The 40,866-nt window shown below is 38.3% G+C and carries 53 protein-coding genes and 2 pseudogenes; 45 read left to right on the top strand and 10 right to left on the bottom strand.

Features of this window, described 5'->3' with window-relative positions; all coding sequences use genetic code 11:
- The first annotated feature begins 443 nt into the window (after positions 1 to 443).
- From EE116_RS12360 to EE116_RS12335, 6 genes are all read left to right on the top strand, one after another.
- A complete protein-coding gene (locus EE116_RS12360; protein WP_122874733.1) occupies positions 444 to 1,007 on the top strand; it encodes a P-loop NTPase family protein in 564 nt (187 codons plus the stop codon).
- Entirely contained in the window at positions 1,007 to 1,279 is a 273-nt protein-coding gene (locus EE116_RS12355) for a hypothetical protein (RefSeq protein WP_122874732.1), read from the top strand. The genes EE116_RS12360 and EE116_RS12355 overlap by 1 nt, the downstream gene beginning before the upstream one ends.
- Before the next feature lie 25 nt (positions 1,280 to 1,304).
- Entirely contained in the window at positions 1,305 to 1,568 is a 264-nt protein-coding gene (locus tag EE116_RS12350) for a hypothetical protein (RefSeq protein ID WP_122874731.1), read from the top strand.
- A complete protein-coding gene (locus tag EE116_RS12345) occupies positions 1,562 to 1,843 on the top strand; it encodes a type II toxin-antitoxin system RelE/ParE family toxin (RefSeq protein WP_122874730.1) in 282 nt (93 codons plus the stop codon). Before EE116_RS12350 ends, EE116_RS12345 begins: the two co-directional genes overlap by 7 nt.
- A gap of 376 nt (positions 1,844 to 2,219) precedes the next feature.
- The gene (locus EE116_RS12340) at positions 2,220 to 2,405 is read left to right on the top strand and encodes a hypothetical protein (protein ID WP_122874725.1); all 186 of its coding nucleotides are present in this window, start codon (positions 2,220 to 2,222) and stop codon (positions 2,403 to 2,405) included.
- 512 nt (positions 2,406 to 2,917) lie between these two features.
- A complete protein-coding gene (locus EE116_RS12335) occupies positions 2,918 to 3,334 on the top strand; it encodes a hypothetical protein (RefSeq protein WP_122874724.1) in 417 nt (138 codons plus the stop codon).
- 52 nt (positions 3,335 to 3,386) lie between these two features.
- On the opposite strand, the gene EE116_RS12330 is transcribed toward EE116_RS12335, so the two are convergent.
- Complete coding sequence (locus tag EE116_RS12330) at positions 3,387 to 3,707, bottom strand: SEL1-like repeat protein (RefSeq protein ID WP_122874723.1); 321 nt, start codon at positions 3,705 to 3,707, stop codon at positions 3,387 to 3,389.
- 422 nt (positions 3,708 to 4,129) lie between these two features.
- Here EE116_RS12330 and EE116_RS12325 point away from each other — a divergent pair, with 422 nt between their 5' ends.
- Positions 4,130 to 4,519: a plasmid mobilization protein gene (locus EE116_RS12325; protein ID WP_122874722.1), complete on the top strand. Its 390-nt coding sequence runs from the start codon at positions 4,130 to 4,132 to the stop codon at positions 4,517 to 4,519.
- Positions 4,516 to 6,147: a mobilization protein gene (locus tag EE116_RS12320; RefSeq protein WP_122874740.1), complete on the top strand. Its 1,632-nt coding sequence runs from the start codon at positions 4,516 to 4,518 to the stop codon at positions 6,145 to 6,147. The genes EE116_RS12325 and EE116_RS12320 overlap by 4 nt, the downstream gene beginning before the upstream one ends.
- Positions 6,148 to 6,164: 17 nt before the next feature.
- Here EE116_RS12320 and vapD read toward each other — a convergent pair whose 3' ends face one another.
- Positions 6,165 to 6,452, bottom strand: coding sequence for an endoribonuclease VapD (vapD, locus tag EE116_RS12315; protein ID WP_122874739.1), 288 nt, complete (start codon positions 6,450 to 6,452; stop codon positions 6,165 to 6,167).
- A gap of 448 nt (positions 6,453 to 6,900) precedes the next feature.
- Between vapD and EE116_RS12310 the strand changes: the two genes are divergently transcribed.
- From EE116_RS12310 to EE116_RS12260, 11 genes are all read left to right on the top strand, one after another.
- Positions 6,901 to 7,983 carry a replication initiation protein gene (locus EE116_RS12310; protein ID WP_122874738.1) on the top strand — a complete coding sequence of 361 codons (1,083 nt, stop codon included), beginning with the start codon at positions 6,901 to 6,903 and terminating at the stop codon, positions 7,981 to 7,983.
- Between the two features lie 176 nt (positions 7,984 to 8,159).
- The gene (locus EE116_RS12305; RefSeq protein WP_122874737.1) at positions 8,160 to 8,741 is read left to right on the top strand and encodes a hypothetical protein; all 582 of its coding nucleotides are present in this window, start codon (positions 8,160 to 8,162) and stop codon (positions 8,739 to 8,741) included.
- 37 nt (positions 8,742 to 8,778) lie between these two features.
- Positions 8,779 to 10,026: a Cj0814 family flagellar-dependent secreted protein gene (locus EE116_RS12300; protein WP_122874736.1), complete on the top strand. Its 1,248-nt coding sequence runs from the start codon at positions 8,779 to 8,781 to the stop codon at positions 10,024 to 10,026.
- 25 nt (positions 10,027 to 10,051) lie between these two features.
- Positions 10,052 to 10,906, top strand: a complete 855-nt coding sequence (locus EE116_RS12295) for a hypothetical protein (RefSeq protein ID WP_122874735.1) — start codon at positions 10,052 to 10,054, stop codon at positions 10,904 to 10,906.
- Entirely contained in the window at positions 10,891 to 11,475 is a 585-nt protein-coding gene (locus tag EE116_RS12290) for a cysteine peptidase family C39 domain-containing protein (RefSeq protein ID WP_122874734.1), read from the top strand. Before EE116_RS12295 ends, EE116_RS12290 begins: the two co-directional genes overlap by 16 nt.
- A 426-nt stretch (positions 11,476 to 11,901) precedes the next feature.
- Complete coding sequence (locus tag EE116_RS12285; protein WP_122874733.1) at positions 11,902 to 12,465, top strand: P-loop NTPase family protein; 564 nt, start codon at positions 11,902 to 11,904, stop codon at positions 12,463 to 12,465.
- Entirely contained in the window at positions 12,465 to 12,737 is a 273-nt protein-coding gene (locus EE116_RS12280) for a hypothetical protein (protein ID WP_122874732.1), read from the top strand. The genes EE116_RS12285 and EE116_RS12280 overlap by 1 nt, the downstream gene beginning before the upstream one ends.
- 25 nt (positions 12,738 to 12,762) lie before the next feature.
- On the top strand, positions 12,763 to 13,026 hold the full coding sequence (locus EE116_RS12275; RefSeq protein ID WP_122874731.1) for a hypothetical protein: 264 nt from the start codon (positions 12,763 to 12,765) through the stop codon (positions 13,024 to 13,026).
- Complete coding sequence (locus tag EE116_RS12270) at positions 13,020 to 13,301, top strand: type II toxin-antitoxin system RelE/ParE family toxin (RefSeq protein ID WP_122874730.1); 282 nt, start codon at positions 13,020 to 13,022, stop codon at positions 13,299 to 13,301. Before EE116_RS12275 ends, EE116_RS12270 begins: the two co-directional genes overlap by 7 nt.
- Before the next feature lie 376 nt (positions 13,302 to 13,677).
- Positions 13,678 to 13,863, top strand: coding sequence for a hypothetical protein (locus tag EE116_RS12265; protein WP_122874725.1), 186 nt, complete (start codon positions 13,678 to 13,680; stop codon positions 13,861 to 13,863).
- A 512-nt stretch (positions 13,864 to 14,375) separates the two neighbouring features.
- Positions 14,376 to 14,792, top strand: a complete 417-nt coding sequence (locus tag EE116_RS12260) for a hypothetical protein (protein WP_122874724.1) — start codon at positions 14,376 to 14,378, stop codon at positions 14,790 to 14,792.
- A 52-nt stretch (positions 14,793 to 14,844) separates the two neighbouring features.
- On the opposite strand, the gene EE116_RS12255 is transcribed toward EE116_RS12260, so the two are convergent.
- On the bottom strand, positions 14,845 to 15,165 hold the full coding sequence (locus tag EE116_RS12255) for an SEL1-like repeat protein (protein ID WP_122874723.1): 321 nt from the start codon (positions 15,163 to 15,165) through the stop codon (positions 14,845 to 14,847).
- A gap of 422 nt (positions 15,166 to 15,587) precedes the next feature.
- On the opposite strand from EE116_RS12255, the gene EE116_RS12250 reads away from it, so the two are divergent.
- The 4 genes from EE116_RS12250 to EE116_RS12530 all read left to right on the top strand — a co-directional run bounded on the left by EE116_RS12250 (position 15,588) and on the right by EE116_RS12530 (position 19,218).
- Positions 15,588 to 15,977 carry a plasmid mobilization protein gene (locus EE116_RS12250; protein ID WP_122874722.1) on the top strand — a complete coding sequence of 130 codons (390 nt, stop codon included), beginning with the start codon at positions 15,588 to 15,590 and terminating at the stop codon, positions 15,975 to 15,977.
- Entirely contained in the window at positions 15,974 to 17,605 is a 1,632-nt protein-coding gene (locus tag EE116_RS12245) for a mobilization protein (RefSeq protein ID WP_122874721.1), read from the top strand. The genes EE116_RS12250 and EE116_RS12245 overlap by 4 nt, the downstream gene beginning before the upstream one ends.
- Before the next feature lie 422 nt (positions 17,606 to 18,027).
- The gene (locus tag EE116_RS12240; protein ID WP_163028092.1) at positions 18,028 to 19,050 is read left to right on the top strand and encodes a replication initiation protein; all 1,023 of its coding nucleotides are present in this window, start codon (positions 18,028 to 18,030) and stop codon (positions 19,048 to 19,050) included.
- Positions 19,051 to 19,218 (top strand): hypothetical protein, encoded by a 168-nt coding sequence (locus tag EE116_RS12530; RefSeq protein ID WP_163028091.1) that lies wholly within the window; start codon positions 19,051 to 19,053, stop codon positions 19,216 to 19,218.
- 187 nt (positions 19,219 to 19,405) lie between these two features.
- Here the strand turns inward: EE116_RS12530 and EE116_RS12235 are convergent, their stop codons facing one another.
- The 3 genes from EE116_RS12235 to EE116_RS12225 all read right to left on the bottom strand — a co-directional run bounded on the left by EE116_RS12235 (position 19,406) and on the right by EE116_RS12225 (position 20,573).
- Positions 19,406 to 19,642, bottom strand: a complete 237-nt coding sequence (locus EE116_RS12235) for a hypothetical protein (RefSeq protein ID WP_122874719.1) — start codon at positions 19,640 to 19,642, stop codon at positions 19,406 to 19,408.
- An 81-nt stretch (positions 19,643 to 19,723) separates the two neighbouring features.
- Positions 19,724 to 20,005, bottom strand: coding sequence for a hypothetical protein (locus EE116_RS12230; protein ID WP_122874718.1), 282 nt, complete (start codon positions 20,003 to 20,005; stop codon positions 19,724 to 19,726).
- 1 nt (position 20,006) lies between these two features.
- Positions 20,007 to 20,573, bottom strand: coding sequence for a ParA family protein (locus EE116_RS12225; protein WP_163028090.1), 567 nt, complete (start codon positions 20,571 to 20,573; stop codon positions 20,007 to 20,009).
- Between the two features lie 375 nt (positions 20,574 to 20,948).
- Between EE116_RS12225 and EE116_RS12220 the strand changes: the two genes are divergently transcribed.
- From EE116_RS12220 to EE116_RS12180, 9 genes and pseudogenes are all read left to right on the top strand, one after another.
- Positions 20,949 to 22,805, top strand: a complete 1,857-nt coding sequence (locus tag EE116_RS12220; RefSeq protein ID WP_122874716.1) for a TonB-dependent receptor domain-containing protein — start codon at positions 20,949 to 20,951, stop codon at positions 22,803 to 22,805.
- 32 nt (positions 22,806 to 22,837) lie between these two features.
- On the top strand, positions 22,838 to 23,800 hold the full coding sequence (locus tag EE116_RS12215) for an ABC transporter substrate-binding protein (RefSeq protein ID WP_122874729.1): 963 nt from the start codon (positions 22,838 to 22,840) through the stop codon (positions 23,798 to 23,800).
- 23 nt (positions 23,801 to 23,823) lie between these two features.
- The gene (locus EE116_RS12210) at positions 23,824 to 24,873 is read left to right on the top strand and encodes an ABC transporter substrate-binding protein (protein ID WP_122874728.1); all 1,050 of its coding nucleotides are present in this window, start codon (positions 23,824 to 23,826) and stop codon (positions 24,871 to 24,873) included.
- Positions 24,866 to 25,867, top strand: a complete 1,002-nt coding sequence (locus tag EE116_RS12205; RefSeq protein WP_122874727.1) for a FecCD family ABC transporter permease — start codon at positions 24,866 to 24,868, stop codon at positions 25,865 to 25,867. Before EE116_RS12210 ends, EE116_RS12205 begins: the two co-directional genes overlap by 8 nt.
- Entirely contained in the window at positions 25,867 to 26,601 is a 735-nt protein-coding gene (locus EE116_RS12200; RefSeq protein WP_103593415.1) for an ABC transporter ATP-binding protein, read from the top strand. The genes EE116_RS12205 and EE116_RS12200 overlap by 1 nt, the downstream gene beginning before the upstream one ends.
- On the top strand, positions 26,598 to 27,407 hold the full coding sequence (locus tag EE116_RS12195) for a class I SAM-dependent methyltransferase (RefSeq protein ID WP_122874726.1): 810 nt from the start codon (positions 26,598 to 26,600) through the stop codon (positions 27,405 to 27,407). The genes EE116_RS12200 and EE116_RS12195 overlap by 4 nt, the downstream gene beginning before the upstream one ends.
- Before the next feature lie 30 nt (positions 27,408 to 27,437).
- Positions 27,438 to 27,539, top strand: a pseudogene (locus EE116_RS13160) (DNA cytosine methyltransferase); the annotation flags it as partial.
- Positions 27,540 to 27,859: 320 nt separating this feature from the next.
- On the top strand, positions 27,860 to 28,045 hold the full coding sequence (locus EE116_RS12185) for a hypothetical protein (protein WP_122874725.1): 186 nt from the start codon (positions 27,860 to 27,862) through the stop codon (positions 28,043 to 28,045).
- A 512-nt stretch (positions 28,046 to 28,557) separates the two neighbouring features.
- A complete protein-coding gene (locus tag EE116_RS12180; RefSeq protein ID WP_122874724.1) occupies positions 28,558 to 28,974 on the top strand; it encodes a hypothetical protein in 417 nt (138 codons plus the stop codon).
- A 52-nt stretch (positions 28,975 to 29,026) separates the two neighbouring features.
- Here the strand turns inward: EE116_RS12180 and EE116_RS12175 are convergent, their stop codons facing one another.
- A complete protein-coding gene (locus tag EE116_RS12175) occupies positions 29,027 to 29,347 on the bottom strand; it encodes an SEL1-like repeat protein (protein WP_122874723.1) in 321 nt (106 codons plus the stop codon).
- 422 nt (positions 29,348 to 29,769) lie between these two features.
- Here EE116_RS12175 and EE116_RS12170 point away from each other — a divergent pair, with 422 nt between their 5' ends.
- From EE116_RS12170 to EE116_RS12525, 4 genes are all read left to right on the top strand, one after another.
- Complete coding sequence (locus tag EE116_RS12170; RefSeq protein ID WP_122874722.1) at positions 29,770 to 30,159, top strand: plasmid mobilization protein; 390 nt, start codon at positions 29,770 to 29,772, stop codon at positions 30,157 to 30,159.
- On the top strand, positions 30,156 to 31,787 hold the full coding sequence (locus tag EE116_RS12165; protein ID WP_122874721.1) for a mobilization protein: 1,632 nt from the start codon (positions 30,156 to 30,158) through the stop codon (positions 31,785 to 31,787). The genes EE116_RS12170 and EE116_RS12165 overlap by 4 nt, the downstream gene beginning before the upstream one ends.
- A 422-nt stretch (positions 31,788 to 32,209) precedes the next feature.
- Positions 32,210 to 33,232 carry a replication initiation protein gene (locus EE116_RS12160; RefSeq protein ID WP_163028092.1) on the top strand — a complete coding sequence of 341 codons (1,023 nt, stop codon included), beginning with the start codon at positions 32,210 to 32,212 and terminating at the stop codon, positions 33,230 to 33,232.
- A complete protein-coding gene (locus EE116_RS12525; protein WP_163028091.1) occupies positions 33,233 to 33,400 on the top strand; it encodes a hypothetical protein in 168 nt (55 codons plus the stop codon).
- 187 nt (positions 33,401 to 33,587) lie between these two features.
- On the opposite strand, the gene EE116_RS12155 is transcribed toward EE116_RS12525, so the two are convergent.
- The 3 genes from EE116_RS12155 to EE116_RS12145 form a co-directional block, all read right to left on the bottom strand.
- Positions 33,588 to 33,824, bottom strand: coding sequence for a hypothetical protein (locus EE116_RS12155; protein ID WP_122874719.1), 237 nt, complete (start codon positions 33,822 to 33,824; stop codon positions 33,588 to 33,590).
- An 81-nt stretch (positions 33,825 to 33,905) separates the two neighbouring features.
- A complete protein-coding gene (locus EE116_RS12150) occupies positions 33,906 to 34,187 on the bottom strand; it encodes a hypothetical protein (protein WP_122874718.1) in 282 nt (93 codons plus the stop codon).
- A 1-nt stretch (position 34,188) separates the two neighbouring features.
- Entirely contained in the window at positions 34,189 to 34,755 is a 567-nt protein-coding gene (locus EE116_RS12145; RefSeq protein ID WP_163028090.1) for a ParA family protein, read from the bottom strand.
- Between the two features lie 375 nt (positions 34,756 to 35,130).
- On the opposite strand from EE116_RS12145, the gene EE116_RS12140 reads away from it, so the two are divergent.
- From EE116_RS12140 to EE116_RS12910, 9 genes and pseudogenes are all read left to right on the top strand, one after another.
- Entirely contained in the window at positions 35,131 to 36,987 is a 1,857-nt protein-coding gene (locus tag EE116_RS12140) for a TonB-dependent receptor domain-containing protein (RefSeq protein WP_122874716.1), read from the top strand.
- 32 nt (positions 36,988 to 37,019) lie between these two features.
- A complete protein-coding gene (locus EE116_RS12945) occupies positions 37,020 to 37,607 on the top strand; it encodes an ABC transporter substrate-binding protein (protein ID WP_241091718.1) in 588 nt (195 codons plus the stop codon).
- Between the two features lie 68 nt (positions 37,608 to 37,675).
- On the top strand, positions 37,676 to 37,981 hold the full coding sequence (locus EE116_RS12940) for a hypothetical protein (protein WP_241091717.1): 306 nt from the start codon (positions 37,676 to 37,678) through the stop codon (positions 37,979 to 37,981).
- 23 nt (positions 37,982 to 38,004) lie between these two features.
- Positions 38,005 to 38,505: an ABC transporter substrate-binding protein gene (locus tag EE116_RS12935; protein ID WP_241091716.1), complete on the top strand. Its 501-nt coding sequence runs from the start codon at positions 38,005 to 38,007 to the stop codon at positions 38,503 to 38,505.
- A gap of 20 nt (positions 38,506 to 38,525) precedes the next feature.
- Positions 38,526 to 38,906, top strand: coding sequence for an ABC transporter substrate-binding protein (locus tag EE116_RS12930; RefSeq protein WP_241091715.1), 381 nt, complete (start codon positions 38,526 to 38,528; stop codon positions 38,904 to 38,906).
- A gap of 289 nt (positions 38,907 to 39,195) precedes the next feature.
- Positions 39,196 to 39,749 (top strand): annotated as a pseudogene (locus tag EE116_RS12925) (FecCD family ABC transporter permease).
- Entirely contained in the window at positions 39,730 to 39,894 is a 165-nt protein-coding gene (locus EE116_RS12920) for an iron chelate uptake ABC transporter family permease subunit (RefSeq protein ID WP_338120549.1), read from the top strand. Before EE116_RS12925 ends, EE116_RS12920 begins: the two are co-directional and overlap by 20 nt.
- A 221-nt stretch (positions 39,895 to 40,115) precedes the next feature.
- Positions 40,116 to 40,232 carry a hypothetical protein gene (locus EE116_RS12915; RefSeq protein WP_338120548.1) on the top strand — a complete coding sequence of 39 codons (117 nt, stop codon included), beginning with the start codon at positions 40,116 to 40,118 and terminating at the stop codon, positions 40,230 to 40,232.
- Positions 40,233 to 40,524: 292 nt separating this feature from the next.
- Positions 40,525 to 40,701 carry a P-loop NTPase family protein gene (locus EE116_RS12910; RefSeq protein ID WP_241091714.1) on the top strand — a complete coding sequence of 59 codons (177 nt, stop codon included), beginning with the start codon at positions 40,525 to 40,527 and terminating at the stop codon, positions 40,699 to 40,701.
- Positions 40,702 to 40,866: the final 165 nt, after the last annotated feature.

The following is a 40,866-nucleotide window of genomic DNA, read 5'->3' as shown; positions in this document are numbered from 1 at the left end:
AATTATTTCTAAAATAATTCTTAAAAATTTCTCCCTTAAAAAAGAAAATCCACAGCTAGTTAAAATTTAACTATCCATGACTAAGTATCAGTAAAACCTATTTGCTATTAGTCTTACTGCTAAATTTATATACTATTACAATCAGTCATCACTAAACAAGGGATGACCAGCAATTTTTAAACTCGTGAGCCTGCCATGGACCGAGTGCGGTTTAGCAATCAAAGGCAAGGGCGCTCCATTATCGCTGTAATTTGCCAGGATCTTTAAATCGCCAATGTAGATTTCTTGACACAGCTATAAAAAATCCAGATCTTTTTATAAGACTATTAATTACTTATCAACAACACGCCTACCATTAAGCTTATACTAAATAATAATATAATACTATATGTTGATAACATACAATATTATATTTATGTTATTAACATATAAAAGGTATAAGCATGATTTTAGCGGTTTTACAATTAAAAGGCGGAGTAGGAAAAACGCCGCTGAGCTTTAGTTTAGCAAAAGACCTGGGCTTAAATTGGCAAAGCAACGACGACTCGGTAGTGCCGCAGTTTTATAAAAAAGGCAAAATATTGGATCGATGCGAGATCGCACCCGATACGATCTACGACTTCGGCGGATTTGCTTCGGCCGGAGTATTCGATATCCTCAAGCGCTGCGATTTTATTATAGTGCCGATCACTCCGAATCCAAACGCTATTAAAAGAGCTGCAAGCACCATATCCCAAATAAGACCGCTCGACCGTAGAATTTTAGGGATCATAACGGACATATCCTCTCAAAAAGAATTCGACGAAACCGTCTTAGAAATTAAAAACGCAAAAATAGTATGTAATAAATTTTTCGTCCTAAAAAGCTCAAGAGCTTTTGAAAACGCTATAACTATGGGTAAAAGCTTTACCGAGCTTTACGATGAAAGCCCACTATCAAAGAGGCAATACCGATCTTTTATCGAAATGTATAACAAGATCATAGATTACATAAAGGAGAATAAATAATGGCCAAACTAAATTTAGACCTATCAGAAGCTGGATTAGAAATTTTAACCACTGCGGATTTTCAAGCCCAAGACGCGGCTATTAAAACGAAAAAAACTGGTGGCAGACCAAAAAGCGCGAATCCAGCAAATAAAAGAACCACGATGTTTCTATCCAGCGACGAACTAGCTTTTTTAGATGAAATGGGCTATATAACCAGAACGAATAGAACGCAATACCTAAGATCGATCATTAGAGAAAAAATGGCAGCCATTAAAAACGGTGCGATATAATGACGGTAAATACAAGGAGTAAGAAATGACAAATGCAGTTATGCTTCAAGCTAAAGACGGCTTTACGCTGACTAGCGATATTATCAACGCTATGAAGCAGCTATTTGGCGAAAAAATCAACGTAATAGAACTTGACGGCGATATGATCGAGGCACTTATCGGCGAGATAAGCCAAACCGATGCTGCAAAACTAAAACGTACCGTTGAAAAACTAGACAAGGGCGAACTCAAATTTTATTCAGAAAATGAATTTTCGCAGCAGCTAGCCAAGCGAGGCTATCAGTGGTAATTAAATACGCCGGTGAGTTTTTGGATGAATTAGGCGAAATCGCCGATTATATCGCTAGAGATAGTAAATCAAGGGCAGATACTTTTATACAAAATTTAAAAGCCCAGATCATAAAAATCCCGGATATGCCTTACTCCTACCGCAAAAACAAGACTATCGACCGAGAAAACATAAGAGATTTAATTTTTAAAGGCTACACTGTTACTTTTTCGATCAGCGATAATGCGATAGAAATATTGGGGATCTATAAGCGAAATTTGACGCGTTTCTCCTAAAATGGCTTTGACAAGATGGATCTTCATACAAAGAAAACGGGCATTAGAAACCTTAAACCCCAAACCCCCTAAAATACGACATCCTACTCTTTAAGCTTCGCCCGGCCTTGCCGCCCATAAACCTTAAACTAAAAAATACCCCTTTCAAAAGCCCCTAAACTAGGGCTTTCCTCTCTTTTACTATTGAAAACAAACATTTTCATTAGCATTTAGCTATCGATCAAAGTCCGGATCTTGCTTAGAAGGTTTCTTTTTAAGCGGATTTTCTATCTCCACCATGTCTACAGTCAGGTTCTTTGGATTTTTTACTATTTGAGCATCAAAAGATAGGCCTTATTATACGGCTTATAGCGGAAAAGACGTAATATTCGCGATCATGGGCAAAAAAGACTTTGCTGCGCGCCTAATAGGTGGAATTTACAACGCTCTGATCTTTACGGCCGAGAACGAAAAGAAAAATCAGCTCGATCTAGATCAGTGGCAAACCGCCCAAGACAACCTAGCTCAAATCAAAAAAATAGCTAAGGAATGGGAAGAGCAAGGCAATAGGATTAAATGCTAATATATATTAAATACCAGCATTATTATAAATAATAAGAGTTATCATTTTTTACTATACTACAATTCAAGAAAAACTAAGTAGATTTATATAAATTTTTAAGCCGTCCTCTGCTATAATTCCCCCTGTAATTCGGATTTAAGGCTACTTAATACATTCAAGCAGCTCATAAGCCGCCAGTGGCGGACAAAGAGCAAAAAATCAACAAAACAGTAACATTTTACGGGCGTTTTTAAAACGTGATATTTATCAATGTTTTTTAAACAAGAGATTTCAGGCTAGGGCGTATTATGCCCTTAAATTTCGAATTACGCAAAAATTGTTTGAGTGAATAAAACCCCCTTTGTCCGAATTACAATAAACAAAAGGAGTTGTTAAGTGAAAAAAACAATTATAGCATTTTTAGTTGCGCTTTCAGTGATCCTCGCGGGTTGCAGCGCTTTATTTAGCGTTGGGCATAGCAATACCAACACTATAAACCAAACAAATCATAAAAAATAAAAAAGGATAGAAACATGTCAAGATTTCCAGGAATACCGGGACAACCACAACCAACACCAGGCGTTAATTATAACAGTCTTACGCTTGAGGACAAAGAAAAATACGTTATGATCATCTCTAGGCTACTAGGCTTACGAGCCGATGCTACGATAGAGCGTATTACTCCGGCGGTAGCCAAAAAGGTCGATGAGTTTCTCGACGAGGCTGCAAGATGCACCAAAAGGATCGAGAGAGTAAATAAAATTTTTATTGCGCTAGGTAGAGGCAATATTATGAAAGCCGCCAAAGAGCTTATAAAAATGTATATAGACAAGCTAGAGGATGATAAGGCAGACTATATTAACATAGCTTGCTACGTCATTTTAAAACGTAAATATGCCCAAGAGGTTCAGTATATCTTCTTTATGGAAGGGATTGGCGGTATATTTTAACCGCTTAGATAATAAAGCCTGATTTTGCGATCAGGCTTTATTTTTTAATTTTTTACTTCATCGTGCAAGCCACTTCATTTCCTAAATCGCAAGCCCTAGTATAAAATTTCTTAGCATTAGCCATATCGCCTTTTTTTTCATAGCTAAACCCGACCAACATGCAACCGTCGGCATTTTTTAAATTACAAGCTTTTTCATGAAATTCGGATCTTTTAGGGTGATTCTCATCCATTGAAAAATAAGCGTCAGATACTTTCAAACAAGCCTGCGCATCGCCGCCGTCGCATTTCTTGATATTATCCTCCAGTTCCCCGGCACTCAAATTTAAAGAGCATAGCCCGGCAACGACCATAGCTAAAACGATTTTTTTCATTGTTTTCCTTTTGATGAGATTAGCTTTTATTATATCAAACATCCCACCTATTTACAACCCCAACTTTTTGCGCTATAATTCTAAAAAATAGTTAAATATTTTATAGGGCGAGCATACCGCCCGTATATACGTAATGCTTTCGCATTTCGTATAACGTTCGGTGCTCGTAAGGGGGCAAATCCCCCTTAACCCCCTTAAGCGACTCGTGCCGTAACAATTGAGAGGTTTAAATTTGATCGATAACTCGTCCGTAGAAAATAAAATTTTAATTTGCTGCATATACGTTGTAGCACTAGGTATCGTCTTTATGCTAGGCTGGCTGATATTCTCTTCAGTCTTTTTTCTATTAGCCTGTTTGCTGGGAGTTATCATACCTTTATGGTTTTTAAGCGAAATTTTAAGCTGGATTAAAGGCAGGAGTAATGACTGACGATCAGAACAAAAGCTTTCCAAAAAGCAAAAAAAGAGCTGGAAAAACTAGAACCATCACAAAAATAATGCGTCTTACGCCGGAGGAGTGGAATAAAATTCAAGAAAAAATGGATGAGAACGGGGGAGTAAATTTTACCAAATACGCCGTAAATTCGATGCTATCGCGATCTCTTACGAAAACGCCACTCACAAAAGAGCTTATCCTTGAGTTATCGCGCCAGGGTAATAACCTCAATCAAATCGCTACGAGGCTCAACAAGGGCGAAAGTCTTGACAAGGTAGGGTTAAGTATTATATCAAGGTCGTTTGAAGCCCTAAGGGGCATCTATAAGCTTCTAAACAGCAAACATCAAGACGAGCAAAAAAGCAAAAAACGATGATAGTCAAATTTCTACCCAGTAAAAGCGGCGGCGGTATAGGTAGCGTTAATTACGTCCTCAACGAAAGAGTACAGCAGGGTACGGCAAAAATTTTAAAGGGCGACGAGGCTCAAACTAGGGCTATCATAAGCCAAATTTCAAAAAAACAAAAGGTATGCTTCGGAGTTTTAAGCTTTCAAGAAAGCGCCGCAAGAATATCAGAACAAACTAAGCTAGAGATAATGGCTGACTTTGAACGCACGCTACTAGGCGACTTTATGAAAGAGCGCGTAAATATCTTGTGGGTGCAGCACGAAGACAAAGGCGGTAGGCTGGAGCTAAATTTCATCATCCCGAAAATAGACCTGGTCACGGGAACGAGCTTTAATCCGTTTTTCTACTCAAAACCCGACCTTACCAGGATCGATCTTTGGAAAAAAGCCGTAAATCTCGAATACGGCTTTAGCGATCCTGACGATCCTGGCAGAAAAAATACTATAAGCGCAAGCAAAAAAGACATTAAAAACTACGCAAACGTTGAAGCTTTGGATAAAACCTTACACGAGCTAGTAGAAGCTGGAATAATCAAAAGCAGGGCTCAAATGTTAGAACTGCTACGCGATGAAAATATACAAATCAGCCGGGAGACTAAAAACTCGATCACTGTGATCCTGCCGGGTAGTACCAAAAAAAATAGACTTCAAGGAGGAATTTATGCAGATTTCAAAGACGCTAGAGAGCTTGAAGAGCGCGGCGCAGAAACAATCCGAAGAATACGTCAATATCATAACCGAGATATTCAATCAGAAATTCAACAATACCGAGACCAAATTAACGAACTTGTATCAAAGCGAGATGAATACAATATCGGAGAATTTGAACTCAAAACTAGAAAGCATCGAGCAAAAAGCAGAATCGACATTCAGCAAGATAGAAGACTCAGCCAAGCAGACCAACGCCTACAAATGGACGACCTTGGCTCTAACGGCGATATTATTCGCGCTGATCGGAGCAGGCTCGGGCATATGGATAACCTGGAACAAAATAAACCCGGCAACGCAGTGGCAAATTCCGCAGGAAATGAGATACGTCGAGAGAACCAAGAGCAAAAAAGCGACCAATTATTTCCTCGAAATACCCAAAGAGAAAGTGCAAACGGATGGCAATATGGCTTACATACACATCAAGACGATCGAGGATTAAGCGATGATGACGGCATTAGAAGAGGAATTGATAACAGAAAACGAGAGATTGACGCAGCAAGTCAAGCAATTGCTCCTAGAGTTGAAACAAGAGCGAGACTACAGCAACGATCTAGCGATGAGGCTAAACGACTGGAAAGCGACAGACGAAAAAGAAATCAACGAGCTGCTGCAGAACATCAAGAACGAATACGAGAGCGTTATAGACGACTTGACGAAGAAAATACAAATCAATGGACAGAATATAGAGCTATTAGAAAAAGAGATGACGAGATACGAAAACTATATCAAGACGCAAGAAGAGCAGTTGAACAACTATTCCAGCGAGCTAAATCAACTATTGGCAACCTTATCGAGCATGCAAAACGGCTGATTCTCGAGCAAAAAGAGGAGCAAGACCGAGAAAAGCGCAAACGTAGCGGTAGCGGTATGGGAATGAGCAGATAAATTTTAGCCTTATTTACCTAATTTCCCTTGACGATGTCGGTAAAGTCTGACCAGTCCTCGACCTTAAAAGCGCGTATATCTCGCACTGATTTTTTAAACCAATCGATCCCGGATAAACGATTAATGGCTTTATAGACCGTCGTTAAAGTGTTTTCCTTGGCTACGCTCATGTAAACGCTACCTTGAGTCCACTCAAACCCCAGAGCTTCCAATTCCTGCCTTATTTCGTCATATGCACGGTTATAAGGCTCCCCGTAAGTCTTTTTTAAGTCATCGATCTTTAAATCAAAAGCTATAGCATACATTTTTCGCTCCGTTTTTTAATGAATTATATCATATCCTCTAAAAAGAAGTAGCCTTGCGGCGCTTTAGCGCATGAGCAAGGCAAAACAGGGGGTAAGGGGGCGGTGCGCAGTGCGTAAGCACAAGCACGTACACACGCCCCGGTTCCGATTTGATTCTCTAATACGCTCGAGCCAAAAAAATCGTAAAAAAATCTGTTGCGCTGAATTTGTTTATTGTAAATTTGTCTTGAATTTGTCGGTTGCTTCTAGAGCCGTATTTTAGGGGGTTATAATGATATAAAACCGAGTTTTTTGATTTCAAAACCGAGTTTTTTGATTTCAAATTTAAGAGAAACCCGAGTTTTTTGATTTCAAATTTAAGAGAAACCCGAGAGAGATATTATTAACTCGGTTTTAAGCTTAGAATAGATAAAATTTCTATGTTTTAAGTTTGCTTTTAGGAATAAAAATGCCCGAACATGATGATATTGTAATCTTAGATAAGGGGTTTACTCGTAATCAATCAAGAACTAGCCCAGCGATAAGCACAGCTAGGGCAAAAATGAGTGCAAATGAGCTAAAGGCTTTTTATCAGATCAGCACACTTGTCAAGCAAGACGACACGGATTTTTTAATATACGAGATTTCATCTGATGATTTTGTAAAAAAGCTTGGTTTCAGTGAGACAAATGATAGCTATATCAAAGATCTATGCAGAGGGCTGCTTAAACAGATATTTGAGATCGAGCGACCTGACGGTACCTGGGAGGCATATAGCATTTTTAGCTCTTTTAAATTTAAACCAAAGGTGCGCACGATTACAGTCCGATTTAACGATGAGATGAAGCCTTTTTTGCTAGAATTAACCCAATACACAAAGATTCATCAGGTCGAATACATCAGGCAGTTTGAGAGTAAATATGCCATTAGAATTTATGCTCTGTTAAAAGACTATCGGCTGCTCTCTTATAGAGATATTGAGATCGAAGCACTTAAAAAAATGCTTGTTTTACCAAAAAGCTATAAAGATTTTACAGATATTAGTCGATTTGTATTAATGCCTGCTGTTAAAGAGATCAATGCTAAAAGCGATCTTGAAATTTATAGTATCGAACCGATCGAAAAACAAGGCAAGAAGATTGTCAGGATAAGGGTAAATTTTGGGAATAAGACTGACAAACAGGCAAACCAGATAATGAAATATTTGGAGCAAAGATACAAAAGATCAGGTCAAGATCCTAGTGTCTTTTATGGTTTTTACTATTCCATATCTGATGAGCCTCGATCTAAGGGCGAAATTTTTAGGATCACAAAGATAGAAGCTGATAGCAGACCATATTTTACTGCTTTTAGTGAAAAGCAAACGTTGTTTGCGGTGCTAGGGAAAAAAGAATTTATGAAGCGGTTGCTTGGTGGAATTTATAAGGCTCTAATCTTTATGGCAGATACCGAAAAGAGGCAGTCTTTAGATTTAGATCAGTGGCAAAACGAGCAAGATAAGATCACACAGATGAAAAGGATCTTGGATAGCTGGGAAAAAGGGTTAAAATAAAATGGCTTATAAATCTAATTTAAAGATATATAATTTTAAGATCCAAATAATCGATATATTCGAGCTCTTAGGAATAAATTGAATACTGGTGTAATAATTTTTTATCAATAATGGTTAAATCTTTAAAAAATATGCTATAATCCATTGTTGATAACAATTCTTATAAAGGAGACACGATGTTAAAAGTTTTTAAAGTGGCGCTTCTAGGTGCTTTAGTAGCAACAGCTAGCTTGAATGCCGATGATTTCTTATCTAAAGCTACGGGCGGGGCATTGAGTGATGTTGACTTTGGCATCAAAAAATTAGATGCCGCAGAAATGAATAGCATAAAAGGTGGATATTATGTATCTAGTGATTATTATGAGCTTATAAATATAAAATCTGGCTCTACCTCTCTTGTTCAGATAGGTAAACTGGTTAGGTTAAGTGATGAGGAGAGAAACAAAAAAGCACTAGGATATTATCAGAATGATAGTGCTGGAAGTGGTTATTGGGCAGAACAAAGATATAGGGAAGCTGTAAGCGTTGCGGATCCAAGCAAGGATGAATATCTAATGATAACAGCTACTAAGGTTACTAGGACAGGTGCTTTTGGTGTGCCTATCCCTACTTTTAGTCAGGGAGCCATCGTATTAGGTTTTGCAAACGGCACAGCATATAAACTACGCAATGCTGATTTATCAAGCTATATAGCCTCTGATGCAATGCGCTATGAGAAAAATAATCTCAATAGAGCATTGGTAGTAAACTACCGATAATTATAAAGCCCCATTTGGGGCTTTAAAGGATTTAGTTATGAAAATATCAAATAGCACTCAAACTATTGTTTCAAATATTTCAGTTACTAAGAGTAAAATTCAAAACAGTGATATTGCCGATACTAATGATAGTGTTTTAGGCTACAAGGTTGATAAAGACGGCTACTTTATGAGCGAATTCAATAAAGATGCAGGCATACCAGATGACTATAAAATCCACTCGGACACTATAAAATCACTCGTTGGTGTAAGAACTAGACATGAATTCTCTCGTTCCTTTAAAAGTGTTGACATTGCAAAGACAGTTGGAAATGCCTATAAAGTCTTGACCCAGCTTGTAGATGAAAAGATATTGAACTCAAAAGAGAGCTTTACAACAGACGAGATCTCAAAATTTCCACAAGGCTACGAATACGATAAAAAGACACTAAGGATCACCAAAAAATACAATACTGCATCCGATTATTTTTCTGCAGAGCTTAGCTTTGACCCAAGAATAAACAAAGGTAGATCTTTGAGTAATACTTTTTACAATCGCTCTACTCGTGAGTATTACACCAATGGCAATAAACTAAAACCATCGACTGATATTTTTGATAACAACAATAATGGCAAAGAGACATTTACACCTAATGGACTAAATTTCAATACTACACGAGACAAGTATACAAACAAAGATGGCTCCATTACAAAAGGAGGGCTTTTGGTTGGTATTTTAAATGAAAATTTGAGGACGACCGAAGGGGAAACGACATATGTAGGGATATTAAACGGATACAATAAAAATCTAGATGCCGATGAATACAATAAACAAATACAGCTTTGGCTTTTAAACCATGACCCTGATAGAGTTTCGGATGAAGAGTTTAATGCACTAAGTGAGCCAATGAAAGAATTTATAAAATTTCATCGTGCGCTTGATAATATAAATCAAAGAGCTAAAAATACATCTAAAAAAGAGGAAACTGACACTCCAAAAGATCCTTTACAAATTTTATTCGAGCAAATGGATAAAGACTTTAAAGAGATGCTTAAAAAGCTACAAGAAAGAGCCCAAAAAGCAAGACTCGAACAGCAAAAAGCTATGCAGCAAAATTTAGACGCGCAAACTATGAAAAGCGCAAACCAAACCTCAAAAGACGCGCTAAATGAAATGCTTGAATTTCTAAGTAAAATGTCAAAGCAACACGGCGTAAATTTAGACATAAACGAAGTAAAAACGGCGTTTATAAATTTAACTGACAGCTACAAATTTAATAATAAAACAATAAATATCAAAGCTTAAATTTCTATTTTATAAGGATATAATATTGAAGAAAGTATTAGTATTGCCAATTCTTGGTGCAAATTTTCTATTAGCTTCAGATCCAGTTACGATCGACAGTCTTTTTAAAGAACAAGTAGGTCTAAGAAGTATAACAACGCTATCGGTAATGAGCACAGGAAATTCAAATTCTTATGATATATACCCAAATATCAATATAACTGGGGATCCAGTCATATACAATGACACAAAGCAGCTCTCCATAAATCAAACCCTAATTTATAAGATTACACCAAAATTCGACATATTAACTTCTTTTGGTGCATACTATGCTAGAAAAGAATTTACAAATGTGAATACCTATCAATTTGATCATAAAGATGTAACGGATTTTAATTCATTATGGTTAGGCTTTATATACAAAGGCGATAGTATCGGTGATGTAGTACCGCAACTAAAATTTCAAACAGCTCTGCTTACAAGAGAAAGGGTGATCAATGAGAAAAAGAATTTTTACCTAAAATCTTACTCTTTTGAAGCTTCCTTACGAGGTTACTCTGATCCAGTTATATGGTCACTATATACTGGGTTTGGCTATAATAGTAGTAGGAAATTTAATATTGGCAAGATTGAAAACGGCAATACATTTAATATAGGCGGTAATATGTCTGTCGTGCTAAGTCCAAAGATAACTCTCGATCTAGGCGCAGAGCAAAGATACCAAACAGAGCAAAAAGTAAGAGGTAATAAAATCTCAAATGTTCGTTCAATTCCAACCTATAGCGTCGGTTCTACTTACAGCCTAAGCGATGATATGTCAATCTCCTTTTCAGCTAATCTTGGCGGATCTAGTGCAGCACCAGATAGTATTTTTAGCGTAAGTTTATGGAAAAAATTCTAAGGGCACTTTTTCCTTTCGTCTTTATTCCATTGTTCCTTAATGCAGAATTTGCTGTTAAGTCATATCATGAATTTAGAAACGAAAATGTTATAAGGCAAAGCTATGAGCAGTCTTGTGGAGCTTCATCTTTGGCTACACTAATAAGCATGCTCGACATAAAACAACTTAACGAGCTTGATGTGCTTGAAAAAATGTCAGAAAATAAAAATTCACTAAATACGGACATGGTAAGCTTTAAAGATCTAAAAGAAACATCAGCTAAGCTCGGATATGAGGCACAAGGTTATCGATTAGATAGAAATTTATTTGATAAGCTAAATATTCCAGTCCTTGTCAAGATTGAAAATGATCCACGTTTTCCTCACTTTGTGATAGCCATAAATCATCCAGGAGATTTTGTAACGATCATGGATCCTAGCTTTGGCGAATATGTAAGCTTAAAGAGTGATTTTTTTAAACTCTGGGATAGGCAGAGTAAAGGCGGATATGCTTTGATCCTTGCTTCAAATAGCGGTGTCCTAAAAGAACATAAGCTAAATTTACCAAGCAAGAATTTATTTCTAAAATAATTCTTAAAAATTTCTCCCTTAAAAAAGAAAATCCACAGCTAGTTAAAATTTAACTATCCATGACTAAGTATCAGTAAAACCTATTTGCTATTAGTCTTACTGCTAAATTTATATACTATTACAATCAGTCATCACTAAACAAGGGATGACCAGCAATTTTTAAACTCGTGAGCCTGCCATGGACCGAGTGCGGTTTAGCAATCAAAGGCAAGGGCGCTCCATTATCGCTGTAATTTGCCAGGATCTTTAAATCGCCAATGTAGATTTCTTGACACAGCTATAAAAAATCCAGATCTTTTTATAAGACTATTAATTACTTATCAACAACACGCCTACCATTAAGCTTATACTAAATAATAATATAATACTATATGTTGATAACATACAATATTATATTTATGTTATTAACATATAAAAGGTATAAGCATGATTTTAGCGGTTTTACAATTAAAAGGCGGAGTAGGAAAAACGCCGCTGAGCTTTAGTTTAGCAAAAGACCTGGGCTTAAATTGGCAAAGCAACGACGACTCGGTAGTGCCGCAGTTTTATAAAAAAGGCAAAATATTGGATCGATGCGAGATCGCACCCGATACGATCTACGACTTCGGCGGATTTGCTTCGGCCGGAGTATTCGATATCCTCAAGCGCTGCGATTTTATTATAGTGCCGATCACTCCGAATCCAAACGCTATTAAAAGAGCTGCAAGCACCATATCCCAAATAAGACCGCTCGACCGTAGAATTTTAGGGATCATAACGGACATATCCTCTCAAAAAGAATTCGACGAAACCGTCTTAGAAATTAAAAACGCAAAAATAGTATGTAATAAATTTTTCGTCCTAAAAAGCTCAAGAGCTTTTGAAAACGCTATAACTATGGGTAAAAGCTTTACCGAGCTTTACGATGAAAGCCCACTATCAAAGAGGCAATACCGATCTTTTATCGAAATGTATAACAAGATCATAGATTACATAAAGGAGAATAAATAATGGCCAAACTAAATTTAGACCTATCAGAAGCTGGATTAGAAATTTTAACCACTGCGGATTTTCAAGCCCAAGACGCGGCTATTAAAACGAAAAAAACTGGTGGCAGACCAAAAAGCGCGAATCCAGCAAATAAAAGAACCACGATGTTTCTATCCAGCGACGAACTAGCTTTTTTAGATGAAATGGGCTATATAACCAGAACGAATAGAACGCAATACCTAAGATCGATCATTAGAGAAAAAATGGCAGCCATTAAAAACGGTGCGATATAATGACGGTAAATACAAGGAGTAAGAAATGACAAATGCAGTTATGCTTCAAGCTAAAGACGGCTTTACGCTGACTAGCGATATTATCAACGCTATGAAGCAGCTATTTGGCGAAAAAATCAACGTAATAGAACTTGACGGCGATATGATCGAGGCACTTATCGGCGAGATAAGCCAAACCGATGCTGCAAAACTAAAACGTACCGTTGAAAAACTAGACAAGGGCGAACTCAAATTTTATTCAGAAAATGAATTTTCGCAGCAGCTAGCCAAGCGAGGCTATCAGTGGTAATTAAATACGCCGGTGAGTTTTTGGATGAATTAGGCGAAATCGCCGATTATATCGCTAGAGATAGTAAATCAAGGGCAGATACTTTTATACAAAATTTAAAAGCCCAGATCATAAAAATCCCGGATATGCCTTACTCCTACCGCAAAAACAAGACTATCGACCGAGAAAACATAAGAGATTTAATTTTTAAAGGCTACACTGTTACTTTTTCGATCAGCGATAATGCGATAGAAATATTGGGGATCTATAAGCGAAATTTGACGCGTTTCTCCTAAAATGGCTTTGACAAGATGGATCTTCATACAAAGAAAACGGGCATTAGAAACCTTAAACCCCAAACCCCCTAAAATACGACATCCTACTCTTTAAGCTTCGCCCGGCCTTGCCGCCCATAAACCTTAAACTAAAAAATACCCCTTTCAAAAGCCCCTAAACTAGGGCTTTCCTCTCTTTTACTATTGAAAACAAACATTTTCATTAGCATTTAGCTATCGATCAAAGTCCGGATCTTGCTTAGAAGGTTTCTTTTTAAGCGGATTTTCTATCTCCACCATGTCTACAGTCAGGTTCTTTGGATTTTTTACTATTTGAGCATCAAAAGATAGGCCTTATTATACGGCTTATAGCGGAAAAGACGTAATATTCGCGATCATGGGCAAAAAAGACTTTGCTGCGCGCCTAATAGGTGGAATTTACAACGCTCTGATCTTTACGGCCGAGAACGAAAAGAAAAATCAGCTCGATCTAGATCAGTGGCAAACCGCCCAAGACAACCTAGCTCAAATCAAAAAAATAGCTAAGGAATGGGAAGAGCAAGGCAATAGGATTAAATGCTAATATATATTAAATACCAGCATTATTATAAATAATAAGAGTTATCATTTTTTACTATACTACAATTCAAGAAAAACTAAGTAGATTTATATAAATTTTTAAGCCGTCCTCTGCTATAATTCCCCCTGTAATTCGGATTTAAGGCTACTTAATACATTCAAGCAGCTCATAAGCCGCCAGTGGCGGACAAAGAGCAAAAAATCAACAAAACAGTAACATTTTACGGGCGTTTTTAAAACGTGATATTTATCAATGTTTTTTAAACAAGAGATTTCAGGCTAGGGCGTATTATGCCCTTAAATTTCGAATTACGCAAAAATTGTTTGAGTGAATAAAACCCCCTTTGTCCGAATTACAATAAACAAAAGGAGTTGTTAAGTGAAAAAAACAATTATAGCATTTTTAGTTGCGCTTTCAGTGATCCTCGCGGGTTGCAGCGCTTTATTTAGCGTTGGGCATAGCAATACCAACACTATAAACCAAACAAATCATAAAAAATAAAAAAGGATAGAAACATGTCAAGATTTCCAGGAATACCGGGACAACCACAACCAACACCAGGCGTTAATTATAACAGTCTTACGCTTGAGGACAAAGAAAAATACGTTATGATCATCTCTAGGCTACTAGGCTTACGAGCCGATGCTACGATAGAGCGTATTACTCCGGCGGTAGCCAAAAAGGTCGATGAGTTTCTCGACGAGGCTGCAAGATGCACCAAAAGGATCGAGAGAGTAAATAAAATTTTTATTGCGCTAGGTAGAGGCAATATTATGAAAGCCGCCAAAGAGCTTATAAAAATGTATATAGACAAGCTAGAGGATGATAAGGCAGACTATATTAACATAGCTTGCTACGTCATTTTAAAACGTAAATATGCCCAAGAGGTTCAGTATATCTTCTTTATGGAAGGGATTGGCGGTATATTTTAACCGCTTAGATAATAAAGCCTGATTTTGCGATCAGGCTTTATTTTTTAATTTTTTACTTCATCGTGCAAGCCACTTCATTTCCTAAATCGCAAGCCCTAGTATAAAATTTCTTAGCATTAGCCATATCGCCTTTTTTTTCATAGCTAAACCCGACCAACATGCAACCGTCGGCATTTTTTAAATTACAAGCTTTTTCATGAAATTCGGATCTTTTAGGGTGATTCTCATCCATTGAAAAATAAGCGTCAGATACTTTCAAACAAGCCTGCGCATCGCCGCCGTCGCATTTCTTGATATTATCCTCCAGTTCCCCGGCACTCAAATTTAAAGAGCATAGCCCGGCAACGACCATAGCTAAAACGATTTTTTTCATTGTTTTCCTTTTGATGAGATTAGCTTTTATTATATCAAACATCCCACCTATTTACAACCCCAACTTTTTGCGCTATAATTCTAAAAAATAGTTAAATATTTTATAGGGCGAGCATACCGCCCGTATATACGTAATGCTTTCGCATTTCGTATAACGTTCGGTGCTCGTAAGGGGGCAAATCCCCCTTAACCCCCTTAAGCGACTCGTGCCGTAACAATTGAGAGGTTTAAATTTGATCGATAACTCGTCCGTAGAAAATAAAATTTTAATTTGCTGCATATACGTTGTAGCACTAGGTATCGTCTTTATGCTAGGCTGGCTGATATTCTCTTCAGTCTTTTTTCTATTAGCCTGTTTGCTGGGAGTTATCATACCTTTATGGTTTTTAAGCGAAATTTTAAGCTGGATTAAAGGCAGGAGTAATGACTGACGATCAGAACAAAAGCTTTCCAAAAAGCAAAAAAAGAGCTGGAAAAACTAGAACCATCACAAAAATAATGCGTCTTACGCCGGAGGAGTGGAATAAAATTCAAGAAAAAATGGATGAGAACGGGGGAGTAAATTTTACCAAATACGCCGTAAATTCGATGCTATCGCGATCTCTTACGAAAACGCCACTCACAAAAGAGCTTATCCTTGAGTTATCGCGCCAGGGTAATAACCTCAATCAAATCGCTACGAGGCTCAACAAGGGCGAAAGTCTTGACAAGGTAGGGTTAAGTATTATATCAAGGTCGTTTGAAGCCCTAAGGGGCATCTATAAGCTTCTAAACAGCAAACATCAAGACGAGCAAAAAAGCAAAAAACGATGATAGTCAAATTTCTACCCAGTAAAAGCGGCGGCGGTATAGGTAGCGTTAATTACGTCCTCAACGAAAGAGTACAGCAGGGTACGGCAAAAATTTTAAAGGGCGACGAGGCTCAAACTAGGGCTATCATAAGCCAAATTTCAAAAAAACAAAAGGTATGCTTCGGAGTTTTAAGCTTTCAAGAAAGCGCCGCAAGAATATCAGAACAAACTAAGCTAGAGATAATGGCTGACTTTGAACGCACGCTACTAGGCGACTTTATGAAAGAGCGCGTAAATATCTTGTGGGTGCAGCACGAAGACAAAGGCGGTAGGCTGGAGCTAAATTTCATCATCCCGAAAATAGACCTGGTCACGGGAACGAGCTTTAATCCGTTTTTCTACTCAAAACCCGACCTTACCAGGATCGATCTTTGGAAAAAAGCCGTAAATCTCGAATACGGCTTTAGCGATCCTGACGATCCTGGCAGAAAAAATACTATAAGCGCAAGCAAAAAAGACATTAAAAACTACGCAAACGTTGAAGCTTTGGATAAAACCTTACACGAGCTAGTAGAAGCTGGAATAATCAAAAGCAGGGCTCAAATGTTAGAACTGCTACGCGATGAAAATATACAAATCAGCCGGGAGACTAAAAACTCGATCACTGTGATCCTGCCGGGTAGTACCAAAAAAAATAGACTTCAAGGAGGAATTTATGCAGATTTCAAAGACGCTAGAGAGCTTGAAGAGCGCGGCGCAGAAACAATCCGAAGAATACGTCAATATCATAACCGAGATATTCAATCAGAAATTCAACAATACCGAGACCAAATTAACGAACTTGTATCAAAGCGAGATGAATACAATATCGGAGAATTTGAACTCAAAACTAGAAAGCATCGAGCAAAAAGCAGAATCGACATTCAGCAAGATAGAAGACTCAGCCAAGCAGACCAACGCCTACAAATGGACGACCTTGGCTCTAACGGCGATATTATTCGCGCTGATCGGAGCAGGCTCGGGCATATGGATAACCTGGAACAAAATAAACCCGGCAACGCAGTGGCAAATTCCGCAGGAAATGAGATACGTCGAGAGAACCAAGAGCAAAAAAGCGACCAATTATTTCCTCGAAATACCCAAAGAGAAAGTGCAAACGGATGGCAATATGGCTTACATACACATCAAGACGATCGAGGATTAAGCGATGATGACGGCATTAGAAGAGGAATTGATAACAGAAAACGAGAGATTGACGCAGCAAGTCAAGCAATTGCTCCTAGAGTTGAAACAAGAGCGAGACTACAGCAACGATCTAGCGATGAGGCTAAACGACTGGAAAGCGACAGACGAAAAAGAAATCAACGAGCTGCTGCAGAACATCAAGAACGAATACGAGAGCGTTATAGACGACTTGACGAAGAAAATACAAATCAATGGACAGAATATAGAGCTATTAGAAAAAGAGATGACGAGATACGAAAACTATATCAAGACGCAAGAAGAGCAGTTGAACAACTATTCCAGCGAGCTAAATCAACTATTGGCAACCTTATCGAGCATGCAAAACGGCTGATTCTCGAGCAAAAAGAGGAGCAAGACCGAGAAAAGCGCAAACGTAGCGGTAGCGGTATGGGGCTGAGCAGATAATTCACATTATCCTCTAAAAGAGGTAGCCTTGCGGCGCTTTAGCGCATAAGCAAGGCGGAATAGGGGGTAAGGGGGCGGTGCGCAGTGCGTAAGCACAAGCACGTACACACGCCCCGGTTCCGATTGTGTTTAAGCCAATTTTTGCGATTTTTTGCGACGAAGTTTTCTTTTAACCTCTTTTTTAAATTCTTTTATATCTTTTAGGGTCTCGCTAGAGCCGTGATACCAAGGGGTTTAGACATCATACAATAATAGATTTTCCGAAATACAATAATAGATTTTCCTTTTATACAATAATAGATTTTCCGAAATACAATAATAGATTTTCCGCTACTTTTCTATTATAAAAAATAATATATGGTATTGATTTATTATTCTATTTTTTATATAATACAATAATAAAATAATATATGGATTATTGTATGAACGAAGTCGTTAAATATTCAAACGAGCTACACGAGCTAAAATTTAATACTCTCACGGAAGCGCAACAAAACGTATTTTTTACTATCTTGCAACAGTTTAGAAATACGGACGGCTACATATTAGAACTTGATTTTTATAAAGTATTCGAGTTGGCTCAAGTAGCTGACAGCAGTAGCTATCGAAAAGAAATCTTAGATAAGCTCGGTAAGCTGCAAGAGTTTAAATTTCGGTATGAAATCAATGATGAAGGGGATTTACGGCAAGAGATTATTTTTCCCATGCTTGAAACAGACACCAAAAATAGAATTTTAAGAGTTCAGGTATCACAAGGTTTTAAGGATCGCTATATTTCAAGCCCACTAAAAGGCTGGACAAGGTATGAATTAGCCGAGTTTGTGGGGCTTAGCGGGACGTATGCAAAGACCATTTATCGATATTTGAAGCAGTTTAGGCAAACTGGTTTATGGCATATTAAATATAAAGACTTCAAGGAGCTTTTAGGGATACCCGAAAGCTATCAAGCGTGCAATATAGACCAGCAAATTTTAAAGCCAGCAATAAGAGAACTATCAGCAGAACGCAACCTGTTTGATCAGCGACGAGCACCGTTTAAGGGGCTTATGATAAAAAAGATTAAAAGCGGGCGAAATATCGATGCGCTAGAATTCTACTTTGAGCCGCAGCCTATAAGCGACATCGAGCACGACAAAAAAGAGAATCGCCGAAATTTAGACACGATCGCGAGCGACATCAAGCGCCAGGATATGCTTAGAGAGTTAAAGCGCAGCAATCCTATCACGGGCAAAGCCGTCAATGACTTTGACCCGTACATAGGCAGATACCTACGCATATACAACGAAAAAATGAACGTCACGGATATACTAAAAATTCAAAGCTTCGAGCAAAGCGGGGAGCAAATAGAAGTCAAGCTTTTCAACGTCGATGACGAATACTCGACCGTAATGAGATTTGACAATTTCAAGCACTTTAAAAATACTTTCGAGAGATACGGAGACTAAATGACGACAATCAAGGACGAACCCGGCTTAAACGAAGCAGATCAAAAAGAGCTTGAGAAAATCATCGCCGCAGACGATCGCGGCGAAATAGAATATATACTCTTTGAAGAATTCGACCGCAATATGAAAAACTTTTTGAAGAGCTTAGCCGCGCAAAATGCGAACTAGAAAAAAATCGGGTATTTTTTTGCCGCTCTTTATCCACAAGTAGCCGACGACGAAACTAGCCAGCAAGACCAACGGAACGTATAGGCCAATATTACTCCGACTGCACAGACCTTAAAGCCGACCAGCATATAATAATCGCACTAACAACCATAAAGAAAGCGATCACAAACGAACTCATTTTATCCTCCTATTTCTTCAATTCTCTAATTTCTTTTAAAATTTTTTTGGCATGCATAGTGCCTAAAATTATACCAATAAAAAGGACGACGGCGACTCCGCAAGCCCCGTAAAAAATAATCGCATCATCAAAATTTTTATAATGCGTAGCGATCCAGCTTACAAGAGCAGCAAAAGCGGTCATAAAAAATCCGATATAAAATTTTAACAGCCCTAGTCGCTCTTTTGCTTCATCTAATTTCGGCATTTTTTACCTCTGTTTTTGCTATATTGTAGCATTTTTTTAAACCTCATAGAACTTTTGCCTTGCTTGCTGAGAACTTTCGCCCTATCCATTCATCTGCCTAGTTATTAAATTTCTAAGTATTTGATTTTTACTGATGCCTTTTTCTTTGGCTTCTTTGGCTAGAAACTCCATCTCATCATCAGACAAATAGGCCGTCATCTGACGAGTCGGTGGATTTTCGGATTTTGGGCGTCCTAGTTTTTTATACTTGGCTAGAACAGCCTCTAACTCCGAGATCTTGTCTAGTTTCGCCGTTTGATCGTCCGCCTCCGCAAATCCGGTAGCAACCTCGTCGTTTAGTTTAAAATTTGAAAGATTCTTCATGCTAGGCCTTATTTTTTATGTACTCGATAATTTTATAGTATTGCAAATAGAAGTCTTTATACTGTGATCTTGATAAACCGTTTTGATTATAGAGCTCTGCAAAGCTCATGCCGTTTGCAATAGCGTTTTCAAATATCGCCGATCTTTTTAAAAGCATGTATTCGACGTCGTTTTTAAATCCAGCTCCCTTCAAGGCCTCTATAATAGTTCCCAGATCTCCCTTGTTCACAACGTCCGTCACCAAAACCATCATATTTTTAGTATAGTCTTTTATTTGATTATAGGTTTCTGCGGCTTTAAAAACAGAGTTTATTTTTGGAGTAACTGGCATGATTACAATATTGCACTCTTTTAGTATACTTAACACCCCAGGAGCTACAAAACCGCCAAAATCATACACTGTATTATCTGCTAGTTTACAAGGATTAGAAAACACGGCTTTATCGTATATCTGAGTAATTACAGAATTATCATTGGTCTGTAAATTTAAGCCCAGATCTTTTGCCAAACTAAAAGCCAAAGGCGTTTTGCCTACTCCACCTTTAGAATTAATTATCGCTATTCTCATACAAAGCTCCTTAAGTATTTTCTAAAAATTATAACTTATTTTATATTAACAACTTTTTAATATAAATAATTTGTTATATATAATAATTTATATTATTTTATAAGTTGTAAAATAATATAAGTTATAAAATAGCTCTAATATTTTTATACTATCTGCTTTTGTCTAATAATTCTATTTTTAACCATAGTATTCTTTTTAAGAAAAACTCCTTTGAAAATTTTTTAACCTATTCCAATCCTATATTATTCCTTAAAAATAAAAATCAAATTATTTTTATAATATCTTATTTCATATTAAGACCATTAAAAGAATGTTGCACTATAATTCTTTTAATATTTTGATACAAAAAATCATAATTATCATAAAGGATTTTAAATGAGATTAGCTATCAGTCTGGCTGCGGCTGCGACGGCGCTGCTCGCAAACGGCGCAAATCCCGACGTCATAAAGCCGATAAAGGATTTTACGCCTCCACCGCCATATACGCCAAACATCGCCCAAAGCGCATTACCCGAAAATCAATTCGACCGCGCGCCAAGGGATGATTATTTTTTCGTGACGGATTTGCTCGATAATTCGATGGATAAATTTCACGTCGCGGGCGGATTTTACGGCAGGACGTTTTACGGCTCGGGACTTTTTAAATACCGCGGCGCAAATTTCTATACGATTTTAAACGCGAACTTTTCTAAAGCCAACCGCTATAAAGACGGCGGCGGCAGAGAGTGGAACTACGGCTACGCTAGGCAAGGGCAAAGCGCGGTAGTGGGTTTCGTACCTAGCGAGCTAAGCGAGTTTAGATTTACGCTCGTGCACGATAATATCGACGACGACAAGCAGCCTCACCATACTGCCGACTCGATAAAGACGCAACGATATATCGGTAAGTTTAACGCCAGGCTAGGTAAAGAGGATTTATCTAATACGTTAAATTTTGAAATAGCATTGCGCGACGTGAGCAGAAGAAACGACAATTATCATTTGCGCCGCGTGGACCCTTTTAGTATGGTAAAGGTAGAAGTAGATAGAAAGATTATAGATACGGAGCTAAAATACGATGTTGATTTTTCAAACTGGCACAATGTGGTCGGTACAGGATATCAACACGATAATCACGAGGGCAAAAGATATCGTAAAATAGGCAATGATTGGGTTTTAAACGGCTTTAGGTTTGCAGACGTAACGAATAAAAAAACGAGAGTTTTTGATACGCTAAGCTATAAATTTACTGACGCGCACAAGCTCAGCCTAGCTCTAAACTACGACTGGATGAAGTCGAATTTAAATGATTTAAATACGGTTTATAACGGAGCAAGCGCGATAAATACCGTCGCTAAGCTTATTAAACAAATTTACGGCAAAGACTTTGACGGCAATATAAAACAGAATGGCTTAAGCGCTAGCCTAAAATACGACTTCACGCCCAATAAGCAAGATAATTACTATGTGGCTATAGAGAGTCTTTATCGTATGCCGAGCAATATGGAACGCTTTAGCAGTCTCTATGGGCCGACTACTAGAGGCTGGATCAGCAATCCGTTTATTAAGCCTGAGCGCCACAACCGCGTAAATTTGGGCTTTACTTATAAGAGCGAATTTTATAAAGAATACATGAGTTCGCGTCAGGGCGAGGATAGCTTTAGCGTGGGCGGGCACTTTATCGCAGACGACGCGCAGGATCTGATTATCTACGATCGTCGCCACTCTGTCGCGGCCTTGCCGATAAATAAAAACGCCGTTATCACGCGCAACGTCGATGCTAGAATTTACAGCGTAAATTTGCGCGGCGAGTATAATTTCGCGCGAAATTTCGGGTTAAAAACATTGCTATTTTACAACTATGGACAAAACAAAACCGACGGCAGACCGCTCTATCAGATCCGCCCGTTTGAGGCAAATTTGGCATTTGATTACAAAGACTACGCGAGCTTTGGCAGCTACAACATCGGCACCGCGGTGCGCTACGTGGCAAAGCAAAATAGGGGAGATTTCGATAAATCCACTGGCTTTGGCATCGACAAGCGCGAAGCGGCCAAGAGCTTTACGACGATGGACGTTTACGGCGGATTTGAGTTTAAAAATAGCTGGGGCGTGAGGCTTGGGGTCACAAATATATTTGATAAAGATTACGCCGAGTTTATTAGCGGCGAGCACGTAGGTGCGCTAGATCCAGATCCGGTGGTGCGTGCGCCGGGGAGGGCGGTGTTTGTCAGTTTTCACTCTAGTTTTTAAAGACAACTATCTGTATAGCAAGGAGATACAATATGAATAGACGAGGTTTTTTAGGATTTGGCGCGGCGATTGGCGCTACAGCTTTTGCACCGAGCCTTTTTGCGAAGGAAAACTTTACGATGTGGGGCGCGCCGGCAATTCCTAGCGTAATAATGGCCGTAGCAAGCCTACAAGGCGAGCTAGCAAAGACTCATGACGTGAGGTTACGTATTTGGAATAGTACGGATCAACTCCGAGCAGGCGTAGCTAATGGAGAAATAAAAATTACTATGGCGCCATCAAACGTGGGAGCAAACATGCGAAATCACGGCTTAAATTTAGCTATGCTAAATTTGCTTAGCCTTGGTACGATACAAGCCATGGTAAAAGATGAGAATATAAAAACTTTTGAAGATTTTATCGGCAAAAAATTAATAATTCCTTTTAAGGGCGACATGCCTGATTTGGTTCTGCGAGCGCTTTGTAAAAAACGAGGAATAGATATTTCCAAAATAGACATTACGTATACGCAGACGCCGCCGGAAGCTGCAGGGCTATTTCTACAAAGAGATTATGATATTTTAATCGTTCCTCAACCTCTTCCGGCAGCAACCATACTGCGCGGGAAGAAAATGGGGGTAGCAGTACATTATGGAGTAGATATCCCTAAGGTATGGGGAGAAAGCTTTAATACCAAGCCGTACATTCCGATGGCAGGCATTATAGTCGACGTAGATTTTTATAAAGCAAATTTGCCTCTATTTGATACGCTTCATAGCGACTTAACTAACGCTCTATCTTGGATCAAAGACAACAAGCAAAGCGCTGCCAAAATAGGAGCCGAATATCTACCGGTTCCAGAGCCGGCACTGGTTAATGCATTTGATAGGGCAAATTTGACGGTAACAAAAGCTCGCGATATGCAAGATGAGATAATGTCATTTTTTGAAACTATTTTTGAGTTTAATCCAAAGCTTTTGGGCGGTAAGATGCCCGACAAGAGTTTATTTCTATAAATTTATAAAAAAAGGATAATGTTATGTTAAAACATATTTTGTGCTTATTATTTATTTCTCTAAATATTTCGTTTGCTATGACAAACGAACAGATTGATGAATTTATATCAAAAAATAGCGTAGATATTCAGACTTTAAATGGAGTCCCAAATAAAGTTTACGCCAGTAATCCGCCGTTACTATTTTTGCTATATGCCGTTGCTCCCGAGAAAGTCAGCGGTATAAATTCTAGTTTCGGCAAAAGAGAAAAGCCGTACCTAAAAGAGAGCATGATTAACCAGCCGGTAGTAGGAGGATTTTTCGGGCAAGGCAAAATTCCAAATATGGAAATGCTTTTAAAGCTAGATCCTGATTTGATACTGGTAAATTCTGATTCTAAAAATACTCAAAAGAAATTCAAAGAAACCCTGGGTGGCATAAAAAAACCTATGCTATACTTAAAAGGCTATGAATTAGAAGACTATATCGACTCTCTTGAAGTTTTGGGTAAAATTTTAGATAAGCAAGATAGAGTAAAAAAGCTAATAGAGTATTCTAAAAAAACCATGGATATTTCAAAAGAGCTTAATGAATATATAGTAAAAAACTCGGTTGTTAAGCCCAAAATATACTATGCCGAAGATCCCGACGGACTAGCTACCGAATGCGAGGGCTCATGGCACACTAGGCTTATAGAGCTAAGCGGTGCCGAAAATGTGCATAAATGCAGCGGAAACCCGGATGCTACGGCTTATGGGCACATCAAAATTAGCTTTGAACAAATAGCCGAATACGATCCTGATATTATATTAATTTTCGAGAAGAGCTTTTATGATAAAATCTATGACGATCCTAAATGGCAAATACTAAAAGCCGTAAAAAATAAAAGAGCTTATTACTTACCTCGCGAACCGTTTTCTTGGTTTGATCGTCCGCCTTCATTTATGAGATTCATAGGGCTTAAATGGCTTATAAATTTAACTCATCCTGATGTATTTAAATTCAATATGAATAAGGAAGTTAAGGACTTTTATAAATTATTCCTAGAGGTTGACGTAAGCGACAACCAAGTAAAAGAGCTTATAGGTGAGTAAAAAAGCCTTTACGTTTTTAAGTATCTTATTGCTAGGGTTTATGTTGCTTTCTGTACTAATAGGAAAATACGGCTTTAATGCGGAAGATTATCTAATATATTTTAAAGCCGTTATAAAAGGCGAAGACTTAAAAAATTATCAAGTTATGCATACTTTGATAACGGAAATTCGCCTTCCTAGAATAATGGCCTGCATTATAATAGGCGCTAGTTTGGCTATTTCTGGCTCAGCATATCAAGCCATGTTTGTAAATCCTCTAGTAAGTCCATCAATACTTGGGGTTTTAAGCGGTGCCGGATTCGGCGCCGCCATAGGAATGTTTTTCGGATTAAACGAATATCTCATTCAGCTTAGTACCTTTGCGTTTGGTTTTATAGCGGTACTAACGGCCTTAAGTATATCGGCCTTTTATTCACGCTCCGGCAGTATTATAGTATTGGTTCTTGGTGGCGTTATTAGCGGCTCTCTTTTTACGTCTTTACTATCAGCATTAAAATACGCAGCCGATCCAAATGACTCATTGCCGGCTATTACTTATTTTTTAATGGGTAGCCTAGGGTTTGCTTCGAAGAATTTTATTCAAATTTCGATTTTGCCGATGTTTGTAGGAATACTATTGTTGGCCTTTAGCGGCAAATATTTAAATGCGCTGAGTCTGGGAGAAGAAGAGGCTAAAAGTCTGGGCATAAATGTTACTAGGGTTAAAATTTTCGTTATTTTAGTTGCTACCTTTATCAGTGCCCTAAGCGTAACGATAGCCGGTATTATCGGTTGGATAGGCCTTATAGTTCCACATATGGCTCGTTTTATATTCGGAGCGGATAATCGCACCGTATTGTCTAGTTCAGCTATAATAGGTGCTATATTTTTACTCTTTTGCGATAACTTTTCGAGACTTATGTTTACTTTTGAAGTCCCGATAGGTATAGTAACTTCACTGTTTGGAATACCTATATTTATTTTAGTGCTTCGTAGAGCTAAAAAGAGTTTTTAATGATAGAAATCAGAAACCTAAAATTCGGGTACAAAGATAAGAATATACTAAACGGTATAAGTTTTAGTATCAAAAAAGGCGATACGCTTAGTATTCTGGGCGCAAACGGTAGCGGTAAAAGCACCCTCCTGCGTATTATGCTCGGGTTTTTAAAATTCGAGGGTACGGTAAATATATGCGGTAAAAGCGTAAGGAATTACGAAAAAAAAGAACTTGCAAGGCTTATAGCCTACGTTCCTCAAACGCATGCCCCGTCATATGAATATAGCGTATTTGACATAGTATTAATGGGCGCATTGTGCAGAACGTCTTTATTTTCTAACTTTAGCCTTGCCGATAAAAAACTTGCCGAGTATGCATTGGAAAGAATGGGTATTTTAGAGCTAAAAGATGAACTTTATACTAGAATAAGCGGCGGACAAAGGCAGCTGGCATATATCGCTAGAACCTTAGTACAAGGCGCCAAAGTTATTTTTATGGACGAACCTACGACCGGGCTTGACTTCGGCAATCAAATCAAACTACTTGAAATGATAAAGACGCTAAAAGACGAGGGGTATACTTTCGTACAAACCACTCATTACCCTCGTCACGCTAAATTTGTTTCAAATCTAGTATTGTTTTTAAAAGACGGCAAGATACTAGATTTTGGAAAGTGCGATGAATTGATAAATCCATCAAATATAGATAAGATTTACGGAATAGATTATCAAAAATATGAGGACAAATTATGATATTACCTTCTAATTACGATAGGCTGGATTTCAATAAGCTTTATAAGGAGCAAAGAACAAATAGCTCTTTTATTAGGAAATCAGTAGCCAAATGGGATGTTAAGGCAGCAAGCTTTAGTGAGAGCGTACTTAAGAGCGACTATGTTAAAGACTTTATCTCAAGAGTCGATTTTGATGGCGTAAGAACGCTTCTTGATTTCGCATGCGGTGCCGGAGCATTAAGCATAGCTGCAGCAAATAAGGTAGATAAAATTTACGGTTATGATTTTTCGTCGAAAATGCTAGAATTCGCAGAACAAAACTCTCGGGATTTTAATTGTAAAAATATTGAATTCGCGCAAAAAGCATTCGAAGACGACTTTAGCGACGTACCTGAGTGCGATATTACGTTTGCATCTCGTTGCCTTGACGTAGATGACTTAAAATTGGCTCTAGAAAAACTGCTTTCCAAGACTAAAAAGGCTCTTTATATTACTTTTAAAGTCGGTAGTTTCATTAATGAAGACGTTTTAAATGCTCTCGGGAGCAACATTGAAAAAAGGCCAGACTTTATATATTTAATAAATATTTTATTCCAAATGGGATATCTTCCAAAGCTAGAGTATATACAAACTTCATGCAGTGATGGAATGCCTGAAACTATTGACGATCTTGTTAAAAAAATCCAATGGGGACTTTCGAGAGAGCTTACGGAGCCGGAAGTTTATAATCTCAATAAGTACTTTAACAGCAACCGCTTTGAGCAAAAACAAGAATATATGAACTGGGCTTTCATAAGAGTAGATAAATATAATACTAAAAAATAGGGGTCTACGACCGCTGCAATAAGTGTTTATTATAGTAACTTAAATGGTACCTATAAAATGATTGGCAATGCAGTGCCAGTGAATCTCGCATTTGAAATAGCAAGAGAGATTAGATTGGCACTGCAACCTTAAACTCCAAACCCCCTAAAATACGACATCCTACTCTTTAAGCTTCGCCCGGCCTTGCCGCCCATAAACCTTAAACTAAAAAATACCCCTTTCAAAAGCCCCTAAACTAGGGCTTTCCTCTCTTTTACTATTGAAAACAAACATTTTCATTAGCATTTAGCTATCGATCAAAGTCCGGATCTTGCTTAGAAGGTTTCTTTTTAAGCGGATTTTCTATCTCCACCATGTCTACAGTCAGGTTCTTTGGATTTTTTACTATTTGAGCATCAAAAGATAGGCCTTATTATACGGCTTATAGCGGAAAAGACGTAATATTCGCGATCATGGGCAAAAAAGACTTTGCTGCGCGCCTAATAGGTGGAATTTACAACGCTCTGATCTTTACGGCCGAGAACGAAAAGAAAAATCAGCTCGATCTAGATCAGTGGCAAACCGCCCAAGACAACCTAGCTCAAATCAAAAAAATAGCTAAGGAATGGGAAGAGCAAGGCAATAGGATTAAATGCTAATATATATTAAATACCAGCATTATTATAAATAATAAGAGTTATCATTTTTTACTATACTACAATTCAAGAAAAACTAAGTAGATTTATATAAATTTTTAAGCCGTCCTCTGCTATAATTCCCCCTGTAATTCGGATTTAAGGCTACTTAATACATTCAAGCAGCTCATAAGCCGCCAGTGGCGGACAAAGAGCAAAAAATCAACAAAACAGTAACATTTTACGGGCGTTTTTAAAACGTGATATTTATCAATGTTTTTTAAACAAGAGATTTCAGGCTAGGGCGTATTATGCCCTTAAATTTCGAATTACGCAAAAATTGTTTGAGTGAATAAAACCCCCTTTGTCCGAATTACAATAAACAAAAGGAGTTGTTAAGTGAAAAAAACAATTATAGCATTTTTAGTTGCGCTTTCAGTGATCCTCGCGGGTTGCAGCGCTTTATTTAGCGTTGGGCATAGCAATACCAACACTATAAACCAAACAAATCATAAAAAATAAAAAAGGATAGAAACATGTCAAGATTTCCAGGAATACCGGGACAACCACAACCAACACCAGGCGTTAATTATAACAGTCTTACGCTTGAGGACAAAGAAAAATACGTTATGATCATCTCTAGGCTACTAGGCTTACGAGCCGATGCTACGATAGAGCGTATTACTCCGGCGGTAGCCAAAAAGGTCGATGAGTTTCTCGACGAGGCTGCAAGATGCACCAAAAGGATCGAGAGAGTAAATAAAATTTTTATTGCGCTAGGTAGAGGCAATATTATGAAAGCCGCCAAAGAGCTTATAAAAATGTATATAGACAAGCTAGAGGATGATAAGGCAGACTATATTAACATAGCTTGCTACGTCATTTTAAAACGTAAATATGCCCAAGAGGTTCAGTATATCTTCTTTATGGAAGGGATTGGCGGTATATTTTAACCGCTTAGATAATAAAGCCTGATTTTGCGATCAGGCTTTATTTTTTAATTTTTTACTTCATCGTGCAAGCCACTTCATTTCCTAAATCGCAAGCCCTAGTATAAAATTTCTTAGCATTAGCCATATCGCCTTTTTTTTCATAGCTAAACCCGACCAACATGCAACCGTCGGCATTTTTTAAATTACAAGCTTTTTCATGAAATTCGGATCTTTTAGGGTGATTCTCATCCATTGAAAAATAAGCGTCAGATACTTTCAAACAAGCCTGCGCATCGCCGCCGTCGCATTTCTTGATATTATCCTCCAGTTCCCCGGCACTCAAATTTAAAGAGCATAGCCCGGCAACGACCATAGCTAAAACGATTTTTTTCATTGTTTTCCTTTTGATGAGATTAGCTTTTATTATATCAAACATCCCACCTATTTACAACCCCAACTTTTTGCGCTATAATTCTAAAAAATAGTTAAATATTTTATAGGGCGAGCATACCGCCCGTATATACGTAATGCTTTCGCATTTCGTATAACGTTCGGTGCTCGTAAGGGGGCAAATCCCCCTTAACCCCCTTAAGCGACTCGTGCCGTAACAATTGAGAGGTTTAAATTTGATCGATAACTCGTCCGTAGAAAATAAAATTTTAATTTGCTGCATATACGTTGTAGCACTAGGTATCGTCTTTATGCTAGGCTGGCTGATATTCTCTTCAGTCTTTTTTCTATTAGCCTGTTTGCTGGGAGTTATCATACCTTTATGGTTTTTAAGCGAAATTTTAAGCTGGATTAAAGGCAGGAGTAATGACTGACGATCAGAACAAAAGCTTTCCAAAAAGCAAAAAAAGAGCTGGAAAAACTAGAACCATCACAAAAATAATGCGTCTTACGCCGGAGGAGTGGAATAAAATTCAAGAAAAAATGGATGAGAACGGGGGAGTAAATTTTACCAAATACGCCGTAAATTCGATGCTATCGCGATCTCTTACGAAAACGCCACTCACAAAAGAGCTTATCCTTGAGTTATCGCGCCAGGGTAATAACCTCAATCAAATCGCTACGAGGCTCAACAAGGGCGAAAGTCTTGACAAGGTAGGGTTAAGTATTATATCAAGGTCGTTTGAAGCCCTAAGGGGCATCTATAAGCTTCTAAACAGCAAACATCAAGACGAGCAAAAAAGCAAAAAACGATGATAGTCAAATTTCTACCCAGTAAAAGCGGCGGCGGTATAGGTAGCGTTAATTACGTCCTCAACGAAAGAGTACAGCAGGGTACGGCAAAAATTTTAAAGGGCGACGAGGCTCAAACTAGGGCTATCATAAGCCAAATTTCAAAAAAACAAAAGGTATGCTTCGGAGTTTTAAGCTTTCAAGAAAGCGCCGCAAGAATATCAGAACAAACTAAGCTAGAGATAATGGCTGACTTTGAACGCACGCTACTAGGCGACTTTATGAAAGAGCGCGTAAATATCTTGTGGGTGCAGCACGAAGACAAAGGCGGTAGGCTGGAGCTAAATTTCATCATCCCGAAAATAGACCTGGTCACGGGAACGAGCTTTAATCCGTTTTTCTACTCAAAACCCGACCTTACCAGGATCGATCTTTGGAAAAAAGCCGTAAATCTCGAATACGGCTTTAGCGATCCTGACGATCCTGGCAGAAAAAATACTATAAGCGCAAGCAAAAAAGACATTAAAAACTACGCAAACGTTGAAGCTTTGGATAAAACCTTACACGAGCTAGTAGAAGCTGGAATAATCAAAAGCAGGGCTCAAATGTTAGAACTGCTACGCGATGAAAATATACAAATCAGCCGGGAGACTAAAAACTCGATCACTGTGATCCTGCCGGGTAGTACCAAAAAAAATAGACTTCAAGGAGGAATTTATGCAGATTTCAAAGACGCTAGAGAGCTTGAAGAGCGCGGCGCAGAAACAATCCGAAGAATACGTCAATATCATAACCGAGATATTCAATCAGAAATTCAACAATACCGAGACCAAATTAACGAACTTGTATCAAAGCGAGATGAATACAATATCGGAGAATTTGAACTCAAAACTAGAAAGCATCGAGCAAAAAGCAGAATCGACATTCAGCAAGATAGAAGACTCAGCCAAGCAGACCAACGCCTACAAATGGACGACCTTGGCTCTAACGGCGATATTATTCGCGCTGATCGGAGCAGGCTCGGGCATATGGATAACCTGGAACAAAATAAACCCGGCAACGCAGTGGCAAATTCCGCAGGAAATGAGATACGTCGAGAGAACCAAGAGCAAAAAAGCGACCAATTATTTCCTCGAAATACCCAAAGAGAAAGTGCAAACGGATGGCAATATGGCTTACATACACATCAAGACGATCGAGGATTAAGCGATGATGACGGCATTAGAAGAGGAATTGATAACAGAAAACGAGAGATTGACGCAGCAAGTCAAGCAATTGCTCCTAGAGTTGAAACAAGAGCGAGACTACAGCAACGATCTAGCGATGAGGCTAAACGACTGGAAAGCGACAGACGAAAAAGAAATCAACGAGCTGCTGCAGAACATCAAGAACGAATACGAGAGCGTTATAGACGACTTGACGAAGAAAATACAAATCAATGGACAGAATATAGAGCTATTAGAAAAAGAGATGACGAGATACGAAAACTATATCAAGACGCAAGAAGAGCAGTTGAACAACTATTCCAGCGAGCTAAATCAACTATTGGCAACCTTATCGAGCATGCAAAACGGCTGATTCTCGAGCAAAAAGAGGAGCAAGACCGAGAAAAGCGCAAACGTAGCGGTAGCGGTATGGGGCTGAGCAGATAATTCACATTATCCTCTAAAAGAGGTAGCCTTGCGGCGCTTTAGCGCATAAGCAAGGCGGAATAGGGGGTAAGGGGGCGGTGCGCAGTGCGTAAGCACAAGCACGTACACACGCCCCGGTTCCGATTGTGTTTAAGCCAATTTTTGCGATTTTTTGCGACGAAGTTTTCTTTTAACCTCTTTTTTAAATTCTTTTATATCTTTTAGGGTCTCGCTAGAGCCGTGATACCAAGGGGTTTAGACATCATACAATAATAGATTTTCCGAAATACAATAATAGATTTTCCTTTTATACAATAATAGATTTTCCGAAATACAATAATAGATTTTCCGCTACTTTTCTATTATAAAAAATAATATATGGTATTGATTTATTATTCTATTTTTTATATAATACAATAATAAAATAATATATGGATTATTGTATGAACGAAGTCGTTAAATATTCAAACGAGCTACACGAGCTAAAATTTAATACTCTCACGGAAGCGCAACAAAACGTATTTTTTACTATCTTGCAACAGTTTAGAAATACGGACGGCTACATATTAGAACTTGATTTTTATAAAGTATTCGAGTTGGCTCAAGTAGCTGACAGCAGTAGCTATCGAAAAGAAATCTTAGATAAGCTCGGTAAGCTGCAAGAGTTTAAATTTCGGTATGAAATCAATGATGAAGGGGATTTACGGCAAGAGATTATTTTTCCCATGCTTGAAACAGACACCAAAAATAGAATTTTAAGAGTTCAGGTATCACAAGGTTTTAAGGATCGCTATATTTCAAGCCCACTAAAAGGCTGGACAAGGTATGAATTAGCCGAGTTTGTGGGGCTTAGCGGGACGTATGCAAAGACCATTTATCGATATTTGAAGCAGTTTAGGCAAACTGGTTTATGGCATATTAAATATAAAGACTTCAAGGAGCTTTTAGGGATACCCGAAAGCTATCAAGCGTGCAATATAGACCAGCAAATTTTAAAGCCAGCAATAAGAGAACTATCAGCAGAACGCAACCTGTTTGATCAGCGACGAGCACCGTTTAAGGGGCTTATGATAAAAAAGATTAAAAGCGGGCGAAATATCGATGCGCTAGAATTCTACTTTGAGCCGCAGCCTATAAGCGACATCGAGCACGACAAAAAAGAGAATCGCCGAAATTTAGACACGATCGCGAGCGACATCAAGCGCCAGGATATGCTTAGAGAGTTAAAGCGCAGCAATCCTATCACGGGCAAAGCCGTCAATGACTTTGACCCGTACATAGGCAGATACCTACGCATATACAACGAAAAAATGAACGTCACGGATATACTAAAAATTCAAAGCTTCGAGCAAAGCGGGGAGCAAATAGAAGTCAAGCTTTTCAACGTCGATGACGAATACTCGACCGTAATGAGATTTGACAATTTCAAGCACTTTAAAAATACTTTCGAGAGATACGGAGACTAAATGACGACAATCAAGGACGAACCCGGCTTAAACGAAGCAGATCAAAAAGAGCTTGAGAAAATCATCGCCGCAGACGATCGCGGCGAAATAGAATATATACTCTTTGAAGAATTCGACCGCAATATGAAAAACTTTTTGAAGAGCTTAGCCGCGCAAAATGCGAACTAGAAAAAAATCGGGTATTTTTTTGCCGCTCTTTATCCACAAGTAGCCGACGACGAAACTAGCCAGCAAGACCAACGGAACGTATAGGCCAATATTACTCCGACTGCACAGACCTTAAAGCCGACCAGCATATAATAATCGCACTAACAACCATAAAGAAAGCGATCACAAACGAACTCATTTTATCCTCCTATTTCTTCAATTCTCTAATTTCTTTTAAAATTTTTTTGGCATGCATAGTGCCTAAAATTATACCAATAAAAAGGACGACGGCGACTCCGCAAGCCCCGTAAAAAATAATCGCATCATCAAAATTTTTATAATGCGTAGCGATCCAGCTTACAAGAGCAGCAAAAGCGGTCATAAAAAATCCGATATAAAATTTTAACAGCCCTAGTCGCTCTTTTGCTTCATCTAATTTCGGCATTTTTTACCTCTGTTTTTGCTATATTGTAGCATTTTTTTAAACCTCATAGAACTTTTGCCTTGCTTGCTGAGAACTTTCGCCCTATCCATTCATCTGCCTAGTTATTAAATTTCTAAGTATTTGATTTTTACTGATGCCTTTTTCTTTGGCTTCTTTGGCTAGAAACTCCATCTCATCATCAGACAAATAGGCCGTCATCTGACGAGTCGGTGGATTTTCGGATTTTGGGCGTCCTAGTTTTTTATACTTGGCTAGAACAGCCTCTAACTCCGAGATCTTGTCTAGTTTCGCCGTTTGATCGTCCGCCTCCGCAAATCCGGTAGCAACCTCGTCGTTTAGTTTAAAATTTGAAAGATTCTTCATGCTAGGCCTTATTTTTTATGTACTCGATAATTTTATAGTATTGCAAATAGAAGTCTTTATACTGTGATCTTGATAAACCGTTTTGATTATAGAGCTCTGCAAAGCTCATGCCGTTTGCAATAGCGTTTTCAAATATCGCCGATCTTTTTAAAAGCATGTATTCGACGTCGTTTTTAAATCCAGCTCCCTTCAAGGCCTCTATAATAGTTCCCAGATCTCCCTTGTTCACAACGTCCGTCACCAAAACCATCATATTTTTAGTATAGTCTTTTATTTGATTATAGGTTTCTGCGGCTTTAAAAACAGAGTTTATTTTTGGAGTAACTGGCATGATTACAATATTGCACTCTTTTAGTATACTTAACACCCCAGGAGCTACAAAACCGCCAAAATCATACACTGTATTATCTGCTAGTTTACAAGGATTAGAAAACACGGCTTTATCGTATATCTGAGTAATTACAGAATTATCATTGGTCTGTAAATTTAAGCCCAGATCTTTTGCCAAACTAAAAGCCAAAGGCGTTTTGCCTACTCCACCTTTAGAATTAATTATCGCTATTCTCATACAAAGCTCCTTAAGTATTTTCTAAAAATTATAACTTATTTTATATTAACAACTTTTTAATATAAATAATTTGTTATATATAATAATTTATATTATTTTATAAGTTGTAAAATAATATAAGTTATAAAATAGCTCTAATATTTTTATACTATCTGCTTTTGTCTAATAATTCTATTTTTAACCATAGTATTCTTTTTAAGAAAAACTCCTTTGAAAATTTTTTAACCTATTCCAATCCTATATTATTCCTTAAAAATAAAAATCAAATTATTTTTATAATATCTTATTTCATATTAAGACCATTAAAAGAATGTTGCACTATAATTCTTTTAATATTTTGATACAAAAAATCATAATTATCATAAAGGATTTTAAATGAGATTAGCTATCAGTCTGGCTGCGGCTGCGACGGCGCTGCTCGCAAACGGCGCAAATCCCGACGTCATAAAGCCGATAAAGGATTTTACGCCTCCACCGCCATATACGCCAAACATCGCCCAAAGCGCATTACCCGAAAATCAATTCGACCGCGCGCCAAGGGATGATTATTTTTTCGTGACGGATTTGCTCGATAATTCGATGGATAAATTTCACGTCGCGGGCGGATTTTACGGCAGGACGTTTTACGGCTCGGGACTTTTTAAATACCGCGGCGCAAATTTCTATACGATTTTAAACGCGAACTTTTCTAAAGCCAACCGCTATAAAGACGGCGGCGGCAGAGAGTGGAACTACGGCTACGCTAGGCAAGGGCAAAGCGCGGTAGTGGGTTTCGTACCTAGCGAGCTAAGCGAGTTTAGATTTACGCTCGTGCACGATAATATCGACGACGACAAGCAGCCTCACCATACTGCCGACTCGATAAAGACGCAACGATATATCGGTAAGTTTAACGCCAGGCTAGGTAAAGAGGATTTATCTAATACGTTAAATTTTGAAATAGCATTGCGCGACGTGAGCAGAAGAAACGACAATTATCATTTGCGCCGCGTGGACCCTTTTAGTATGGTAAAGGTAGAAGTAGATAGAAAGATTATAGATACGGAGCTAAAATACGATGTTGATTTTTCAAACTGGCACAATGTGGTCGGTACAGGATATCAACACGATAATCACGAGGGCAAAAGATATCGTAAAATAGGCAATGATTGGGTTTTAAACGGCTTTAGGTTTGCAGACGTAACGAATAAAAAAACGAGAGTTTTTGATACGCTAAGCTATAAATTTACTGACGCGCACAAGCTCAGCCTAGCTCTAAACTACGACTGGATGAAGTCGAATTTAAATGATTTAAATACGGTTTATAACGGAGCAAGCGCGATAAATACCGTCGCTAAGCTTATTAAACAAATTTACGGCAAAGACTTTGACGGCAATATAAAACAGAATGGCTTAAGCGCTAGCCTAAAATACGACTTCACGCCCAATAAGCAAGATAATTACTATGTGGCTATAGAGAGTCTTTATCGTATGCCGAGCAATATGGAACGCTTTAGCAGTCTCTATGGGCCGACTACTAGAGGCTGGATCAGCAATCCGTTTATTAAGCCTGAGCGCCACAACCGCGTAAATTTGGGCTTTACTTATAAGAGCGAATTTTATAAAGAATACATGAGTTCGCGTCAGGGCGAGGATAGCTTTAGCGTGGGCGGGCACTTTATCGCAGACGACGCGCAGGATCTGATTATCTACGATCGTCGCCACTCTGTCGCGGCCTTGCCGATAAATAAAAACGCCGTTATCACGCGCAACGTCGATGCTAGAATTTACAGCGTAAATTTGCGCGGCGAGTATAATTTCGCGCGAAATTTCGGGTTAAAAACATTGCTATTTTACAACTATGGACAAAACAAAACCGACGGCAGACCGCTCTATCAGATCCGCCCGTTTGAGGCAAATTTGGCATTTGATTACAAAGACTACGCGAGCTTTGGCAGCTACAACATCGGCACCGCGGTGCGCTACGTGGCAAAGCAAAATAGGGGAGATTTCGATAAATCCACTGGCTTTGGCATCGACAAGCGCGAAGCGGCCAAGAGCTTTACGACGATGGACGTTTACGGCGGATTTGAGTTTAAAAATAGCTGGGGCGTGAGGCTTGGGGTCACAAATATATTTGATAAAGATTACGCCGAGTTTATTAGCGGCGAGCACGTAGGTGCGCTAGATCCAGATCCGGTGGTGCGTGCGCCGGGGAGGGCGGTGTTTGTCAGTTTTCACTCTAGTTTTTAAAGACAACTATCTGTATAGCAAGGAGATACAATATGAATAGACGAGGTTTTTTAGGATTTGGCGCGGCGATTGGCGCTACAGCTTTTGCACCGAGCCTTTTTGCGAAGGAAAACTTTACGATGTGGGGCGCGCCGGCAATTCCTAGCGTAATAATGGCCGTAGCAAGCCTACAAGGCGAGCTAGCAAAGACTCATGACGTGAGGTTACGTATTTGGAATAGTACGGATCAACTCCGAGCAGGCGTAGCTAATGGAGAAATAAAAATTACTATGGCGCCATCAAACGTGGGAGCAAACATGCGAAATCACGGCTTAAATTTAGCTATGCTAAATTTGCTTAGCCTTGGTACGATACAAGCCATGGTAAAAGATGAGAATATAAAAACTTTTGAAGATTTTATCGGCAAAAAATTAATAATTCCTTTTAAGGGCGACATGCCTGATTTGGTTCTGCGAGCGCTTTGTAAAAAACGAGGAATAGATATTTCCAAAATAGACATTACGTATACGCAGACGCCGCCGGAAGCTGCAGGGCTATTTCTACAAAGAGATTATGATATTTTAATCGTTCCTCAACCTCTTCCGGCAGCAACCATACTGCGCGGGAAGAAAATGGGGTAGCAGTACATTATGGAGTAGATATCCCTAAGGTATGGGGAGAAAGCTTTAATACCAAGCCGTACATTCCGATGGCAGGCATTATAGTCGACGTAGATTTTTATAAAGCAAATTTGCCTCTATTTGATACGCTTCATAGCGACTTAACTAACGCTCTATCTTGGATCAAAGACAACAAGCAAAGCGCTGCCAAAATAGGAGCCGAATATCTACCGGTTCCAGAGCCGGCACTGGTTAATGCATTTGATAGGGCAAATTTGACGGTAACAAAAGCTCGCGATATGCAAGATGAGATAATGTCATTTTTTGAAACTATTTTTGAGTTTAATCCAAAGCTTTTGGGCGGTAAGATGCCCGACAAGAGTTTATTTCTATAAATTTATAAAAAAAGGATAATGTTATGTTAAAACATATTTTGTGCTTATTATTTATTTCTCTAAATATTTCGTTTGCTATGACAAACGAACAGATTGATGAATTTATATCAAAAAATAGCGTAGATATTCAGACTTTAAATGGAGTCCCAAATAAAGTTTACGCCAGTAATCCGCCGTTACTATTTTTGCTATATGCCGTTGCTCCCGAGAAAGTCAGCGGTATAAATTCTAGTTTCGGCAAAAGAGAAAAGCCGTACCTAAAAGAGAGCATGATTAACCAGCCGGTAGTAGGAGGATTTTTCGGGCAAGGCAAAATTCCAAATATGGAAATGCTTTTAAAGCTAGATCCTGATTTGATACTGGTAAATTCTGATTCTAAAAATACTCAAAAGAAATTCAAAGAAACCCTGGGTGGCATAAAAAAACCTATGCTATACTTAAAAGGCTATGAATTAGAAGACTATATCGACTCTCTTGAAGTTTTGGGTAAAATTTTAGATAAGCAAGATAGAGTAAAAAGCTAATAGAGTATTCTAAAAAAACCATGGATATTTCAAAAGAGCTTAATGAATATATAGTAAAAAACTCGGTTGTTAAGCCCAAAATATACTATGCCGAAGATCCCGACGGACTAGCTACCGAATGCGAGGGCTCATGGCACACTAGGCTTATAGAGCTAAGCGGTGCCGAAAATGTGCATAAATGCAGCGGAAACCCGGATGCTACGGCTTATGGGCACATCAAAATTAGCTTTGAACAAATAGCCGAATACGATCCTGATATTATATTAATTTTCGAGAAGAGCTTTTATGATAAAATCTATGACGATCCTAAATGGCAAATACTAAAAGCCGTAAAAATAAAAGAGCTTATTACTTACCTCGCGAACCGTTTTCTTGGTTTGATCGTCCGCCTTCATTTATGAGATTCATAGGGCTTAAATGGCTTATAAATTTAACTCATCCTGATGTATTTAAATTCAATATGAATAAGGAAGTTAAGGACTTTTATAAATTATTCCTAGAGGTTGACGTAAGCGACAACCAAGTAAAAGAGCTTATAGGTGAGTAAAAAAGCCTTTACGTTTTTAAGTATCTTATTGCTAGGGTTTATGTTGCTTTCTGTACTAATAGGAAATACGGCTTTAATGCGGAAGATTATCTAATATATTTTAAAGCCGTTATAAAAGGCGAAGACTTAAAAATTATCAAGTTATGCATACTTTGATAACGGAAATTCGCCTTCCTAGAATAATGGCCTGCATTATAATAGGCGCTAGTTTGGCTATTTCTGGCTCAGCATATCAAGCCATGTTTGTAATCCTCTAGTAAGTCCATCAATACTTGGGGTTTTAAGCGGTGCCGGATTCGGCGCCGCCATAGGAATGTTTTTCGGATTAACGAATATCTCATTCAGGCTTAGTACCTTTGCGTTTGGTTTTATAGCGGTACTAACGGCCTTAAGTATATCGGCCTTTTATTCACGCTCCGGCAGTATTATAGTATTGGTTCTTGGTGGCGTTATTAGCGGCTCTCTTTTTACGTCTTTACTATCAGCATTAAAATACGCAGCCGATCCAAATGACTCATTGCCGGCTATTACTTATTTTTTAATGGGTAGCCTAGGGTTTGCTTCGAAGAATTTTATTCAAATTTCGATTTTGCCGATGTTTGTAGGAATACTATTGTTGGCCTTTAGCGGCAAATATTTAAATGCGCTGAGTCTGGGAGAAGAAGAGGCTAAAAAGTCTGGGCATAAATGTTACTAGGGTTAAAATTTTCGTTATTTTAGTTGCTACCTTTATCAGTGCCCTAAGCGTAACGATAGCCGGTATTATCGGTTGGATAGGCCTTATAGTTCCACATATGGCTCGTTTTATATTCGGAGCGGATAATCGCCACCGTATTGTCTAGTTTCAGCTATAATAGGTGCTATATTTTTACTCTTTTGCGATAACTTTTCGAGACTTATGTTTACTTTTGAAAGTCCCGATAGGTATAGTAACTTCACTGTTTTGGAATACCTATTATTTATTTTAGTGCTTCGTAGAGCTAAAAAGAGTTTTTAATGATAGAAATCAGAAACCTAAAATTCGGGTACAAAGAAAGAATATACTAAACGGTATAAGTTTAGTATCAAAAAGGCGATACGCTTAGTATTCTGGGCGCAAAACGGTAGCGGTAAAAGCACCCTCCTGCGTATTATGCTCGGGTTTTTAAAATTCGAGGGTACGGTAAATATATGCGGTTAAAAGCGTAAGGAATTACCGAAAAAAAGAACTTGCAAGGCTATATAGCCTACGTTCCTCAAACGCATGCCCCGTCATATGAATACTAGCGTATTTGACATAGTATTAATGGGCGCATTGTGCAGAACGTCTTTATTTTCTAACTTTAGCCTTGCCGATAAAAACTTGCCGAGTATGCATTGGAAAGAATGGGTATTTTAGAGCTAAAAGATGAACTTTATACTAGAATAAGCGGCGGACAAAGGCAGCTGGCATATATCGCTAGAACTTAGTACAAGGCGCCAAAGTTATTTTTATGGACGAACCTACGACCGGGCTTGACTTCGGCAATCAAATCAAACTACTTGACAATGATAAAGACGCTAAAAGACGAGGGGTATACTTTCCGTACAAAACCACTCATTACCCAATCGTCACGCTAAATTTGTTTCAAACTCCTAAGTATATGTTTTTAAAAGACGGCAAGAACTAGACTTTGGAAAGTGACCGGACATGAATTGGATTAAATAAACCATCCAAATATAGATTAAGATTACGGATAGATCATAAATATGAGGACAAAATCTACTGGACTATTACCTTCTAATTACGATAGGCTGGATTTCAATAAGCTTTATAAGGAGCAAAGAACAAATAG

This window comes from Campylobacter showae (genome assembly GCF_900573985.1).
GTDB classification, from domain to species: Bacteria; Campylobacterota; Campylobacteria; order Campylobacterales; family Campylobacteraceae; genus Campylobacter_A; species Campylobacter_A showae_E.
This window is presented reverse-complemented; position numbering and strand designations above follow the sequence as displayed.

Bases quoted from the DNA above. Each gene is read 5' to 3' on its own strand.
- EE116_RS12195 (WP_122874726.1), top strand. From the start codon at position 26,598: ATGATATTACCTTCTAATTACGATAGGCTGGATTTCAATAAGCTTTAT.
- EE116_RS12170 (WP_122874722.1), top strand. From the start codon at position 29,770: ATGACTGACGATCAGAACAAAAGCTTTCCAAAAAGCAAAAAAAGAGCT.
- EE116_RS12285 (WP_122874733.1), top strand. From the start codon at position 11,902: ATGATTTTAGCGGTTTTACAATTAAAAGGCGGAGTAGGAAAAACGCCG.
- EE116_RS12225 (WP_163028090.1), bottom strand. From the start codon at position 20,573: ATGAGAATAGCGATAATTAATTCTAAAGGTGGAGTAGGCAAAACGCCT.
- EE116_RS12300 (WP_122874736.1), top strand. From the start codon at position 8,779: ATGAAAATATCAAATAGCACTCAAACTATTGTTTCAAATATTTCAGTT.
- vapD (WP_122874739.1), bottom strand. From the start codon at position 6,452: ATGTATGCTATAGCTTTTGATTTAAAGATCGATGACTTAAAAAAGACT.
- EE116_RS12525 (WP_163028091.1), top strand. From the start codon at position 33,233: ATGACGACAATCAAGGACGAACCCGGCTTAAACGAAGCAGATCAAAAA.
- EE116_RS12220 (WP_122874716.1), top strand. From the start codon at position 20,949: ATGAGATTAGCTATCAGTCTGGCTGCGGCTGCGACGGCGCTGCTCGCA.
- EE116_RS12945 (WP_241091718.1), top strand. From the start codon at position 37,020: ATGAATAGACGAGGTTTTTTAGGATTTGGCGCGGCGATTGGCGCTACA.
- EE116_RS12145 (WP_163028090.1), bottom strand. From the start codon at position 34,755: ATGAGAATAGCGATAATTAATTCTAAAGGTGGAGTAGGCAAAACGCCT.
- EE116_RS12230 (WP_122874718.1), bottom strand. From the start codon at position 20,005: ATGAAGAATCTTTCAAATTTTAAACTAAACGACGAGGTTGCTACCGGA.
- EE116_RS12140 (WP_122874716.1), top strand. From the start codon at position 35,131: ATGAGATTAGCTATCAGTCTGGCTGCGGCTGCGACGGCGCTGCTCGCA.
- EE116_RS12255 (WP_122874723.1), bottom strand. From the start codon at position 15,165: ATGAAAAAAATCGTTTTAGCTATGGTCGTTGCCGGGCTATGCTCTTTA.
- EE116_RS12335 (WP_122874724.1), top strand. From the start codon at position 2,918: ATGTCAAGATTTCCAGGAATACCGGGACAACCACAACCAACACCAGGC.
- EE116_RS12235 (WP_122874719.1), bottom strand. From the start codon at position 19,642: ATGCCGAAATTAGATGAAGCAAAAGAGCGACTAGGGCTGTTAAAATTT.
- EE116_RS12245 (WP_122874721.1), top strand. From the start codon at position 15,974: ATGATAGTCAAATTTCTACCCAGTAAAAGCGGCGGCGGTATAGGTAGC.
- EE116_RS12935 (WP_241091716.1), top strand. From the start codon at position 38,005: ATGTTAAAACATATTTTGTGCTTATTATTTATTTCTCTAAATATTTCG.
- EE116_RS12200 (WP_103593415.1), top strand. From the start codon at position 25,867: ATGATAGAAATCAGAAACCTAAAATTCGGGTACAAAGATAAGAATATA.
- EE116_RS12260 (WP_122874724.1), top strand. From the start codon at position 14,376: ATGTCAAGATTTCCAGGAATACCGGGACAACCACAACCAACACCAGGC.
- EE116_RS12240 (WP_163028092.1), top strand. From the start codon at position 18,028: ATGAACGAAGTCGTTAAATATTCAAACGAGCTACACGAGCTAAAATTT.
- EE116_RS12325 (WP_122874722.1), top strand. From the start codon at position 4,130: ATGACTGACGATCAGAACAAAAGCTTTCCAAAAAGCAAAAAAAGAGCT.
- EE116_RS12350 (WP_122874731.1), top strand. From the start codon at position 1,305: ATGACAAATGCAGTTATGCTTCAAGCTAAAGACGGCTTTACGCTGACT.
- EE116_RS12160 (WP_163028092.1), top strand. From the start codon at position 32,210: ATGAACGAAGTCGTTAAATATTCAAACGAGCTACACGAGCTAAAATTT.
- EE116_RS12330 (WP_122874723.1), bottom strand. From the start codon at position 3,707: ATGAAAAAAATCGTTTTAGCTATGGTCGTTGCCGGGCTATGCTCTTTA.
- EE116_RS12210 (WP_122874728.1), top strand. From the start codon at position 23,824: ATGTTAAAACATATTTTGTGCTTATTATTTATTTCTCTAAATATTTCG.
- EE116_RS12165 (WP_122874721.1), top strand. From the start codon at position 30,156: ATGATAGTCAAATTTCTACCCAGTAAAAGCGGCGGCGGTATAGGTAGC.
- EE116_RS12930 (WP_241091715.1), top strand. From the start codon at position 38,526: ATGGATATTTCAAAAGAGCTTAATGAATATATAGTAAAAAACTCGGTT.
- EE116_RS12530 (WP_163028091.1), top strand. From the start codon at position 19,051: ATGACGACAATCAAGGACGAACCCGGCTTAAACGAAGCAGATCAAAAA.
- EE116_RS12185 (WP_122874725.1), top strand. From the start codon at position 27,860: ATGGGCAAAAAAGACTTTGCTGCGCGCCTAATAGGTGGAATTTACAAC.
- EE116_RS12320 (WP_122874740.1), top strand. From the start codon at position 4,516: ATGATAGTCAAATTTCTACCCAGTAAAAGCGGCGGCGGTATAGGTAGC.
- EE116_RS12280 (WP_122874732.1), top strand. From the start codon at position 12,465: ATGGCCAAACTAAATTTAGACCTATCAGAAGCTGGATTAGAAATTTTA.
- EE116_RS12940 (WP_241091717.1), top strand. From the start codon at position 37,676: ATGGCAGGCATTATAGTCGACGTAGATTTTTATAAAGCAAATTTGCCT.
- EE116_RS12180 (WP_122874724.1), top strand. From the start codon at position 28,558: ATGTCAAGATTTCCAGGAATACCGGGACAACCACAACCAACACCAGGC.
- EE116_RS12150 (WP_122874718.1), bottom strand. From the start codon at position 34,187: ATGAAGAATCTTTCAAATTTTAAACTAAACGACGAGGTTGCTACCGGA.
- EE116_RS12360 (WP_122874733.1), top strand. From the start codon at position 444: ATGATTTTAGCGGTTTTACAATTAAAAGGCGGAGTAGGAAAAACGCCG.
- EE116_RS12310 (WP_122874738.1), top strand. From the start codon at position 6,901: ATGCCCGAACATGATGATATTGTAATCTTAGATAAGGGGTTTACTCGT.
- EE116_RS12250 (WP_122874722.1), top strand. From the start codon at position 15,588: ATGACTGACGATCAGAACAAAAGCTTTCCAAAAAGCAAAAAAAGAGCT.
- EE116_RS12265 (WP_122874725.1), top strand. From the start codon at position 13,678: ATGGGCAAAAAAGACTTTGCTGCGCGCCTAATAGGTGGAATTTACAAC.
- EE116_RS12305 (WP_122874737.1), top strand. From the start codon at position 8,160: ATGTTAAAAGTTTTTAAAGTGGCGCTTCTAGGTGCTTTAGTAGCAACA.
- EE116_RS12355 (WP_122874732.1), top strand. From the start codon at position 1,007: ATGGCCAAACTAAATTTAGACCTATCAGAAGCTGGATTAGAAATTTTA.
- EE116_RS12275 (WP_122874731.1), top strand. From the start codon at position 12,763: ATGACAAATGCAGTTATGCTTCAAGCTAAAGACGGCTTTACGCTGACT.
- EE116_RS12155 (WP_122874719.1), bottom strand. From the start codon at position 33,824: ATGCCGAAATTAGATGAAGCAAAAGAGCGACTAGGGCTGTTAAAATTT.
- EE116_RS12290 (WP_122874734.1), top strand. From the start codon at position 10,891: ATGGAAAAAATTCTAAGGGCACTTTTTCCTTTCGTCTTTATTCCATTG.
- EE116_RS12910 (WP_241091714.1), top strand. From the start codon at position 40,525: ATGGACGAACCTACGACCGGGCTTGACTTCGGCAATCAAATCAAACTA.
- EE116_RS12175 (WP_122874723.1), bottom strand. From the start codon at position 29,347: ATGAAAAAAATCGTTTTAGCTATGGTCGTTGCCGGGCTATGCTCTTTA.
- EE116_RS12215 (WP_122874729.1), top strand. From the start codon at position 22,838: ATGAATAGACGAGGTTTTTTAGGATTTGGCGCGGCGATTGGCGCTACA.
- EE116_RS12340 (WP_122874725.1), top strand. From the start codon at position 2,220: ATGGGCAAAAAAGACTTTGCTGCGCGCCTAATAGGTGGAATTTACAAC.